This window comes from Pseudomonas saliphila, assembly GCF_008638345.1.
GTDB classification, from domain to species: domain Bacteria; phylum Pseudomonadota; class Gammaproteobacteria; order Pseudomonadales; family Pseudomonadaceae; genus Halopseudomonas; species Halopseudomonas saliphila.
The window spans coordinates 230,687-288,357 of sequence record NZ_VTVA01000004.1 but is presented as its reverse complement, the minus strand read 5'-3'; the positions used below and the strand labels follow the sequence as shown (position 1 = coordinate 288,357).

At 59.3% G+C, this 57,671-nt stretch carries 51 protein-coding genes (2 of these 51 running past the window's edge); 34 read left to right on the top strand and 17 right to left on the bottom strand.

All coding sequences use genetic code 11. The features are described 5' to 3' along the window. Positions 1-715, top strand: partial view of an alpha/beta hydrolase family esterase gene (locus FHK95_RS06860; protein WP_150303847.1) — the 3' portion only. 311 nt of this gene lie to the left of the window's left edge; only the last 715 of its 1,026 coding nucleotides appear in the window; its start codon lies beyond the left edge, outside the window; the stop codon is at positions 713-715. Positions 716-1,120: 405 nt separating this feature from the next. Then, complete coding sequence (locus tag FHK95_RS06855; RefSeq protein ID WP_150303846.1) at positions 1,121-2,170, top strand: alpha/beta hydrolase family esterase; 1,050 nt, start codon at positions 1,121-1,123, stop codon at positions 2,168-2,170. 59 nt (positions 2,171-2,229) lie between these two features. On the opposite strand, the gene FHK95_RS06850 is transcribed toward FHK95_RS06855, so the two are convergent. Further along, complete coding sequence (locus tag FHK95_RS06850) at positions 2,230-3,981, bottom strand: ABC transporter transmembrane domain-containing protein (RefSeq protein ID WP_150303845.1); 1,752 nt, start codon at positions 3,979-3,981, stop codon at positions 2,230-2,232. A gap of 160 nt (positions 3,982-4,141) precedes the next feature. Between FHK95_RS06850 and FHK95_RS06840 the strand changes: the two genes are divergently transcribed. Next, a complete protein-coding gene (locus tag FHK95_RS06840; RefSeq protein ID WP_150303844.1) occupies positions 4,142-5,338 on the top strand; it encodes a multidrug effflux MFS transporter in 1,197 nt (398 codons plus the stop codon). A 17-nt stretch (positions 5,339-5,355) separates the two neighbouring features. On the opposite strand, the gene FHK95_RS06835 is transcribed toward FHK95_RS06840, so the two are convergent. From FHK95_RS06835 to FHK95_RS06800, 8 genes are all read right to left on the bottom strand, one after another. Beyond that, complete coding sequence (locus FHK95_RS06835) at positions 5,356-5,844, bottom strand: hypothetical protein (RefSeq protein WP_150303843.1); 489 nt, start codon at positions 5,842-5,844, stop codon at positions 5,356-5,358. Positions 5,845-5,950: 106 nt separating this feature from the next. Continuing rightward, the gene (gene selA / locus FHK95_RS06830; protein ID WP_150303842.1) at positions 5,951-7,345 is read right to left on the bottom strand and encodes an L-seryl-tRNA(Sec) selenium transferase; all 1,395 of its coding nucleotides are present in this window, start codon (positions 7,343-7,345) and stop codon (positions 5,951-5,953) included. Positions 7,346-7,551: 206 nt separating this feature from the next. Beyond that, a complete protein-coding gene (gene fabB / locus FHK95_RS06825; RefSeq protein WP_150303841.1) occupies positions 7,552-8,769 on the bottom strand; it encodes a beta-ketoacyl-ACP synthase I in 1,218 nt (405 codons plus the stop codon). Positions 8,770-8,780: 11 nt separating this feature from the next. Then, the gene (gene fabA / locus FHK95_RS06820) at positions 8,781-9,296 is read right to left on the bottom strand and encodes a 3-hydroxyacyl-[acyl-carrier-protein] dehydratase FabA (protein WP_150303840.1); all 516 of its coding nucleotides are present in this window, start codon (positions 9,294-9,296) and stop codon (positions 8,781-8,783) included. 205 nt (positions 9,297-9,501) lie between these two features. Further along, on the bottom strand, positions 9,502-11,070 hold the full coding sequence (locus FHK95_RS06815; protein WP_150303839.1) for a class I adenylate-forming enzyme family protein: 1,569 nt from the start codon (positions 11,068-11,070) through the stop codon (positions 9,502-9,504). Positions 11,071-11,172: 102 nt separating this feature from the next. Further along, complete coding sequence (locus tag FHK95_RS06810; RefSeq protein WP_150303838.1) at positions 11,173-12,711, bottom strand: ATP-binding protein; 1,539 nt, start codon at positions 12,709-12,711, stop codon at positions 11,173-11,175. Further along, positions 12,708-13,589, bottom strand: coding sequence for a hypothetical protein (locus FHK95_RS06805; protein WP_150303837.1), 882 nt, complete (start codon positions 13,587-13,589; stop codon positions 12,708-12,710). Before FHK95_RS06805 ends, FHK95_RS06810 begins: the two co-directional genes overlap by 4 nt. A gap of 93 nt (positions 13,590-13,682) precedes the next feature. Continuing rightward, on the bottom strand, positions 13,683-15,863 hold the full coding sequence (locus FHK95_RS06800) for a TonB-dependent receptor plug domain-containing protein (protein ID WP_150303836.1): 2,181 nt from the start codon (positions 15,861-15,863) through the stop codon (positions 13,683-13,685). 126 nt (positions 15,864-15,989) lie between these two features. Here FHK95_RS06800 and FHK95_RS06795 point away from each other — a divergent pair, with 126 nt between their 5' ends. From FHK95_RS06795 to FHK95_RS06770, 6 genes are all read left to right on the top strand, one after another. Then, positions 15,990-17,036, top strand: a complete 1,047-nt coding sequence (locus FHK95_RS06795) for an NAD(P)H-dependent glycerol-3-phosphate dehydrogenase (protein ID WP_150303835.1) — start codon at positions 15,990-15,992, stop codon at positions 17,034-17,036. Continuing rightward, positions 17,033-17,416: a DUF4389 domain-containing protein gene (locus tag FHK95_RS06790; protein ID WP_150303834.1), complete on the top strand. Its 384-nt coding sequence runs from the start codon at positions 17,033-17,035 to the stop codon at positions 17,414-17,416. Before FHK95_RS06795 ends, FHK95_RS06790 begins: the two co-directional genes overlap by 4 nt. Continuing rightward, on the top strand, positions 17,413-17,856 hold the full coding sequence (sixA, locus tag FHK95_RS06785; protein WP_150303833.1) for a phosphohistidine phosphatase SixA: 444 nt from the start codon (positions 17,413-17,415) through the stop codon (positions 17,854-17,856). The genes FHK95_RS06790 and sixA overlap by 4 nt, the downstream gene beginning before the upstream one ends. A 196-nt stretch (positions 17,857-18,052) precedes the next feature. Beyond that, entirely contained in the window at positions 18,053-19,747 is a 1,695-nt protein-coding gene (locus tag FHK95_RS06780; protein WP_150303832.1) for an AMP-binding protein, read from the top strand. Between the two features lie 90 nt (positions 19,748-19,837). Next, positions 19,838-20,701: an alpha/beta fold hydrolase gene (locus tag FHK95_RS06775; RefSeq protein ID WP_150303831.1), complete on the top strand. Its 864-nt coding sequence runs from the start codon at positions 19,838-19,840 to the stop codon at positions 20,699-20,701. A gap of 151 nt (positions 20,702-20,852) precedes the next feature. Then, on the top strand, positions 20,853-21,689 hold the full coding sequence (locus tag FHK95_RS06770; protein WP_150303830.1) for a DUF4892 domain-containing protein: 837 nt from the start codon (positions 20,853-20,855) through the stop codon (positions 21,687-21,689). Between the two features lie 6 nt (positions 21,690-21,695). Here the strand turns inward: FHK95_RS06770 and FHK95_RS06765 are convergent, their stop codons facing one another. Beyond that, positions 21,696-24,125: a penicillin acylase family protein gene (locus FHK95_RS06765; RefSeq protein ID WP_150303829.1), complete on the bottom strand. Its 2,430-nt coding sequence runs from the start codon at positions 24,123-24,125 to the stop codon at positions 21,696-21,698. A gap of 92 nt (positions 24,126-24,217) precedes the next feature. On the opposite strand from FHK95_RS06765, the gene FHK95_RS06760 reads away from it, so the two are divergent. The 3 genes from FHK95_RS06760 to mnmH all read left to right on the top strand — a co-directional run bounded on the left by FHK95_RS06760 (position 24,218) and on the right by mnmH (position 27,471). After that, positions 24,218-25,228: a patatin-like phospholipase family protein gene (locus FHK95_RS06760; RefSeq protein ID WP_150303828.1), complete on the top strand. Its 1,011-nt coding sequence runs from the start codon at positions 24,218-24,220 to the stop codon at positions 25,226-25,228. A gap of 96 nt (positions 25,229-25,324) precedes the next feature. Next, positions 25,325-26,362, top strand: coding sequence for a selenide, water dikinase SelD (gene selD, locus FHK95_RS06755; RefSeq protein WP_150303827.1), 1,038 nt, complete (start codon positions 25,325-25,327; stop codon positions 26,360-26,362). Then, positions 26,362-27,471, top strand: a complete 1,110-nt coding sequence (mnmH, locus tag FHK95_RS06750; protein ID WP_150303826.1) for a tRNA 2-selenouridine(34) synthase MnmH — start codon at positions 26,362-26,364, stop codon at positions 27,469-27,471. Before selD ends, mnmH begins: the two co-directional genes overlap by 1 nt. A gap of 4 nt (positions 27,472-27,475) precedes the next feature. On the opposite strand, the gene FHK95_RS06745 is transcribed toward mnmH, so the two are convergent. Next, the gene (locus tag FHK95_RS06745) at positions 27,476-28,048 is read right to left on the bottom strand and encodes a Smr/MutS family protein (protein WP_150303825.1); all 573 of its coding nucleotides are present in this window, start codon (positions 28,046-28,048) and stop codon (positions 27,476-27,478) included. A 98-nt stretch (positions 28,049-28,146) separates the two neighbouring features. On the opposite strand from FHK95_RS06745, the gene prmB reads away from it, so the two are divergent. Next, the gene (gene prmB / locus FHK95_RS06740; RefSeq protein ID WP_150303824.1) at positions 28,147-29,058 is read left to right on the top strand and encodes a 50S ribosomal protein L3 N(5)-glutamine methyltransferase; all 912 of its coding nucleotides are present in this window, start codon (positions 28,147-28,149) and stop codon (positions 29,056-29,058) included. Between the two features lie 6 nt (positions 29,059-29,064). On the opposite strand, the gene FHK95_RS06735 is transcribed toward prmB, so the two are convergent. Continuing rightward, a complete protein-coding gene (locus FHK95_RS06735) occupies positions 29,065-29,838 on the bottom strand; it encodes a hypothetical protein (RefSeq protein WP_150303823.1) in 774 nt (257 codons plus the stop codon). A gap of 59 nt (positions 29,839-29,897) precedes the next feature. After that, positions 29,898-30,665: a sulfite exporter TauE/SafE family protein gene (locus FHK95_RS06730; protein ID WP_150303822.1), complete on the bottom strand. Its 768-nt coding sequence runs from the start codon at positions 30,663-30,665 to the stop codon at positions 29,898-29,900. 174 nt (positions 30,666-30,839) lie between these two features. On the opposite strand from FHK95_RS06730, the gene aroC reads away from it, so the two are divergent. The 5 genes from aroC to FHK95_RS06705 all read left to right on the top strand — a co-directional run bounded on the left by aroC (position 30,840) and on the right by FHK95_RS06705 (position 34,804). Next, positions 30,840-31,931 carry a chorismate synthase gene (gene aroC, locus FHK95_RS06725; protein WP_150303821.1) on the top strand — a complete coding sequence of 364 codons (1,092 nt, stop codon included), beginning with the start codon at positions 30,840-30,842 and terminating at the stop codon, positions 31,929-31,931. 64 nt (positions 31,932-31,995) lie between these two features. Continuing rightward, positions 31,996-33,171: an MFS transporter gene (locus tag FHK95_RS06720; protein WP_150303820.1), complete on the top strand. Its 1,176-nt coding sequence runs from the start codon at positions 31,996-31,998 to the stop codon at positions 33,169-33,171. A 27-nt stretch (positions 33,172-33,198) separates the two neighbouring features. Next, on the top strand, positions 33,199-33,729 hold the full coding sequence (locus FHK95_RS06715) for a cupin domain-containing protein (protein WP_150303819.1): 531 nt from the start codon (positions 33,199-33,201) through the stop codon (positions 33,727-33,729). A 121-nt stretch (positions 33,730-33,850) separates the two neighbouring features. Then, positions 33,851-34,042 carry a PLDc N-terminal domain-containing protein gene (locus FHK95_RS06710; protein ID WP_150303818.1) on the top strand — a complete coding sequence of 64 codons (192 nt, stop codon included), beginning with the start codon at positions 33,851-33,853 and terminating at the stop codon, positions 34,040-34,042. Further along, entirely contained in the window at positions 34,043-34,804 is a 762-nt protein-coding gene (locus FHK95_RS06705) for an SDR family oxidoreductase (RefSeq protein ID WP_150303817.1), read from the top strand. It begins immediately after the preceding gene. A 76-nt stretch (positions 34,805-34,880) separates the two neighbouring features. Here the strand turns inward: FHK95_RS06705 and FHK95_RS06700 are convergent, their stop codons facing one another. Continuing rightward, complete coding sequence (locus tag FHK95_RS06700; protein WP_150303816.1) at positions 34,881-35,654, bottom strand: ferredoxin--NADP reductase; 774 nt, start codon at positions 35,652-35,654, stop codon at positions 34,881-34,883. 102 nt (positions 35,655-35,756) lie between these two features. On the opposite strand from FHK95_RS06700, the gene FHK95_RS06695 reads away from it, so the two are divergent. After that, positions 35,757-36,644, top strand: coding sequence for a LysR family transcriptional regulator (locus FHK95_RS06695; RefSeq protein WP_150303815.1), 888 nt, complete (start codon positions 35,757-35,759; stop codon positions 36,642-36,644). A gap of 88 nt (positions 36,645-36,732) precedes the next feature. Here FHK95_RS06695 and FHK95_RS06690 read toward each other — a convergent pair whose 3' ends face one another. From FHK95_RS06690 to FHK95_RS06680, 3 genes are all read right to left on the bottom strand, one after another. Next, positions 36,733-37,272, bottom strand: coding sequence for a glycine zipper 2TM domain-containing protein (locus tag FHK95_RS06690; RefSeq protein ID WP_150303814.1), 540 nt, complete (start codon positions 37,270-37,272; stop codon positions 36,733-36,735). Positions 37,273-37,364: 92 nt separating this feature from the next. Next, on the bottom strand, positions 37,365-40,295 hold the full coding sequence (locus tag FHK95_RS06685) for a sensor domain-containing protein (RefSeq protein ID WP_150303813.1): 2,931 nt from the start codon (positions 40,293-40,295) through the stop codon (positions 37,365-37,367). Positions 40,296-40,394: 99 nt separating this feature from the next. Beyond that, a complete protein-coding gene (locus FHK95_RS06680) occupies positions 40,395-41,267 on the bottom strand; it encodes a LysR family transcriptional regulator (RefSeq protein ID WP_150303812.1) in 873 nt (290 codons plus the stop codon). Between the two features lie 141 nt (positions 41,268-41,408). On the opposite strand from FHK95_RS06680, the gene leuC reads away from it, so the two are divergent. The 15 genes from leuC to purF all read left to right on the top strand — a co-directional run. After that, positions 41,409-42,842 (top strand): 3-isopropylmalate dehydratase large subunit, encoded by a 1,434-nt coding sequence (leuC, locus tag FHK95_RS06675; protein ID WP_150303811.1) that lies wholly within the window; start codon positions 41,409-41,411, stop codon positions 42,840-42,842. Then, positions 42,839-43,486 (top strand): 3-isopropylmalate dehydratase small subunit, encoded by a 648-nt coding sequence (gene leuD / locus FHK95_RS06670; RefSeq protein WP_150303810.1) that lies wholly within the window; start codon positions 42,839-42,841, stop codon positions 43,484-43,486. Before leuC ends, leuD begins: the two co-directional genes overlap by 4 nt. 237 nt (positions 43,487-43,723) lie before the next feature. Continuing rightward, complete coding sequence (gene leuB, locus FHK95_RS06665) at positions 43,724-44,806, top strand: 3-isopropylmalate dehydrogenase (protein ID WP_150303809.1); 1,083 nt, start codon at positions 43,724-43,726, stop codon at positions 44,804-44,806. 75 nt (positions 44,807-44,881) lie between these two features. After that, positions 44,882-45,994, top strand: coding sequence for an aspartate-semialdehyde dehydrogenase (asd, locus tag FHK95_RS06660; RefSeq protein WP_150303808.1), 1,113 nt, complete (start codon positions 44,882-44,884; stop codon positions 45,992-45,994). A 90-nt stretch (positions 45,995-46,084) separates the two neighbouring features. Continuing rightward, positions 46,085-47,104, top strand: coding sequence for an aspartate-semialdehyde dehydrogenase (locus FHK95_RS06655; RefSeq protein ID WP_150303807.1), 1,020 nt, complete (start codon positions 46,085-46,087; stop codon positions 47,102-47,104). A 174-nt stretch (positions 47,105-47,278) separates the two neighbouring features. Continuing rightward, on the top strand, positions 47,279-50,092 hold the full coding sequence (locus tag FHK95_RS06650) for a FimV/HubP family polar landmark protein (protein WP_150303806.1): 2,814 nt from the start codon (positions 47,279-47,281) through the stop codon (positions 50,090-50,092). Between the two features lie 3 nt (positions 50,093-50,095). Beyond that, positions 50,096-50,953 carry a tRNA pseudouridine(38-40) synthase TruA gene (gene truA, locus FHK95_RS06645; protein WP_150303805.1) on the top strand — a complete coding sequence of 286 codons (858 nt, stop codon included), beginning with the start codon at positions 50,096-50,098 and terminating at the stop codon, positions 50,951-50,953. A 56-nt stretch (positions 50,954-51,009) separates the two neighbouring features. Beyond that, the gene (locus FHK95_RS06640; RefSeq protein WP_150303804.1) at positions 51,010-51,624 is read left to right on the top strand and encodes a phosphoribosylanthranilate isomerase; all 615 of its coding nucleotides are present in this window, start codon (positions 51,010-51,012) and stop codon (positions 51,622-51,624) included. Next, entirely contained in the window at positions 51,617-52,834 is a 1,218-nt protein-coding gene (gene trpB, locus FHK95_RS06635; protein ID WP_150303803.1) for a tryptophan synthase subunit beta, read from the top strand. Before FHK95_RS06640 ends, trpB begins: the two co-directional genes overlap by 8 nt. Before the next feature lie 12 nt (positions 52,835-52,846). After that, positions 52,847-53,650: a tryptophan synthase subunit alpha gene (trpA, locus tag FHK95_RS06630; protein ID WP_150303802.1), complete on the top strand. Its 804-nt coding sequence runs from the start codon at positions 52,847-52,849 to the stop codon at positions 53,648-53,650. A gap of 40 nt (positions 53,651-53,690) precedes the next feature. Next, positions 53,691-54,602, top strand: coding sequence for an acetyl-CoA carboxylase, carboxyltransferase subunit beta (accD, locus tag FHK95_RS06625; protein WP_150303801.1), 912 nt, complete (start codon positions 53,691-53,693; stop codon positions 54,600-54,602). Next, on the top strand, positions 54,602-55,903 hold the full coding sequence (folC, locus tag FHK95_RS06620; RefSeq protein ID WP_150303800.1) for a bifunctional tetrahydrofolate synthase/dihydrofolate synthase: 1,302 nt from the start codon (positions 54,602-54,604) through the stop codon (positions 55,901-55,903). Before accD ends, folC begins: the two co-directional genes overlap by 1 nt. Next, the gene (locus FHK95_RS06615) at positions 55,887-56,507 is read left to right on the top strand and encodes an SPOR domain-containing protein (RefSeq protein WP_150303799.1); all 621 of its coding nucleotides are present in this window, start codon (positions 55,887-55,889) and stop codon (positions 56,505-56,507) included. The genes folC and FHK95_RS06615 overlap by 17 nt, the downstream gene beginning before the upstream one ends. 62 nt (positions 56,508-56,569) lie before the next feature. Then, complete coding sequence (locus tag FHK95_RS06610; protein ID WP_150303798.1) at positions 56,570-57,052, top strand: CvpA family protein; 483 nt, start codon at positions 56,570-56,572, stop codon at positions 57,050-57,052. A 49-nt stretch (positions 57,053-57,101) separates the two neighbouring features. Next, positions 57,102-57,671 carry the 5' portion of an amidophosphoribosyltransferase gene (gene purF / locus FHK95_RS06600; RefSeq protein ID WP_150303797.1) on the top strand. The gene runs 942 nt beyond the window's last position, so only the first 570 of its 1,512 coding nucleotides appear in the window; its start codon is at positions 57,102-57,104; its stop codon lies beyond the right edge, outside the window.

Sequence of the window (57,671 nt, the reverse complement as noted above, 5' to 3'; positions counted from 1 at the left end):
CCTGGCCGGCACTGACCGGCAATATCTCCTTGATCTTCCGACGGGCTACGACGCAAACACAGCCTATCCGCTGCTTTTCAGCTTCCATGGCCGTGGACGCACGGCAGTCGAGTTTCGCGGTAGCAACGAGCTGAAGGAGACTCTGGGTGACGCCGTGATAATGGTGCATCCCCAGGGGCTGCCTGACCCGACTGCACCGGTTGAACCGGAGCGCGCTAGCTGGGAGCGCGCCGGCGATCGCGATATCGACTTCTTTGATGCCATGCACACCGAATTGACCACCGAAGCCTGTGTTGATGAGAACCGCATGTTCACTACTGGCATGAGCATGGGTGGCTTCTTTGCGGCGAGACTGGCTTGCGAGCGCGGCGATGTGGTACGAGCATTTGCTTCAGCAGCTGCGGGGCCGCCGCTCAAGAGCAACAGCGAATGCGTGGGGCGCGCCGCCGCCTGGACGGCACATGATCCTCAGGATCAGCTGATCGACTACACAACCGAAGGGCTGGCGCTGCGGGATTACTGGTTGGATGCCAACGTCTGCGGGGAAGAAACCCGCCCGCTCAGTAACGGCTGTGTGGAATACACCAACTGCGACGCCGGTTATCCGGTGCGCTGGTGTCAGTACAGCCAGGCAGACAAGCCCTATTCCAACCATCATGAATGGCCGAGTTTCGCCCCCCAAGAAGCGGGCGACTTCTTTCTGACGCTGGAATGAGTTGATGATCAGGGAAGCGAGCCAGTGCAGGCCTCGCTTCCGTCAGTCTCGATTCCTGTAGTTGACACCAGTCTCATCGATACACCCCCCACCGTTACAACCTTTGCTGATTCGAAGCCTGTCCATGTCTTCGCATCCGTCTTCTCTCCGGCTGCAACAAAGACTGGACCAGGTCCGCTGGAGCTATATCAGGGCCTCGAAGTTGATGAGTTCATCACAACCCGAACGGTCTGGTCTGCACTTTACAGCGAGGTCAGCATCAGATTCGGCTGACGCTTGTGGCCTGAGCGTGAGAGTAAGTCGTATTGGGAAATGTTTGAGTAAAACGTCGTGTTTCCGTTCGTGCAGTCTGCTTCCACGCCTGCCGCTGACCACCGGACTTTTCCGGATGATAAGGGGGAAACGATGACAAAAACCAAACTGATGTACTGTGTGGCGCTGGCGATTCTGGTGACCGGTTGTAGCAGTGGGGGTGATGATGACGATTATGAAGCCCAGCCTGAAGTAACTCCGACGGGACCGGGTGCCGAGGATACCGGTATCGATCCCGACGCCGACACACCTGCTGCCGAAGATCCCGCTCCGGCCGACCCGATAGATCCGGTAGACCCACCGCCGGTTGACGATCCGATAGCCGAACCGCCGCCTCCACCCATCGCGGGACCAACACCCGCCGCGCCCTCTATCGGCTGCGGCGGTCCGGCACCGAAAGCAGGTGAGCGGACCATTGCAGTGGGCGGCGACAACCGTCGCTATATCCTTGATCTTCCTACAGGTTATGACCCGGCCAAAGCCTACCCGATGGTATTCAGCTTTCACGGACGCGGAGACGAACAGAAGGACAAGACCAAGAACTACAAGGCTACCAATGGCGTAGTCGAAACCATGGGTGACGCGGCCATTGTGGTCCATCCGCGGGGTATGCCGGTGCCCACCGCTGCGGAGTATCCCGAGCGTAATAGCTGGGAAACGGTTGGTGAGCGAGATCTGGCCTTCTTCGATGCGATGTATGAAGAGCTGCGCGGGGAAGCCTGCGTGGATGAAAACCGGGTATTTACCATCGGCATGAGTATGGGCGGTTTGTTCGCCTCGCGCCTGGCCTGTGAACGGGGCGACGTCGTGCGGGCATTCTCTGCAGTGGCTTCCGCTCCCCCGCAGAAGAGCGCGGCAGAATGTGTCGGACGCGCAGCCGCCTGGGCAGCCCATGATCCCGAAGACAAACTGATTCCCTTTGAAAACGGTCTGGCCCAGCGGCAGTACTGGCTGGACGCGAATATGTGCGGGGAGGAGACCCGGCAGCTGAAAAATGGCTGTGTGGAATACACCAACTGTGATGTCGGGTATCCGGTGCGCTGGTGTGAATACAGTCTGGCCGAGCAGCCTAGCTCGAGAAACCACGAATGGCCTGGATTCGCGGCCGGTGAGAGCGCCGTGTTCTTCCAGTCGCTTGACTGATTTCAGTTGACCACCTGGAACGCGGGCCGCTCATGGCCCGCGTTCTGATCTAAACCCTGTCAAACGGTCGCGGCGCCAAACTGCAATTCGGCCAACCGCGCATACAAGCCATTACAGGCTACCAGTTCCTCATGCGTGCCAACCGCTACCAGCCTCCCTTTATCGATGACCGCAATGCGATCTGCGTTCTTTACTGTGGCCAGGCGGTGAGCGATGACGATGGTGGTGCGGCCCTGGGTCAATCGGGGCATTGCCTGTTGAATCAGGTACTCACTGCGCGCATCCAGCGCGCTGGTTGCTTCGTCGAGCAGTAGGATGGGCGCGTCGGTCAACAGTGCGCGGGCGATGGCAAGGCGCTGCTTTTGCCCACCTGACAGGCCTAATCCGGCATCCCCGAGTTGCGTGTCATAGCCGTTGGGCATGTCTGCGATGAACTCGTCGGCGTGCGCGGCGCGGGCAGCGGCCTCGATGGCTGCTGAGCTCGCTTCCGGCCGGCCGTATCGAATGTTGTCGCCGACGCTGCCGTAGAACAGCGCCGGGTTCTGCGACACCAGGGCGAAGCAGGCGCGCAGCTGTGCCGGGTCGAGTCGGCGAATATCGAGACCCTCGATCGTGATGCGTCCGCCGGAAACATCGAAGAAGCGTAGCAGCAGATCAAACAGTGTGGACTTGCCAGCGCCGGAAGGACCGACCAGGGCCAGGGTTTCGCCGATGCGTATGTGCAGTGACAATTCCTGGATCACTGTTGCGTCCGGACGAGTGGGGTAGGCGAATCTCACCTCTTCAAAGGCGATGCCCTCGACCAGTTTGTCCGGCAATTGCGCCAGGCCTGTCGCCGGTGGTGCAATTTCCTGCTCTGTCCGTAGCAGCTCGAGAATGCGTGCACCAGCGCCCGCCGCGCGTTGGAGTTCACCGATGACCTCGCTCAGCGCGCCTGCAGCGAGCCCCACGATCAGACTGTAAAACAGGAAGGCGGCCAGCTCGCCGAGGCTGATCCTGCCGGCGAGCACGTCCATTCCGCCGACCCAGACCATCATGCCGATTGCACCGAGCACCAGCACAATGACGACAGAGGTCAGCCAGGCCCGCTGACGGATGCGGCTGCGGGAGACTTCAAAGGCCTGCTCGACGACGGTACTGAAACGCGCTCGGTCCTGCGTCTGATGGTTGTAGGCCTGGACCGTCTTGATCTGGCCGAGCACTTCGCCGACATAGCTGCCCACGTCCGCAACGCGGTCCTGGCTCAGGCGCGACAATCTGCGTACGCGTCGACCGAAGAATATGATTGGCGCGACGATCAGTGGCACCGCCAGCATGACAATGCTGGTGAGTTTCGGGTTGGTGATGACCAGCAGAACGATCCCGCCGATCAGCATCAGCCCGTTACGCAGCGCGATGGACAGGCTTGAGCCGATTACCGATTGCAGGACGGTGGTGTCGGCGGTGAGACGCGACTGAATCTCCAACCCCCGGTTGGTTTCGAAAAAGCCGGGATGCAGATCAATGACATGATCAAACACCTGCTTGCGGATATCTGCCACGACCCGCTCGCCAATCCATGACACCAGGTAGAAGCGGGCATAGGTGCCAATCGCCAGCGCCACCACCATGATGAGGAACAGCCCCACACTCTGATTGAGCAGCTCAGGTGAGCCGGTAACAAAGCCCTGGTCAACCATGAGACGGAGTCCCTGGCCGAGCGACAGGGTGATCCCGGCAGTGAACACCAGTGCAAGCAGGGCGCCTGCGACTCGCCCCCGGTAGGGGGAAACAAAGCGCAAGGCGAAGGCTAGGGAGTTAGACCTGGACATGGGTGCTCCGGCTAAGGTGAGAGCGCTATGCTACATCGGATTGACCCCGTTCCGGTGCATGAGTGCAAAGGTCTGTTGCAGGCATGCGTCTATTCTTTCTGTCATCATGTGCGCTTTGGTTCCGGCTGGTCTATGCCGGGATCTGCCTCCGGAATAGTCTATGCCGTTTAAAATTCTGCTCATTCTGGGTGGACTGAGTGCCTTTGGTCCGCTCGCCATTGATCTGTATCTGCCAGCGTTTCCGGCAATGGCCGTTGCCTTGGCCACCGACAGTGAACATATTCAACTGAGCCTTTCGGCCTATTTCGTCGGCTTGGCCCTCGGCCAGCTGTTTTATGGCCCCGTCGCTGACCGGTTTGGTCGCCGCAAGCCGTTATTGTTTGGCATTGGGCTGTTCTGTGTGGCGTCGCTGGCCTGTGCCCTGGCGCCTACCATCGAATGGCTGATTGCCGCGCGTTTTGCGCAGGCGCTGGGCGGTTGCGCCGGAATCGTGGTGAACCGGGCGGTGGTGCGTGACTTGTGTGAGCCGATTGAGGCCGCCAAGGCATTTTCCCAGTTGATGCTGATAATGGGCGTTGCGCCGATCCTGGCCCCCCTGGCTGGCGGTTTGCTGCTGGAGCTGGGTAACTGGACCTGGATCTTCCTGTTCTTGACATTATTCTCGGCAGTATTTTCCTTTGCAGTGTTTTTCGGACTAAAAGAGACGCTTGCACCCAGCGCCACGCCGCCGGCCCTCTCCAGCGCCCTGGGTCGCTATCGCCGACTGTTCAGTGAGCCGCTGTTCATGTTTCATGCGCTTACCGGCGGCATTGCAATGGCGGGCATGTTTGCCTACATCGCCGGCTCACCCTTCCTGATCATCGAGCTGTACGGCATTCCCGCCGCACATTTTGGCTGGTTCTTCGCCATCAATGCCTCAGGTTTTATCCTGTTTGCGCAGGTCAATAGCTGGTTGTTGCGTCGGCGCCCACCGATGAAGCTGCTGCGTGTTACTACCCTGTTCTTCGCCGTAAGCAATCTGATGTTGCTAGGCGTCGCGATCTATCAACCCGATACCCTGTGGCCATTCCTGCTGCCGTTGTTTGGCAGTGTGGCAGTGATTGCCCTGGTGCTGCCCAACTCATCCGCCGAAGCCATGGCCGGGCAGGGGCATCAGGCCGGGGTGGCGTCGGCATTGATGGGCACCATGCAATTTGTCATCGCCGGTATCACCTCAGCGTTGGTTGGCCTATTGCACGACGGTACAGCCGTGCCCATGACGGCGGTCATGGCAGCCTGCGGTATCGGTGCGCTGGTTATGGCGCAGCTGGCTCAGCGCACGGCTGCGCGGAAAAAACAGGCGGCACTGGCCATCTGAATGCAGCTGATCAACGATTAGCGATAACGCCGCTCTGGCTGGTGCCGCTGAAGCGGACCGGAATCGTGCATCTGCGGTGGCCGGCGCATCTGGGTGTTGCCGGTGCCTAGCCGGTTCTCACCGGCACGTGGATTACCCGGCTGTGCATGGGGATTGTACTGTTGCGGACGTTGACGGCGGTATTGTTGGGAGCCGTCATAGTAGCGGTGCTGCCGCTCGGACCGTTGGTGCCGGTTACGGTCGAACTTATCATTTCCATAGCTCGGGCTGAGTCCCGGGCGCGATTCGCCGGAGCTGAAGTACAGTCGATAACCGCTGGATTGCACCTGGACGGAGGGTGCGGAGCGGTAGTGGCTGGGCGCGCGATAATGCCTGTCGCGGACGCTATCGGCCTGGGATGGAGCGGCTCGATAATATCCGCCGTCGGCGCTGGCCGGGCTGCCCAGCAGGAGTCCGGTGATAAGGGCTGGCAGGCACAGTAGCCTGGCGGCACGAGGAAAGTTCATGAGCGGATCTCCCGGGGAGGTTATACCTCATAGGACCTCCTGAGCCGGCAAAGGTCAATGGCCAGCGCAGGCTTTGTGACGGCTGGCCGGTAGACCTGCTGCAGACTTAGCCAAGCGGGTACTGCTTCAGCTGTGCAAGCAGTTCCGAGTCCTCATCGAGACAGCGCAAATCGAGAATCAGACGACCGTCATTGATCCGCCCGATGACAGGTATGGGCAGATTTCTCAGCGATTTCTGGGCCGATTGCAGGCTGCGATTGGCGTCGCGTTTGCTGGCGATGGGGGTCAGTACCAATGCCTGGCTGGGTAACTGCTCGACGGGCAGGGCGCCACTACCAATCTGGCCCATGACCGGTTCCGAGGTCACTTCATAGCGTGTGCCAGCCCAGAGCTGGATGGCGGGGATCAGTCGCTCAGCCTGTTGCGCGATCGATGGTTGCGACCGGCTTAGCCAGCGCAGGCTTGGCAGGCGGTGGGCGAGCTGCTCGGGGTTGGCATAAAGGCGGAGCACGGCTTCGAGGGCGGCGAGGGTAACCTTGTCGCAGCGCAGCGCCCGCTTCAGGGCATTCTTTTTCAGACGCTCGATCAAGACGCGCTTGCCGACAATTATTCCGGCTTGGGGGCCGCCAAGCAGCTTGTCGCCGCTGAATGACACCAGATCCGCGCCGTTGGCCAGACTGTCCATCGGCGTCGGCTCATAAGGCAGTCCCCAGCGACGCAGATCCACCAGACTGCCGCTGCCCAGATCCACGACATAGGGCACGCCATGCTCGTGCGCGGCTTGCGCCAGCTGAGCCTCGGGGACGCTGGCGGTAAAGCCCTGTATCACATAGTTGCTGGTGTGCACCGTCATCATCAGTGCGGTTCTGGCTTCGACGGCCTCGTTATAATCCCTCAGGTGGGTACGGTTGGTGGTGCCTACTTCTCGCAGCTTGCACTGGGCGCGCTGCATGATGTCCGGCACGCGAAAGGCGCCGCCGATCTCCACCAACTCGCCCCGGGAAACGATCACCTCCTTGCTACGCGCCAGGGTATTGAGCATCAAGAGTACGGCTGCAGCATTGTTGTTCACCACCGTAGCAGCTTCAGCGCCGGTCAGACGGCACAGCCAGGCCTCGACATGACTGTCACGGTCGCCACGTTTGCCGGTCTCCAGATCAAACTCCAGATTGCTGGCGCCGCGCGCAACCTCGCACATCGCCTTGATGGCTTCTTCCGGCAAGGGCGCGCGCCCCAGGTTGGTATGCAGAACGGTGCCGGTCAGGTTGAACACCTTGCGCAGGGATGGACTGAGTACGCGCACCAGGTGCGACTCGATTGCCGCAGCAAGCAGGTCGGGTTCGCAGGGGGAGTTGTGTTGTCTGAGCAGATCGAGCTCTGCGGTCACTGCCTGTTTTACCAGTGGCTGGCCATGGTCCTGCTGCAGCTGCTGAATAAGTGGCCAGGCGAGGATCTGATCGACTGAGGGTAACAGGCGGCGGATATCTGCTTGCTGATTCATGGGACCCCAGGTTAACGACCGATGGTAGGAGCGGCTGTGACGCTTTTGTATGTGACCTGACCATAGCATGGCGGTTCGATTGGTGCTGTCGGAGCGCAGGCGCGCTACAACCCCAGAAAGGGCATACAAAAACGCCGTCATCCCGAAGGACGACGGCGCTAGTCGGTCACGCTGACGGTGCAGGCAAGATCAGCCTGCAGGCATAGTCAGGCGTTGGCCCAGCGCTTGAGGATAAGCGTCGCATTGGTGCCGCCGAAGCCGAAGCTATTCGACATGACCAGGTCCACTGCCTGGTCCAGACGCTCGCGCAGAATCGGCAGATCGCCAGCGTTCTCGTCCAGCTCTTCGATGTTGGCTGAAGCGGCAAGGAAGTTGTCGCGCAGCATCAACATGCAATAGATGGCTTCCTGTACACCGGCGGCGCCCAGAGAGTGACCCGACAGACTCTTGGTCGAGCTGATCTTGGGTGCCTTGTCGCCGAATACTTCACGGATGGCCTTGAGTTCAGCCACATCGCCCACTGGGGTGGAGGTGCCGTGAGTATTGAGATACTCGATGGTGCCATCAACGGTGGCCATCGCTTGCTGCATGCAGCGAATAGCGCCTTCGCCGCTGGGTGCGACCATGTCGTAGCCGTCAGAGGTCGCGCCATAGCCGACCACCTCCGCATAGATTGTCGCGCCACGGGCCAGAGCGTGTTCTAGCTCCTCGACCACGACCATGCCGCCGCCGCCAGCGATGACGAAACCGTCACGCTTGTTGTCGTAGGCGCGCGAGGCTTTCTCGGGCGTCTCGTTGTATTGAGTCGAGAGTGCACCCATGGCATCGAACAACATGGACTGTGACCAGTGCTCTTCTTCGCCGCCGCCGGCAAACACCACGTCCTGCTTGCCGAGCTGGATCAGCTCGGCAGCATGACCGATACAATGCGCGCTGGTGGCGCAGGCAGAGGAGATCGAGTAGTTGACGCCCTTGATCTTGAACGGGGTGGCCAGACAAGCAGACACCGTGCTGCTCATGGTGCGCGGCACACGATACGGCCCGATCTTCTTCACGCCTTTTGTGCGCAGGATGTCGACCGACTCCATCTGGTTCAGGGTCGAGGCACCGCCGCTACCGGCAACCAGACCGGTGCGGACATTGCTGACCTGATCATCGGTCAGACCTGAGTCGGCAATAGCCTGTTGCATCGACAGATAGGCAAATGCCGCGGCATCGCCCATGAAGCGCTTGATCTTGCGATCGATGGCCGCATCAAGATCGATCTTAACGCTGCCGGAGACATGGCTGCGTAGCCCCATTTCAGCGTATTCTGGGTTGAAGGTGATGCCTGGCTTGCCCTCTTTGAGGCTGGTAGCCACGGATTCAACATCCTGGCCGAGGCAGGACACGATACCCATACCGGTAATCACGACGCGTCGCATAGTGATGATCCTCAGAAACTGTCAGTAGAAGTGAAAAGACCCACCCGCAGACCTTCGGCGGTATAGATCTCGCGACCGTCAACGGCCATGGTGCCATCGGCAATGCCGAGGGTCAGGGACCGGTTGATGGTGCGTTTGATATGAATAGTATAGGTAACCTTCTTTGCGGTCGGCAGGACCTGACCGAAGAACTTCACCTCGCCGGAGCCGAGAGCACGACCGCGTCCCTCAAAGCCCAACCAGCCAAGGTGGAACCCTACCAATTGCCACATCGCATCCAGCCCCAGACATCCGGGCATGACCGGATCGCCTTCGAAGTGGCAGGCAAAAAACCACAGATCAGGATGGATATCCAATTCGGCAACAATTTCACCTTTGCCAAAGCGGCCGCCGGTCTCGCTGATGTGGACGATCCGGTCGATCATCAACATGTTCGGGGCGGGCAATTGCGCGTTTCCGGGGCCGAATAATTCACCGCGGCTGCACTGTAGCAGCTCTTCCCGGCTGTACGCGTTTTGTCTAGACATAGAAGCTCCTGCTCATCCCCAGAAGGTTGGGGCGCTAATGATTCGGCTTGGCGGTAATAATTGTGTGATGACTCCGCCAGCGTAAGCTCAGACTGCTGACCAGGGGCGAAAGTCACACCATGTCAGACCAGAGGCGCTAGAGGATACCCGCAAGGCCCGCCAAGGACAAAATTTCTTGCCGTCGGCGGGCCGGGGAGGCTGCTGATCAGTCCAATTCGCCATAGGTCGCCTGGAAATTATCCCGCAGTTCGCGCTTGAGTACTTTACCGATAGCGCTGCGCGGCAGCTCGTCCGTCAATATCAGCCGATTGAGCCGCTGGGTCTTGCCTACCCGCGCATTGAACCACTGCAATATCGTTTCGGCGTCAGTTGTTGCGCCCGGTTTGAGTACCGCATAACCCACCGGCGTTTCCCCCCAGCTGCGCGACTGCACGCCGATCACGGTAACTTCCTGCAGATCCGGGTGCTGGCGCAGCTCGGCCTCCAGATCGCTCGGGTAAATGTTGAAGCCGCCACTGATGATCATATCCTTGCGTCGATCCATCAACGTCAGGAAACCATCCTCGTCGAAACGGCCGACATCGCCGGTGCGGATGAAGCGTTTGCCAGTGCTGTCGTACCATTCAGCTTCGGCGGTTTTCTCCGGTTTGTTCAGGTAGGCGGTCATCATGGCTGGCGAGTGTCCCACCACCTCGCCGATCTCGCCGCGCGGCAGCTCGTTACCTTCTTCGTCGATGACGCGAATGTCGTGGCCACTGAGCGGTTGGCCAACCGTTGCCAGCTTGTCGGGGTGGGCGTGGGCGGCAAGCATGCAGGAGCCACCGCCTTCGGTCATGCCGTAGAACTCGAGCAGGCCGCCGGGCCAACGCCGCAGGATGTCTGCCTTGAGTTCAGCGTGGAAGGGTGCGCTGGTGCTGAACTTCATCCTGAAGCTGGACAGGTCGTACTGATCGAAATCGTCACGGTCCATGATGCGCTGGTATTGCACCGGAACCAGCATGCTGTGCGTGGCGTGGTGTTTGGCAGCCAGTTCGAGATACTTTTTCGCGTCGAACTTGCTCATCAGTACCAGTGAGCCGCCCAGACCCAGCGTCGGCAGGAAGGAGACCAGCGTGGTGTTGGAATACAGCGGCGTCGACATCAACGTGACGCACTCCGGTCCATAACCGAACGCCAGGCCGCGCTGGATGTGCGACCAGCGCATGCCGTGGGATTGGACAATGCCCTTGGGCTCGCCGGTGGTGCCGGAGGAATAGATGATGTTGAAGGGCATATCCGGTGTCAGCTCAACCGGTTCCGGGGTGCCATCGCCCAGCCATTGAGAGAAGCCCTGCGCGGGACGGCTGTCATCCAGCGTAAACAGCGGCGCCGTTATGCGCTCCTTGAGATCAGCCAGCTCCCGGTCGCTGTGTTGATCTACGAAGAATAATTTCGCCGCCGAATCCTTGAGCATGACCAGCAGGCTTTCCGGCGTCGAAGAGGGCGCCAACGGGGCGACCACCACGCCGGCGCGCAGCGCGCCGACGAACAGGATGGCGTAGTTGATTGAATTGCTCGCGCAGATCGCGATGCTGTCGCCGGGCTGCAGGCCGTCACGCTGGAGAGATGCCGCCACCCGGTCGGCCAACTGGTCCAGCTCACCATAGGTAACCCGGCGATTATCCTGGATCAGTGCCGGATGATCCGCCCGGTCGCGCCCGTGCTGGGCGATCAGTGCCGGCAGTGTGGTGAAAGGAGAGTCGAGGGTAATTGGCGAAGCAGCATTGGCACTCATCAGTTGTCTGGCCCTGTTTGATGGTAGATGCCCTAGTTTCGCCATTTGCCGGACAAGTTTCCATCACCGCGCCTTCTGGCGTCCGGGCAGAATGATGCTCGATCAGTCCGGTAAATGGCGCAGGCTGCTGCGCAGCGGCAGCGGTGACTTTCTGCCGTCGGTGATGGTATGGGCGAACGGCAGGCGCAGCGTAAAACAGGAGCCTACATTGGGCTCACTGGTGGCGATGAGATCGCCACCCATGCTTCGGGCGAATGTTCGGGCGATGGAAAGCCCCAGTCCGGTCCCGCCGAACCGCCGCGAGGTGCTGCTGTCCGCTTGCTGGAATGCGTCGAACATGTTTTCCAGGCGCTCCGGTGCAATGCCAATGCCGCTGTCGCGCACTTCACAATGCAACAGGACCTCTGTGCCCTGCTTATGCCACCGGGCATGGACCTGAATGTCGCCTTGCTGGGTAAACTTCAGTGCATTGCCGATCAGATTAAGCAGGATCTGGCGCAGCCGGGTCGGATCGCCCGACACCTCGCTGAGTTCGGGAGGACCATCAAGGTCGGTGACCAATTGCAAACCCTTTTGCGTGGCAGCAAAGTCGAAGGGGGCTATAACGCTGGCGAGCTGCTCGCGCAGGTTAAACGGGATACATTCGAACTCGACGGTGCCACTTTCGATCCGTGATAGATCCAGAATGTCATTGATCACGTGGAGCAGATGGTCAGTCGATTCTCCGGCAATATGTATGTACTCGGCCTGCTCGGCATTGAGCTCAGTGGTTTCGAGTAGCTGGAGCATACCCATGACGCCATTCATCGGGGTGCGCAGCTCATGACTCATCATCGCCAGAAAGTCTGATTTCGCGCGGTTGGCACGCTCGGCCTCTTCCCGCGCGGCGATCAACTGCTGCATGGCTAGTTCTTGCTGTTCACGGGTTCGCTGAAGCCTGTCTGCGAGCGCGTTGATATGCGCGCTCAGGCGCCCGATTTCATCGTCGCTTTCGCTGACAAGGCGTGTTTCCAGCTTGTTCCGCTTCAGTGCCAGGACCGCTTCGCTCATGTTTGCCAAAGGTATCGCCAGGCCACGGGCCAGCCGCACCGCCAGGAGCAACGTGGCCAGCATCGCCATGCCGACGAAGGCGGCGCCCCATAGGATGTCCTGTCGCCGGCCGCTCAGTGCCTGATGGTTGAGGACGACCTCCACTCGACCCAGAAAATCATGCTGAGTGTCAGGGTTTGTTGGAAGGTCGAGCATATAGAGTTCATGGGCCAGCGTGATGCGTTGGCGCAGGATATCGGCGCTGAATACCAGATTGTTCGGCTCAGATACCATGTCGCTGGCGTCCCGGGGCAGGCGGATAAGCAGTTGCCCCGCACGGTCATATACGTTGATTGCGACCACATCGCGAATCTGCAAGGCACCTGTTATGAGGCTTTCAAGCGTGGCCAGATGTCCGGTCATGACCCCGAATTCTGCGGTGGACGCCAGCTGCGTAGCGATCAGCTCCCCCGTTTCATGTTGTTGGCGCTGGACATCATCCAGCCGGGCATTGACGAAGTAGAGGAACAGGGTGATCCCCAGTATGACGGCGGGCGCCAAGGTCATCAGAATCAGGCGATTATGAAAGCTGCCTCGTTTCCAGTGCTTCACCGCGCGGTCTCCATGTGCATCAGCGCCTGCGCCAGTGCGGTATCGTCCGGCGTCGGGAAGCCAAGCGACCGAGCGAGGTGTGGGTTGCTGATTACCGAGAAATGTCTGGGGTAGCTCATACCGGCAGGAATTCCTTCAGTCAGTATTTTGCTAACGCTGTGTGCCGTATCGCCAGGTGAGCTGAATGTCGTGCTCAGGCTGCCGGCTGCAATATAGGGCGCGCTTGGGCCGATCATCACCTTGTCCCTTGCGTAGCTGGTTAGCAACAGGCTTCTGAGGTTGTCGGCGTGGAAGATAGTCTTGTCGTCGAGCGCCATGAGCACGTCGCTGCGAGAAAGCACCTCAGTCAGGCTGCGGATCAGGTCGTCCTGGTCGTCGATGTTTTGCGCCGATAGCCCGAGGCCTGCAGCGTCCGCAGACTGTTGCCAGGCGGGTAATTGCAAGCGGCTGGAATCGTCGTATAACAGGCCGAGTGTCATCATGCGCGGCATCAACAGGCGAGCAAGGGCCACCTGCCGCGACGGTTTCGGACTGACGAGCAGGATGTGGAGTGAGTCCGCAGGTGAATCGGGTTGATAGTGCTGGATCTGCTCGAGACCCAGATAAGCGGCCACCGTGGGCGTTCTGGCAAGATGTTGCTGTTGCCATTGGAAAGCTCGCCATCCCAGGGTCACAACCGCGTCCGGAGTTCGATCCGAAAGACGTTCGCCAAGCGTACGGAAAACGATCTGGTCGTCTGGCCGAAGCTGTTGCAACGCGGCAGTAAATTCATCAGCCAGTTCTGTGGGTTCGGCCGCCAGGACTGTCAGGTTGGCTGCCCAGACAGGGTGTGCCAGCAGCGCAAAGCAGGCAGGCAGCAACCATCTCAGGCGGCTCACCGGTAGCGTTCCAGAGGGGTGGTAATAGTCATCAAACATCCTTGTCAATGATCTATAAGTGTGACCTGGAGCGCAATCATACCGGCATCGCGCTCAGAAACTCAGCTGCGCGCTGAGATAATAATGGCTGCGACTGTCAAACCTGTTATCAGACCAGGTCAAGCCTTCGTCATCCAGCCTGTATTGCCAGGTCAGCGCCACGTCCAGACTGCTGTTGCGGGTCAGCTCCAGGCGTTTGGACAGGCGCGAATCGACCCGCTCGAATCGCCGCTCGTTGAGCATATCAGCACCGTAATAGATCAGACTGCTGTGAATCCCCGCTGGCCATTGCCGCAGCCATGCGGCTGATCCGCTGTTGCGCGGTGTCAGGCGCCGGTCCAATTTGTGCCTGGCAACCAGATCGATATACGCGTAGGTCAGGCGCAGACGATCTCGTCGCGTGGCCTGCCAGTCAAACTGGCCTTCGACACCGGTGAACCGCACGAAGCCTTCATTGGTGGGTACGAAATTTTTCAGCTGCAGCGGCTCGCTCATCATGTCGTGCACTTCCTCGTGAAACGCACGAATGTCGACGGAGAGCCCTATGCCGTGGAATCGGCCGTTATAGCCCAGCTCACCGGAACGCATCTTTTCCTGTTCGAGATCTCCCGGGCCACGCGCGTGTGCGTAGTAGGTGTTGCTGAGTGTTGGCGGACCGCTCAGATTGGCCGGGCGGTAGGTCCAGGAGGCGTTGTTCTCATACATGTCCGGAGAGCGGACCGCTTCGGAATAGACAGCGCGCAGACTGTGGCTGGGCCTTACAAAGTAATGCACCGCCAGGCGCGGAGAAAATGAAAAGCCGGTCAGCTCGCTGTCTTCTGCCATGCCGGCGGCATGCAGGAGCCATTGGGCGTGCGGTTTGTATTCTAGGTTGGCAAACAGCTGCAGCGTTCTGTTGTCCTCCACGCCGCCGAAGAAGGTTTCCGAGCGAACCCGGTCATACCGCAGGTTGGAGCCGAACACGGTGCGCAGTTTATCGGTGAGCTGCAAGGTGTCCTGCAGCTCCACCTCGTAACGCGTTTCCCGCATCGTTTGGTTGATATCCCAACAGCTCGGACCGGCGTCGAGGGCGGCGTCATGCTGGGCGATAACGCGCTCGGCCAAGGGGAAAAGCACGGCCTTGTCTCCCGGAAATAGCCTCCGCAGGTCATCGACCGTATCCAGCTTGCCGCGGAAATACTTGTTCAGATGGCGCGCCAATTGTGGATCAACCTCATAGATAGCTTTCAGATCCGGTGAGAAGACCACGGGGGAGTCACAGGCACGCCACTGTTGTAACTGCTCCATATGCTGGAGGGAGCCACTCAACTGGAGGCTGTGGGTCGCGGAGAAGTCATTGGTCCAGCGAGCAGAGGCCACCCAGGTACGATCCTCGGTATCGGACGATGGCCCGTGTGTGCTGATCTGGCGCTCAAAGGCTGATCCGGCTGCGCCGGGGTAGCCCGGATTGCCTGGAGCCATGGCTTCGTAATCGTAGCCAGCCTGGTCGGAGCTGTCGGCCACACCCAGCTGCCAGTTCAGCGTCTGGTTCGGATCCAGTTGACTGGTGCCGGCGAGTGACAATGCATCGGTGCGCTGGCCGTCGCGAATCGCTTTGCCGTCTTCGTCATGATCAAAGCCGTTATGGCGCCTGCCGAGCACGCTCAGTCGCATATGGGTGTTGCCCGCTGCGAAACCGTGACTGCCGTAACTATCGAGCACTCCACGGGTGCCGCTGGTGACTTTCAGCCGGGTGCCCTGGCTTCCGGAGGGATCACGGGAAATGATATTGACCACGCCCAGCAGGGCATTTGCGCCATAGGCCGCTGTGTTAGGACCGCGAAACACCTCGATACGCTCGATGTCTTCCATCGCCAGCGACAGGCTGGACCAGTCGATGGTGGCCAATCCAGAGCGGTATATCGAGCGGCCATCTACCAGCACCTGCATGCGACGGGCTTCGCTTACATTGGTGCCATGGTAATTGACGTTGGCCTCGTTGCCTGAGTGATAGCCGACCATCATGCCCGGCACCAGCCTGAGCAGTTCGGGAATATCCCGTGCTCCGCTGGCGCGGATCAGCTCGCGATCGATTACCGTCATGCTGCCAGGTACGTCCGCCGGCGCTTGTCTGAGGCGCGTGGCGCTGAGCACGGTAGGCAGATCGGCGTTACTGATCGGGCCGTTTTCCCTGGCTTGTACTGCACAGGTCGTAGCTATGGTCAATAGAATGACCAGACTTCGCGTTTCGAACATGTCTCATCCTGGAGGTTGATTTCGCGGCGCCATCATAACGGCGGTCACAGGTTTTTCCAGTTCCGCATCGCTGTTATCGTGCGCTGAACTTATAATGCCGTTTGTCATTTGAACAAGGGATCCTGCATGACTGAGCAAAAACAGCCCGTTTGCGTACTGGGCGGAGGCAGTTTCGGGACCACGCTGGCCAATCTGATGGCGTCACATGAAGTGCCAGTTACCCTATGGCTGCGTGATCAGGCCGTGGCGGACGAGATTAACCGTGACCACCGGAACAGCCGATACCTGCCGGACATACCGCTGGACCCGCGCCTTGTCGTCACCACTGATCTGCATGCAGCTCTGGCCACAGCCCAGCTGGTGTTTCTGGCCATACCCAGCGGCGCGTTTCGCAATGTATTGCAGCAGATCGGTCCGGACCTGGCGGGCAAGGGCGTAGTCAGCACCACCAAAGGCATTGAACAACCCGGCTTTGTGCTGATGAGTCAGATTGTCGAAGCCGAGGCGCCCGACGCGCGCGTCGGGGTCTTGTCCGGACCGAATCTGGCCCGGGAAATGGCCGCCGGTGCGTTGACCGCGACCGTGATTGCCTGTCGGGACGAGACGCTCTGCAGCGAAGTACAAGCTGTGCTGGGCAGCAAGAGCGTTCGCGTGTACGCCAGCCAGGACCGGTTCGGTGTGGAGCTCGGCGGTGCGCTGAAGAACGTGTACGCGATTATCTCCGGCATGGCCGCTGCAATGGGCGTCGGTGAAAATACCAAGAGCATGCTGATCACCCGGGCGCTGGCCGAAATGACTCGCTTTGCGGTCAGCATGGGCGCCAATCCCATGACCTTCCTGGGGCTTGCCGGGATCGGGGATCTCATAGTCACCTGTACGTCCCCCCAGTCGCGTAACTTTCAGGTCGGTTTCGCCCTCGGCAAGGGGCAGACACTCGAAGATAGCGTGGCGCAGCTGGGGCAAGTGGCAGAAGGCGTGAATACCTTGCGGGTACTCAAGCAGAAGTCCGACGAAGAGGGTATCTATATGCCACTGGTGGCTGGTCTGCATGCCATCCTGTTCGAAGGCCAGCCGATGGTGGATGTGATTGGTCGTCTCATGGCCGCTTCCCAGAAAGACGATGTCGAATTCGCCTCCTACGTAAACAACGATTCCGGGAACACTGCGCAATGAATCATGCCAAGACAGCTATCACCTCCGCCGATTTCTGGCTGCGGTTACTTTACGTCCTGCTGTTTGCTATCGCCTGGCAGATTACTGAAGTGCTATTGGTCGTGGTGGTTGTACTGCAGATCGGTTCGCAACTGCTCAACGGCGCGTATGAGACTCGGTTGACCGGTTTCGGTAACAGTCTTTCCCAATATGCATGGCAGATCGGGCGATTCGCCACTGGCGCCACCGAGCAGAAGCCCTGGCCCTTCATGGAATGGCCGGATCCTCAAGCACAATGGCACCTCACTATCGGCGAGCAGCCATCCGACGCAGACAACCAGACCCGTGACCATACCGCTGACACCTCAGGGGGATCGTCAGACGGTCCAGCTCAGCCATGAAGCTCTGGATACTCAGGCACGGTCAGGCCGAGGCGCAGGCGCCGGCCGACTCCCTTCGTCAACTGACTGCGGCGGGTCAGAAGGAGGTGTTGGAGGTAATGTCCGGTCTGGCTGGGGAGCCATTTGAGGCGGTGCTTGCCAGCCCCTTCGTGCGCGCCCAGCAGACCGCCGAGTTGGCGTGTCAGGCCAGCGGTTTTCCGGGCGGGATCATCACTGTCGATTGGCTGATACCTGAATCCGACCCACACAGCGTGATCGGCTGCCTGGAGCAGCGGAGCGAGCAGAATCTGCTCCTGGTGAGTCATCAGCCCTTGGTCAGTCAGCTGATAAGCCTGCTGGTTGAAGGGCACCGTCGCGGCCACTACCCAATGCCTACCGCCGGGCTGGTCTGTCTCGAACTGGATCACGTAGCAGCCGGGCTTGCCCGGGTGATCAAATGATCTGACATTCATCGGGACAATCCGCGCGGTTGCCTCTGTTCCGCGCTTGTTTGGGCTTTTTGACCGTGGGATAGTGAGTATCGATGCGGTCAATCGAGTGGCTCCGGGGCCTGTTGCCGTTCAGCGCGATGAAACGCCAACGGGCCTTGAACATTCAGCGCAAAAAAGAAGAACAAGAGACCATGAGGTACTGCATATGCCTGATCAGGTGAAACTGGCGGTTTCGTCTGCGCTCGAAAGCTTTTATGAGCGGGAGCGGGCGCACCCCGACCGGGTGTATCTGGTCCAGCCGCGCGCCGCTGGCGGTGCTGACGAATTCACCTGGGCTGAAGTGGGCGATCAGGCGCGCCGGATTGCCGCCTATCTTCGCTCGCTGGAGCTGGACGCAGGCAGTCACATTGCGCTCTTCTCGAAGAATTGTGCTCACTGGATCATCGCCGATCTGGCGATCTGGATGGCTGGTCACGTGAGCGTGCCGATCTATCCGACCCTGAACAACGATGCAGTCCGCCAGATTCTGGAGCACGCGCAGTGCCAGGCAGCGGTGATAGGCAAGCTCGATAGTTGGCAAACCGTCCGCTCCAGCGTGTACCCCGACGTCCCCTGGATTGGCCTGCCGTTGGCGCCGGAAGATGCCGGTTCGCTTTCCTGGCAGCGCCTGCTCGATACGCACGAACCGCTTGGTGACGATCGTCTGCCGGATCCCGCCGCCGTGGCCACCCTGGTCTATACCGCTGGCACCTCGGGCCCGCCAAAGGGCGTGATGCTCAGCTTCAGCGCCATGTACCACGCCGCCAATAACTGGCTTCGTCTGTTTGTGATTGACGACGAGGACCGTCTGTTGTCCTACCTGCCGCTGAGTAATGTGGCGGAGCGCCAGTTCGTTGAAGTCGCGTCTCTGCTGGCCGGTGACACGGTGTTTTTCGTGCACAGCTCGAACACCTTTATCCGCGATATGCGGCGCGCGCGGCCGACGGTGTTTTTCGGTGTGCCACGCATCTGGTCGAAGTTGCAGCGCAGCGTGTACCGGCGAATTCCGGCGGTGTTGCTGGATACCCTGTTGAAAATACCGCTGATCCGCATTATTCCGGCACGCATCGTCTTGTCCAGGCTCGGGCTTAATCACATACGCTACGCCGTTAGCGGCGGCGCGCCGCCCACTGACAGCATGCTGCGCTGGTTCCAGCGGTTAGGCATGAATCTGGTCGAGATATACGGCATGACCGAGAACTGCGGCTACTCGCACCTTGGTAGACCCAAGCGCTTCAAGTCCGGATGGATTGGCTTGCCCAACCCGGGAGTCGAATGTCGACTTGCGGAGAACGGCGAACTGCTGATTCGAAGTCGCGCGACCATGATGGGCTATTTCAGAGACCCGGAAGCGACCGCGCAGATGCTGGACGAGGAGGGATTTCTGCACACGGGCGACCTTGGTGAGGTGGACAAGGAAGGGTTTCTGCGGATCATTGGGCGAGCACGGGACCTGTTCACTACCCGCGCAGGCAAGGTCATTTCGCCGGGCCCGATCGAGCGGCTTCTGGATGCCAGTCCGCTCATTGAGCAATCCTGTGTGCTGGGCGATAACCTGCCGCAGCCGGTCGCGCTGGTGCAGCTAATGGAGCGGGAAGCCGGTACTGCCGCCACAGGGGACTCGGTAGCCACCGAGCGTCTTACGGAACTGCTGCTCGAGATCAATAAGCGCCTGCCGCGGCACCAACAGCTGGCCAGTCTGGTCGTCATAGGGGACGAGTGGCGCATGGATAATGGATTCGTGACGCCGACCCTGAAGCTCAAACGTCACGTTGTCGAAGCGACCTATCAGGACCAGCTCGAATTGTGGTCGGTAAGCGGTAAGCGGGTGCTGTGGCAGGAAGCACCCGAGCCAGTCTGAGGCACTAGAGCCATTCACAGACGCCATACAACTTGTCTATGGATGCCGCGCCGTATAGATTCTCCCGCTTTTTACAGGAACCCCGGTCTCATGGAGCATGCGAGTCACGAAGTACGTTTCAACCTGCCGTCGGTGGAGGTGGCTGCCAAGGTATGGGGCAAGCCCGATGGTCTCCCGGTCATAGGTCTGCATGGTTGGCTCGATAACGCCGCCACCTTTGACCTGATCGCACCCGAACTCAATGGCGTTTATCTGATTGCTCTGGACTTGCCGGGGCACGGTCTCTCTGATCACCTGCCCGCTGGCGGTTACAGCCTGTGGCAGCAGGCCGCCACTGTATTGCAGGTCGCCGAAAGCATGGGATGGGAGCGATTCGCGCTGCTCGGGCATTCGATGGGGGCGATCATCAGCGGCATTCTCTCCGCCAGCATGCCGGAACGGATTATCGGCGCCGCGCTGATCGATGGTCTGGTGCCGATCACCTCAGAAGCCGAAGACACCCCGGCTCAGATGACCCGTTTTCTCAAGGCCACCCTGGCTACCAGCAAGAAGCGCAAGCCGATCTATGTATCGCCTGAAAAGGCCACCACGGCGCGGATTCTGGGCGGTAACATGCCTCTGACGCGGGCGGCGGCCAGTTGCCTGGTCGAACGCGGGCTGATGCCGGAGCAGGGCGGCTGGACCTGGCGGACGGACCCGCAATTGATGCTGCCCTCAGCGCTGCGCTTTACGCGTACCCAGGCCAGAGCGATAGTCGAAGCGATCCGCACGCCAACCTGCCTGGTAGTCGCCAGCGAGGGAATCTTCGCCAAACGCCCGGAAGCGACTGCTTTTATCGAGCAGCTTCAAAGCATCCAGATCCATCGCGTCGAAGGCGGCCATCACCTGCACCTGGAGGAACCTGCGAAGCAGGTGGCAACGATTATTGACAGTTTTTTCAATGACCTTGCTTGACCCGGTGCAGCCACTGACCGAGGCTATCAGAAGTTCCGTCTTTGCTATAGGCTCATGCCACCGCATGGCCAGCGCTGATTGATCTGCGTTGGACTGGTCCCCGTGAGCCCCCTTGTGAGGCGCGGTAATGCTGCAATGCTGAGGAGAACAAATGCCGTCAAGAAGACGACCGGCTCTGCTGTTAATGGGATTGAGTTTCGCTCTGGCATCCGCCGTCAGTCAGGCTGCCGACGCGCTTCCTGATGAATTGTTGATTCAGCCATTTCCCCGCGCCGAAGTAGCCAGGCTAAACATCGAGGAAAGCATCGATCACGGTGTCGCCATCGGCAGCGTGCGACGCATCAATAACAAGTTGCGAGCCGAGCGTGAAGTACGCACCATCGGTGACCTGTTGCAGGTTTCCTGGCTTATCCCAACGGGGCATGACAGCGATGAGGCCTTTGCCCACGCCACCAAGCAGTTGCTGGGCAGAGAGACCACCATGTTGTATTTCTGTGAGGGTCGCGAGTGTGGCAGCAGCAGTACCTGGGCCAGCCAGGTCATCGGCTTCTCGCGGTTATATGGCCCGGATGATAATCAGGCGTATCTGGCAGTGCGTGTAGACGAAGAGCCTCAGCGGTTTGTCAGCCTGTATTCGATCACCCGCGGCAATCGTCAGGTCTATCTGCATGTCGATCAGTTCACGCCTGACGAGGCCGTGGAGAGGCCTTTGTATCCGACCCCCGCGACGCTGCTGAAGGTGATCAACGCCGAAGGGCAGTTCAGCGTGCCCGCAGCCGATCTGGAAGACCTTGACGCGGACGCGGCGGAAAGCTGGCTCGATCTGTTGAACCGTGCGTTGCGCACCGACACCCGTCTGCGCGTTGTGATTCACGGAGCGCAGGCGCCGGCTGTTATTCAGGCGCTCGCTGACCGCGGTATCCGCAAGCAACGTCTTGAAACGGGCGATGCGACCCCCGAAACGGGCGTGCGCATCGTCAAGATCTGAGCGGTCTCAGCGTTTCCGGGAGGGCTCGACTGTCATGCGGTCGGGCAATCCCTGGATCGAAACCCAATCAAACAGTTGTGTCCGGTAGCGCCCTTCATTAAACAACTCGGCCTGATCAGCGTAATGCCGGTCGAAGGGATTGCCCGATTGGCCCAGCGGCAGTATGCCCAGCGTTCCGTCGAGATTGCCCAGGTCGATCAGCCGCCGGGCGGAAGGTCCCGCACTGACCTGAAAGATGTCCTGCTCCAGACCGAAGGTCATACTGTTGATGCTCTCCCGGCTACCGTCAACAGCGACCGGGTTGCTGTTCAACAGCGAGCCGAAGGGTAGTTTCTCTGCGAGCGGATGGGCATGCTCCAGTCGGATAACCTGCTCCCATTTCCAGCTGTCAACGTCCGCGCCCAATTGCTCATTCAAGGCTTCGATGGTGGTGACCCAGGCGTGCTCGATCGCCGCCTGGCGACCATCCTGGGATGGCTGCTGACGGTTGTCCCACCAGGGTGAGGCGGGCTTCCAGTAGAGGCTGAGCAGACTCTTCTCAGCCATGTGGGTATTTTTGAAGAACGCATACTGATCGCCCAGTTCATCGGCGAATAGCGCCCGCATCAGCTGGTCGTGCCAGCGTTGGTAGATGGTGGCGCCGACGCTATTGCGGTCGAAGCCGCCGTCCCATTGCTCGATCATTTCGGCAGCACGCGCCGCCGATGGCCGCAACTCTTCGCTTAACAGCGTGTCACCGAGCAGTGGCAGCGCGTCGGCAATCATGGCGGCCGATTGCGAGCGCTGGTTGTCGAGCTGGATATGGCGAAAATACGTCTGGTCCATCGGCTGGTCGGTGGCAAGCAGCTCGGCGAGACGCTGTGAACGCTCACTCGGCGCATAATATCCAGGAACCACACGGCGCGGGTTGTCATGCTCATAGGGATGATTGGCGCTGAATACATGCCCTGCGGACGGATTGACCGTGCGCGGATTGAGCGCGAAGGCTTGATAGCCGAGAAACTCGTCGCGTTTACTCCCGCCACTGAGCAGGGCGAAGCTGTTGTTGCTTTTTGGCCAGCGTTTCATGCGGCCTATGGCCCACGAGGCAATGTTGTCGTCCACGTCGGCATACACTACGTTCAGCCCGGGGGACCAGTGTTTGGCGGCTGCGGCCTCGAATTCAGCCATGGTGCTGGCCTGGGAGAATCCGTAGAAGGCTTCGGTCGAATCGCTTTCGGAGTCGAGGAAGGTCCAGAACAAACTGACCGGCAGGCGGTCTGCTTCGACCTCTTCAGACGCATCCAGTCGATCATTGATGATGGGCCGGTTTTGCGTACTGCGCAGGCGGATCAGGCGGTCTTCCTGACCGCGCACCTTGATCACTTCTTCATGGACGTCGAGGGTCTGCCAGCGATTGTTCGACCATACGCGGTCCGGGTTGTCCGGATTAACCCGCTCGCGGTAGAAATCCACTTCATCATTCATCAGCATGGTCAGGCCCCATGCATGATTGCGCGTCTGGCCGAGCAGGGCAAAGGGCAGCCCGGCGAGAAAATGGCCATAGACCTCGTGCTCAGGCGTGCGGATATGCGCCTCATACCATGTCGCCGGAACGGAAAAGCCGATATGCGGATCGTTCGCCAGCATCGGGGCGCCGCTTGCGCTACGACTGGCTTTGATGGCCCAGGCGTTGCTGCCGAGGAACTGGCCAACCGGCAGGCGTTGTTCAACATGCGCCACTTGCTTGAGCAACGGTGCCAGCAGTGCGCCGCTTTGCACTGGTGGTGCGGTGGGCGGCTTGCTGCTCGGCCAGCCGGGCACCAGATCCTGCATGTGCTGCTCGCCGAGCGTGCCCCGCACATGGTCGACCAAGGCGTCAGTCTTGAAGGCTTCGGCAAAGGAATAAGCCATGTAGCCCATGACATGGGCGATATCGGCCATGGAAAAATAATCAGGTTCGCTGAGCAATAAACGGTACTCGACCGGCACATTGCCCTGCTCAATGTATTGGTTTATACCATTCTGATAAGCCTGTATCAGCTGGACATGAGGTGCGTCGGCGTTCTGCTCCATGCGCTCGGCGTAATCCCGTGCGTAGCGACTGATACCCAGCGTGCGAAAGAAGCGATCGGTCGCCAGGGATTCCTGGCCAAACAGCTCGGACAGTCGCCCGGCACCAATGCGGCGCAGCAGGTCCATCTGGAACAGGCGGTCCTGGGCGTGCAGGTAGCCCAGGGTGCGGTATGCGTCCTGGTCGGTCTGCGCATCAATATGCGGCACGCCCCAGGTGTCGTAATATACGTGCGCCGGTTGTTTCATGCCCTGCAGGCTGATGGTGCCGCTGCGCTGTGCTTCTGCGTTATGAAATATCCAGGCTCCCAGTGCGGCCATCGCTATTCCAAGAATGAGTACTACGGCGGCCAGCTTCAACAGAAAGGTACGGCGATTATTCACGGGTTGCCTTGATATGGTGAAAATTATCCCGGCATCATGCTGAGAGTGAAACCCGCCGTCAATCGAGATTGATCAGAAGAGGAAAAGACACCATGGGACGCAGCGTCGCTTTGGTATTGGGCAGTGGCGGAGCCCGCGGCTACGCGCATATTGGCGTCATCGAAGAGCTGGAGCGCCGCGGGTATTCCATCGAATGCATCGCCGGTTGCTCCATGGGTGCCGTGGTAGGGGGCGTTTACGCGGCGGGCGGTCTGCCGGCGTACCGCGAATGGGTATCCGGGCTGGCGTACCTGGACGTGTTGCGGCTGCTGGATGTCGGTTTCGGCAACCTCGGGGCCATCCGTGGCGAAAAAGTTTTCGGGCGGGTCAGGGAGATACTCGGCGAGGTCCGAATACAGGACCTGAAGATCCCCTTCACGGCGGTGGCTACCGACCTGACCAACCAGCAGGAAGTGTGGTTTCAGCAGGGCTGTCTGCATCAGGCCATGCGCGCATCGGCGGCGATACCCAGTCTGTTCTCGCCGGTGCGGCAGGGCAGCCGGGTGCTGGTCGATGGCGGTCTGCTCAATCCCTTGCCGATCGTCCCGGTGGTCTCTTCTCATTGCGACCTGATTGTGGCGGTCAACCTTAACGGCACCCATACCTATGGGTACACCCTGCCGGTGATTGAGCGGCCAGCCCCCATACGCCAGCAGTGGGATCAATGGGTCGGCAGCATGAATATGCGCAGCTGGATCTCACGCCGGGGAGCCTCTGCCGACGACGTGGTCTCGCTGGAATCCGCTGCGCAGGAGGAACCGCCCGCTGAGATCGTCGCAATGCGTCAGCAGGATGAAAGCGCACCGGTGCGCGTCGAGCAGAACGTCGGGCCGGCAAGCATGCTTGAATTGGTCAACTTGTCATTCGAGACCATGCAGGCCTCGCTGACCCAGTACAAGATTGCTGGCTATCCGCCGGATGTATTGATAGAGGTACCAAAACGGCTGACCCGCTTTTTCGATTTTCACCGCGCGCCCGAACTGATCGAGCTGGGTCGAATGGTCGCCAGTGACACACTGGATCGTTTTGAAGGGGTCACGCCAGCGGTTGGCAAGGTGTCCTGATGGCTGCGACAAAAGGTCAACAGACTCCGGCCAGTTCATAGGCCGACCACCTCATGCCTGATAGAATGCCGCTCTTGAATTGGCAGGAGAGATGGCATGACAGCTTCAGTTCGCTTGACCGAGTACAGCCACGGCGCCGGCTGTGGATGCAAGATATCCCCGCAGGTGCTCGATGAGATCCTCTCGGTCGGGCAGCCCGGCCCGGCTTTTCCCCAGCTTTGGGTGGGCAATTCCAGCCGGGACGATGCCGCAGTGTTCGGTCTGGATGACGAGCGGGGCATTGTCAGTACCACCGATTTCTTCATGCCCATCGTCGATGACCCCTACGATTTCGGCCGTATCGCCGCGACCAATGCCATCAGTGATATCTATGCCATGGGTGGAACACCCATGATGGCCATCGCCATCCTCGGCTGGCCGGTGAATGTGTTGCCGGCAGCCGTGGCGGGTGAAGTGATGGCCGGGGCCCGTGCGGTCTGTACGGAGGCCGGCATGCCCTTGGCCGGTGGCCACTCGATTGACGCCCCGGAACCTATTTTTGGCCTGGCAGTGACCGGCCATGTTTCGCGCAGTCAACTCAAGCGCAATGACACCGCACGTCCTGGCGCCAAACTGTATCTGACCAAGCCCCTGGGTATCGGCATCCTCACGACTGCCGAGAAGCAGAAAAAGCTGCGCGACGAAGATGCCGGCGTGGCGCGTGATCTGATGTGTCGTCTCAATAGCATCGGCGCGCGGTTCGCGGCGCTGCCAGGGGTTCAGGCGATGACCGACGTCACCGGCTTCGGTTTGCTCGGCCATCTGGTTGAAATGGCCGAGGGCTCAGGGGTCAAGGCACGGGTCGAGTATCAGCGGGTGCCGCGTCTGGCCAGTGTCGATTACTACCTGTCGGCCGGCTGCATTCCGGGCGGTACCGGGCGGAATTTCGACAGTTACGGGCACAAGGTTGCCGATATGCCGCCAGCCTGGCGCAACCTGTTGTGCGACCCACAGACCAGCGGTGGTTTGCTGGTTGCGGTAGATCCGGCGGCGCAGGCCGAGTTTCTGGCGGTCGCGCAGGAAGCAGGCATGCATCTGGAGCCAATTGGCGAGTGCGTCGCCGCCGATGCTGGCGCCTGCGTCGAGGTGGTTTGATGCGCGCTGATACGCAGGATTATCGACAGCTGTTTCTGAATGATGTGCCGCTGCTGGATGCGCGCGCACCTGTCGAGTTTGCCAAAGGGGCTTTCCCGAGCGCAGTAAACATGCCGCTGATGCTCGATAGCGAACGCGAACAGGTGGGTATCTGTTACAAGCAAAGAGGCCAGCAGGCAGCCATCGATCTGGGTCATACACTGGTCAACGGCGAGATCAAGGCGCAGCGGGTAGCGGCCTGGAAGGCGTTTACCGAGGCGCACCCGGAGGGCTATATTTATTGCTTCCGTGGGGGACTGCGTTCGCAGCTCGTGCAGGAATGGCTGGCAGAGGCGGGGGTGCATTACCCGCGCGTGACCGGCGGCTACAAGGCGCTACGACGTTTTCTAATTGACACGCTGGATGATGCCATCCGTGAGTGTCCGTTGAAGCTGGTTGCCGGCTTGACCGGTACCGGCAAGACTGAGGTAATTACCGCCCTGGATTGCAGTCTCGATCTGGAAGGTCACGCTCATCACCGCGGCTCGAGCTTTGGCCGACGCGCTAATCCTCAGCCGGGGCAAATCGATTTCGAGAACCGCTTGGCGATCGAAGTCCTCAAGGCGCGCGCCAAGGGTAGCCAATGCCTGGTGCTGGAAGACGAGGGCCGTATGGTCGGCAGTTGCACGGTGCCGGTCGAGCTGTTTCGGGCAATGCAGGAAGCGCCGCTGATCTGGCTGGAAGACAGCTTTGAAAACCGTGTGGACCGGATCCTTCAGGACTACGTAACGGATATGCGGGCGGAATATGCGCAGCTGTATCCCGATCAACCTGAGGCTGCTTTCGCTGCCTTCTCGGAGTATCTGCTGGGTAGCCTGCTACGCATCCGTAAGCGTCTGGGCGGCGACCGGTATCAATCCCTCGATAGCATCATGCGCCAGGCACTGGAGATCCAGCAGCGCAGCGGTGAGGTGCATGCCCACCGCGACTGGATCGCGGGGCTGCTGACCCATTACTACGACCCAATGTATGCCTATCAGCGAGCAGGCAAAGAGGAGCGGGTCGTGTTCAGTGGTGACAAGCAGGCCGTCATTGAGTACCTGGCTGAGCAGTCGATTACCGAGGGGTAGCGGACTATTCGTCCCGGCCTTCCAGCATGGTTCGTTTCAGCAGTACATAAACCGAGCCGGTGCCGCCATGGCGCGGAATGCATGAGGTAAAACCCAGTACCTTCGAGTGTTGGCGCAGCCAGGTGTTTACATGGCTCTTGAGGATGGGCTTGCGGCCATCCTTGCGTGCCGCCTTGCCGTGGGTCACGCGTACGCAGCGAATCTCCAGGCGGTTGGCCTCGGCAAGAAACTCCCAGAGGATCTCCCGCGCTTTGTCCACCGTCATGCCATGCAGGTCGATGGTGCCATCGAAGGGTATCTGTCCGGATTTCAGTTTGCGCAGCTGGCTTTCCTGTACGCCGTTGCATGCCCAGGCGAGCTCTTCCTCCGGCTGCACATCCATTACAAACTGATCGGACAGGCCGTCGATCTTGATCCGGTTATCCGGGCGCACAGCCTCCTGGCGCAGGGTTTTGAGCCGTGCGTGATCGGTACGGGGCTTGCCAGTGTCGGCGTGATCAACCTTGATGGGTTTCACGCCCCGGATGGCCTGGCGGAACAGGTCTATGTCGTCCGAATCGTCGGAGTGGTGATTCATGGTCGTCAACGAATGAGTGTCAGGCGCGCATTGTACCAGCCTGACGGCGGTGATGAGACCGGCTAGAATGGCGACTCTGCCACCCTGGATGTTTTGCCATGACCGAAATCACCGCGTTAATCACCATCAAGGATCTCATTCGCTGGGGCGTGAGTCGTTTCCATGAAGCCGGCTTGTGGTTCGGCCACGGAACCGATAATGCCTGGGATGAGGCGCGCCTGCTGGTGTTGAGTGGTCTGGCATTGCCCTGGGAGACCCCGCTGGAGTATATGGATTGTCGGGTGACTGAGGGTGAGCGTGCCGCGGTGGTGGACCTGCTGCAGCAGCGCATCGAGCAGCGCATTCCCGCTGCCTATCTCACGGGCCATGCCCGATTTGCCGGCCTGGACTTTGTCGTCGACGAGCGGGTGCTGGTGCCGCGCTCGCCTATCGCTGAGCTGATCGGCAACCGTTTCGAGCCCTGGCTGGAGCGTGACCCCGTGCGGATTCTGGATCTGTGTACGGGCAGCGGGTGCATTGGTATTGCCTGCGCTTACGCTTTTCCCCAGGCCGAGGTGGTGTTGGCGGATCTGTCCACCGATGCGCTGGCTGTCGCCGAGGAGAACATCGAAGCCCATCAGCTTCAGGACCGCGTTGAAGCACGCTGGTCAGACGGCCTTGATGGCATGCCTGGCGAGCGCTTTGACCTGATTGTCAGCAATCCTCCCTATGTTGATGCCGAGGATATGGACGATCTGCCCGACGAGTATCATCACGAGCCTGAGATCGGCCTGGCCTGCGGCACTGATGGTCTGGATCTGGTCCGGCGCATACTCGCCGAGGCGGCTGATCACCTGACCGAGGATGGTGTGCTGGTGGTTGAAGTCGGTAACAGCATGGTGCACGTGATGGCTGAGTGGCCTGAGGTGGACTTCGAGTGGGTGCCGTTCAAACACGGCGGACACGGGGTGTTCGTGCTCAACGCGGGGCAGTGCAGGGATCATCAGGCGCTGTTTCGCCAGTCACGTTAACCCTGCTCAGCGCAGTACCACCCAGAGCAGCAGTATCGCCTGGAAGATGGCGAAAACAATCAGGCAGCCAATGGCGAAACGGTGCCCGATATCGTTGCGCTTGTAGCTTTCCAGCGCTGCTTGCAAGGTATTGAGCTGACGCTGTTGTTGCAGCTGAGCGGCTTCCTGCTCGCGTAGCTGATGCAGGAGCTCGCCCGGCTGGATGCGCTGGACGCGTTCGGTGTTCCAGCTACTGATCAGGTTCTGCAGGTGGCTGGTCTGGGCGCGTCCCTTTGCGGGTGAATCCTCATCGATACTGAGATCGAACCCGGCACGCTTGAGCAGTTTCCTGCGTACTTCCTGCAATTCGGCGTTGAGCCCCTGGTCGTCAAAGATCAGCGGCGTGACTACATACTCAGGCACTGTACGCTGGCACCAGTCGATCAACTGAGCGAGCAGGTAGCCTGCTAGGCCGCGCCGTGCCGGTGCCAGACGCACACCAGAGATCGGGCCGAAGCGCACCCGCTGGCGGCTATGATCAACCAACACCTCCAGCCGGTTGCCATCCTCCTGCAGCGGTTCGCCATCCAGCCGAACGTGCAGGCGATACAGCTCCAGGTTGCCGACCCGCTCGCGGGTTACCCCGACCTGCGCCAGCATCTCCGGCTGGATGATCTTGCGCAGGACTGATACTGGCCTGAGCAATACCCAATGAAAGTCAGTTGGCCGGGCGCGGGCAAAGGGATCCCTTGGCGATTTGGGTGCCGTTGCGTCAATGGTCGGTAGGTCCGCGCTGCTCATGAGTGGTGTCCGCTAGGGTTCACCGGCTTATCGGCAGCGGGGCTGTAAACTTTACCCGACTACCAGGTGCTCAGCGCCGTCCAGATCAGGCGAATGGCAAGCAATGTCAGTAACAGGTTGAAGATCAGCCCAAAGCGTTGGTCACTGAGGTTTTTCAGCAGCGTCAGGCCGAACCAGGTTCCGAGTGCGCCGGCCGCCACCATGGCCAGTATCAGCCCCAGCCATTCCATGAATATGAAGCCCGCCGCGCCGTATACCAGGGCTTTCGGAGCATGTTGCAATGTCATGGCCGCAGCGAAGGTGGCCACCGTGGCGAAGCGGTCACCCTGTTGCTGCTGTTTGACGAAGGCGGCCACCAGTGGCCCGGTGGCACCGACAAAGAGGCTGACGAAGGTGGTGAAGGTCGCCGCAATCAGGGTGCCGACCGGGCCGGTCGCAATCTTTGGGATCTGCGGCCCCCAGCAGAGCAGCAGAATGAAACCGGCGATACACAGCTGAACCAGCGCCAGCGGCAAATCCACCAGAAACAGGCTGCCGAGCCAGGCACCCAGCAGGACGCCAGGTAGAAACCAGGCGATCACCGACAGCCGAATATGGCGAACGGTCATCAGCGCCCGGTTGAAATTGGAGCCCAGTTGCACCATGCCATGCACGGGGATAATGGCGGCAGGGGGCATGACCAGCGCCATGATCGCGAGCAGTGCGACGCCGCCTCCGATGCCCAGCGAGGCAGTGATCACCGACGTGATACCCGCGGCAAGGATCAGCATCACCACCAGCCCCGGTGAAAGACCGGCGGGCAGAATGAATTCAAGCATTGCTTCCATCGACATGCCTGCCGCTGCGAAAACGCAAGCTTAGGGTCTGTTCGTCAGTTATCGCAACCTCGAGCGGCCGGGACGGGTAGGGCGCGGCGCCGGCCGCCCGGACAACGGGCTGTCGCCCACAAGTGCGGAACGCTATACTGCTGGCCCTCCAATATTCGACGTCGGGTTGCGCACATGTCCGGGAATACCATAGGCACACTTTTCACTGTCACCACCGCCGGCGAGAGCCATGGTGCGGCCCTGATGGCTATTGTGGATGGCTGCCCCCCAGGCATGGAGCTGAGTACAGCCGACCTGCAGCACGAGCTTGACCGGCGCAGACCAGGCACCAGTCGGCACACAACCCAGCGTCAGGAAGCGGATGAAGTCGAAATTGTCTCCGGCGTATTCGAAGGGCGCACCACGGGATGTCCGATCGGCTTGCTGATTCGTAACACGGATCAGAAGTCGAAAGATTATTCGGCGATCAAGGATCTGTTCCGCCCGGCCCACGCCGATTACACCTACCATCATAAATATGGCTTCCGCGATTACCGCGGAGGGGGGCGCTCATCCGCGCGCGAGACGGCCATGCGCGTGGCCGCCGGCGCCATTGCCAAGAAGTACTTGGCGACGCAGGGCATCACCGTGCGCGGTTACATGAGCCAGCTGGGTCCGATCGAAATCCCGTTTGAAACCTGGGATGCGGTCGATCAGAACGCCTTTTTCTGTCCCAATCCAGGCAAGGTGCCGGAGCTGGAAAGCTACATGGACCAACTGCGCAGGGATCAGGATTCGGTCGGCGCGAAAATTACCGTGGTCGCCGAGGGTGTTCCGCCAGGACTGGGCGAGCCGGTATTCGATCGGCTCGACGCGGAGCTGGCCTACGCGCTGATGAATATCAACGCGGTAAAGGGCGTCGAGATCGGTGCCGGCTTTGCCTCCGTCGCCCAGCGCGGGACAGAGCATCGTGATGAGCTGACTCCTGCGGGGTTCAAGAGCAACAATGCCGGTGGCGTATTGGGCGGCATTTCTTCCGGGCAGCCGATTGTCGCCAGCCTGGCGCTAAAACCTACATCCAGCATCACAACTCCTGGGCAATCCATTGATATTAATGGCAATCCTGTCGAGGTGATCACCAAGGGACGGCATGATCCCTGTGTCGGCATCCGCGCCACACCGATCGCCGAGGCCATGGTCGCCATTGTCTTGCTCGACCATCTGCTGCGCCACCGCGGGCAGAACGCAGAGGTTAAGGTCGGGACGCCCGTGCTCGGTCAGCTGTAATCCGTTCCCGGCGACCCGCTGTTGCACAGTTCAACTCTGCTGAGTTGAACTCGTTGTCCAGCCAATGAGCTTGCCGTACTGGCGCCTGTCGGGCTTCTATTTCGCCTACTTCGCGCTGCTTGGCGGAATCGCCCCGTTCCTTTCCTTGTATTTCCATCATCTGGGTTTCCCGGCCGCCCGCATCGGGGAGCTGGTCGCCATCCCCATGTTGATGCGGTGCCTGGCGCCTAGTCTGTGGGGCTGGTTGGGCGATGTAACCGGCAGACGGTTGCTGATCGTTCGCTGTGGTGCGCTGGCTACTGCAGTGACCTTTATCGGGATATTCCTGCGCCAGGATTACCTGTGGCTGGCCATGATCATGGCTTTGCACAGCTTTTTCTGGCACGCGGTGTTACCTCAGTTCGAAGCGATTACCCTTTCCCATCTGGGGGATCAATCAGCGCGCTACAGCCAGGTACGGCTGTGGGGGTCGGTCGGCTTTATCGCCACGGTGGTGGGCTTGGGCTGGCTTCTGCAGTCGTATGATATGGATGTTTATCCGGCCGTTATGCTCGGGATCATGCTGTCAATCTACCTCTGCAGTCTGATGGTGCCCGCGCCGCCGATCCGTGTGGCCCGGGGGGAGGGTCGGTTGGCGGTGGGGTTCCTGCGGCAACTGCTCAGGCCGGGCGTGCCGGCTTTTTTTATCTGCGTTGCGCTGATGCAACTGTCCCACGGGCCTTACTACACCTTTCTCACGCTGCACCTGGAGGCGCTCAGTTATACGCGCGGAGCTATTGGGGTGATGTGGGCGCTGGGGGTAGTCGCAGAGATTCTACTGTTCATGCTGATGACCCGGATATTGGCATTCTGCAGCCTGAAATACATGCTGATAGCCAGCTTCGCCCTGGCCGCGTTGCGCTGGCTGCTGCTGGGTGCGCTGGCCGACCAGCTGGCGGTTCTGTTGTTTGCACAGCTGCTGCATGCCGCCACCTTCGGCAGTTTCCATGTGGCAGCTATCCACTTTGTCCAACGGAGCTTCAGCGAGAAACTGCAGGGACAGGGCCAGGCTTTGTATGCCACGCTTGCGGGGGTCGGCGGCGCACTGGGAGCGCTGTATTCCGGTTACAGCTGGACCACTATCGGGCCGTTCTGGACCTTTGTGATCGCCAGTTTTGCGGCGCTGCTCGCTGCACTGGTGCTACTGTGGCGTCTGCCTGGGCGATCCGCCGTGGTCACTAACAACGAACAGATTCATTAATCAGATAACAAGAGGCGGGTGGCATTCATGAGTTTTCTGGCGGTGTATCACCACGACAATCTGCTGAATCCGATCAAGCTGCTGACGCACAGGGAAGACATTGGGGCAGTGCTGGCAGACGTATCTGTTGCCTACGAGACTATCGATTTATCTGTCGAACTACAGGCTGATCAGGACGACGCACAGCTGGCGGACAATCTACGGACGCGCTTTGGCCAATACCCGCACCTGAATGTTCTGCGCCTGCCTCGGATACCCGCTTATGCTGCAGGAGCGCAGCACCAAGGGGAGTCCGAACAGAGCTGCGGCGATACGGGTCTGCGACTTTTTCTCAAGGGTGCAGGCGTACTCTGTCTACACATAGACGACCACCTGTATGCGCTGGGCTGCGTGCGCGGAGACCTGGTGTCGATCCCTGCCAATGTCATGCACTGGTTGCGCCAGGGCGTGGGGTCTGAATGCATCATCATCCGGCTGGCGAAGACGTCTGTCGGAGTTGAATGTATTCCCTGCGATGGTGGGCTAGCCATGAACATGGACCTGCCGGAAATCCAATAGCTACCCTGTTGAAGACGTGCGCAACGCGCCGGCCTGACGATTTGTGCTGTAATTTCTAACAAGCGAAGCCATGATGTTAGGCTAGACTGAACAAGAACTTTCTCAAAACAAGGACTTAGCGATGGATAATATTGGCGGTGGTTTGGTTGGTCTGGTGATACTGGTCCTGAGTATTTGGGCAATCATCAAAATTGTGCAGAGCGGTGCAAGTACGCTTGCCAAGGTACTCTGGGTACTGTTCATTCTGATTGTGCCGGTGATCGGTTTGATCGTCTGGTTTTTCGCCGGCCCGCGCGGTGGGAATCTCACCTGAATGGTGCCACTCGATGGTAGGGTGGCGCTGGTTACCGGCGCTGCTCGAGGTATCGGACGTGGCGTGGCGACCCGACTCCTGCGAGACGGGTGGTCAGTGGTGCTGGCTGATATCGACGAAACCGCCGGGCAGGACGCCGCCGAAGAGCTCGCCCGCCTGGGCACGGTAGAATTTGTGACCCTGGATGTGGCAGACGAAGCCAGTGTCATAGCCTGCATGGAGCGCATCGAAGAGGATTTCGGACAACTCGATGGGTTGGTCAATAATGCGGGCATTGCCGACCCGGACAATGGCCCGCTGGAACAGTTGAGCCTGGACAGTTGGAATCGCCTGCTGGCGACCAATCTGACCGGTGCTTTTTTGCTCTCGAAGCACGCGATCGAGCTATTGCGCCGTCGCGGCGGCGCCATCGTCAATATGGCGTCCACACGGGCAATCCAATCGGAAGCCCAGACCGAAGCCTATGCTGCGAGCAAAGGCGGCCTGGTTGCCCTCACCCATGCCATGGCTGTCAGTCTCGGACCTGATATCAGGGTCAATGCGGTCAGTCCCGGCTGGATCGATACCCGTCCGCCGGTTCAGCAGGCCAGCGATCCGTTAAGGGTCGTCGACCACGAACAACATGCAGCGGGCAGGGTAGGGCAACCGGCGGATGTCGCCGCGCTAGTCGCCTTTCTGCTTGGACCGGATGCCGGTTTCATAACCGGACAGAACTATGTGATTGACGGAGGCATGACCCGACAGATGTTTTACGTCGAGTAAGGTCAGGATTCGACCGAAGCCGGCCCCGTCTGAAGCCGGCGGTTGCAGCACCTGTTGCGTCGGGCAGCAGTGCGGATTACTTCTCCACAAAAGCCCGCTCAATTACGTAGTGCCCCTGATCGCCATGGCGTGCTTCCTTGAAGCCCCGGGCATCAAGGAGCTGGCAGGTATCCTTGAGCATGTTCGGGCTGCCACACAGCATGAATCGATCGTTCTCCAGGTCGAATGCTGGCAAGCCGATGTCATCGAAGAGCTTGCCACTGCTCATCAGGTCGGTAAGCCGGCCCTGGTTACGGAACGGTTCGCGGGTCACGGTGGGGTAGTAGATCAGCTTGTCACGGACCATATCGCCAAAATATTCATGGTTCGGCAGATCCTGACCGATCAGATCCTGGTAGGCCAGCTCCCGAACGTAGCGGCAACCGTGAATCAGGATCACCTTTTCATATTGCTCATAGGTTTCCGGATCCTGCACGATGCTGATGAAGGGTGCCAGACCAGTTCCTGTGCTGAGCAGGTACAGATTGCGCCCCGGGATCAGATGATCCAGCACCAGCGTACCCGTTGGCTTGCGGCTCAGAATGATAGGGTCGCCTTCCTTGATGTTCTGCAAGCGCGAGGTCAGGGGGCCGTCAGGCACCTTGATGCTGAAGAACTCCAGGGTATCCTCGTAATTCGGGCTGGCAATACTATACGCCCGCATCAACGGCCGCCCTTCGACTTCCAGACCGATCATGATGAAGTGCCCGTTCTTGAAGCGGAAGCCCGGGTCGCGAGTCGTCTTGAAGCTGAACAGGTTATCTGTCCAGTGATGCACGCTGAGAACGCGTTCGGTGTTGAATCCAGCCATCTGTTAAGACTCCTTAAGCCCGTCTGATGGCGTGAAGTCTACGCTCTGTTAGTATATCGGCTAAGCGACTTGTATCTCTTTGTATAAACGGTAAAACCGATAATGAAATTCACCTTACGCCAATTGGAGGTTTTCCTCGCGGCCGCCTTCCACGAGAACCTGACGCGCGCAGCAGAGAGCCTCTCCATGTCGCAATCGGCCGCCAGTAGCGCACTGCGCGATCTGGAAAAACAGTTCGATGTGCAGCTATTTGATCGGGTGGGCAAGCGTTTACAGTTGAACGAACTGGGCAATACCGTAAGGCCCAAGGCGCGGGCGTTGATCGATCAGGCCCAGAGCCTTGAGCTGGCTCTGACCAGTCACGCGGATATCGGCGATCTCAAGGTCGGTGCGACCCTTAGCATAGGCAACTATCTGGCGGTGGAGATCATGGCGCGCTATATGGTTGAACAGCCCGGTGCCCGGGTCGAGCTGGAGGTCGCTAACACCGCGACCATAGTGCGCAAGGTCGCGAGCTTCGAGTTGGATATCGGTCTGATCGAGGGTGAAACCCATCATCCCGAGTTACAAATGGAGCACTGGCGTGATGATGAGCTGGTGGTTTTCTGCGCACCAGACCATCCGTGGGCCGGCAAGCCGTGGTTGACGGATGATGAGCTGGTCGAAGCCGAATGGATTGTGCGAGAGCAGGGATCGGGCACCCGTCAGCATTTCGAATGGGCGATGCATGGCCTGTTGCCGCGGCTGCAATTCAAGCTCGAGCTGCAGCACACCGAGGCGATCAAGCGGGCAGTGGAGGCGGGCCTGGGGATCGGCTGCCTGTCAGCGATTACGTTAGTTGAGGCGTTCAAACGCGGCAGTCTGGTGCCCTTGTCGGTACCCCAGCGCGACTTCAAGCGCAGCTTTTACTTTGTACTGCAGCGCAACAAATTTCGCAGCGCAGGGATAGAGCGTTGGCTTGAAATGTGTAAAGACTCCAGCGTGGTTTGACGCCTCGTCATTAAGCATCTGATCTGTGGAGGCGCAAACGAAAAGACCGGGCTGAGCCCGGTCTTTTTGAATTGCTGTCTCAGCGCATTTACAGCGTACCGAGATCCAGCTTGCCGTCTTCGGTAAGGGCGATCTGCTTGCCTGGGTGCTCGTCCAGACGCACGCTGCCCTGTTCCTCGCCGATGCGGTAATCAACCTGATAGCCCACCACCTTGCTGGAGGTGTCGTAAACCGTCTCGCAACGGTTTTCGATCGTGGTGTAGGTGTTATTGGCCTGCATATTTTCCTGGGTCTTGTTGCCAGCGTAGCCGCCTGCTGCAGCACCTGCCACGGTGGCGATCTTCTTGCCACTGCCGCCGCCGACCTGGTTGCCGAGAAGGCCGCCTACCACAGCTCCTGCGACGGAGCCGAGAACCTGATGTTGATCCTTGACTGGCTGCTGCCGGGTGACGGTTACGTCCTGGCAAACCTGCCGCGGCGTGCGCTGGTCTTCGTTGATTTCTGCCACTTTGATGACTTCTGCATGGCTTGGAGCCTTGGTTGCCATTGCGTTATATCCGGCAAAGGCGCCGCCTGCAGTGACTACAACCGCGCCAATGATAATGCCCGACAGCATTGATTTATTCATGGGTAACACTTCCTTTTTCCATATCCCGGCATTTATGCCGATGCATTAGACATCATCCCACAGGCGTTAGTTCAGCACAGGCTTATTTATAATCAATGTGGACGACGACGCGTTTCAGGTCGATCGCGGCTGCGTTGGGCGGCGCGGAATACCTTCAGCATGTGTTCGAGCCGCTGGGCATCGACCGCAGGGCAGAATAACGGCCCCTGAAAGTAATCGCAGGGGAGTTGGTCGAAAACGGCCAGTTGCTCGCGCGTCTCGACGCCTTCGACAACGACTTCGATATCGAGGCTGTGCGCGATGCCGATAATGGCACGCACCACGGCAGCGTCGTGTGGGCTCGCTGCGCAATCCTGAACGAAGGATTGATTGATCTTGAGCACATCGACCGGCAGGCGCTTCAGGTAATTGAGCGACGAATAGCCCGCTCCTAGATTGTTGATGGAGAGCAGCACACCTCGTTGATGCAGTTCAGTCATCCTGGCCAGGGTGGCGCTCATATCCTGGATCACGGCACTTTCCGGTATGCCTAGTTTGAGGCAGCGAGGCGGAATGTTGTGAATCTCGAGAACCTCCGTGAGGTGCCCGACGAAGCTTGGGTGGTGTAACTGTTTGGGGCTGACGTTGATGCTGACGCGGAAATATTCCGGCTCGGCCAAACCTGTCGCCAGCAAATGCGACACCACCTTACAGGACTGCTCGAGCTGCCATTCCCCGGTTTCAATAAGGATGCCGCTCTGCTCAAGCGCTTCCTCAAACGCACTGGGGGCAAGCAGACCCCGGGTCGGATGATTCCAGTAGAGGAAGGTTTCGACGCCGATGATGCGTTGGCGAGAGACGTCGAACTGCGGCTGGTAGCGTATTTCGAGTTGGCCGCGTGCCAATGCCTGCGCCAACTCGGAATCCGTCGTCAGGCGTTCAACGGCCTGGGTCTGCATGGCTTCTTCAAAGAAGGCGATACCGTTGCGACCGCTTTGCTTGACATGGTAGAGAGCTATGTCGGCGCGCTTGAGCAGTTCTTCGGGATTGTCGCCATGATCGGGGATGAGCGCGATGCCGACGCTGGAGCTGAGTTGCAGGCTATGGCCATCGATCTCCATGGGCGCGGCCAGCACGCTCAACAGCTTGGTGGCACTGTGGCTGATCTGCTCCACAAAGGGTTGTTCATTTTCCTCAAGCCCGCTGATGAGTACCACGAATTCATCGCCACCTAAGCGCGCCACGGTGTCTTCCTTGCGTACCACCGAGAGCATGCGGCGCGTCACCTCGCACAACACGGCGTCCCCGAAGGCATGGCCGAGCGTATCGTTGATCTGCTTGAATCGATCCAGATCGAAGAACAATAACGCTCCCTTGAGCCTGTGGCGGTTATACAGCGCGATATTCTGCACAAGCCGATCACTGAGCAACAGGCGGTTGGGTAGATCAGTCAGCGCGTCGTGATAGGCAAGATGTTTGACCCGTTCCTCTATATATTTCTGTTCAGTGATGTCGCGTGCTGTTGTCAGCAGGCAATCGACACCATTGATATCGAGCGACTCGACGGATATCAGGACGATACGAATCTGATCGTATTTATCGCGCATGCGCAGTTCGCGCTGCCGGATTCGACCGCAGCGCTTCAGTTCCGCCAGGATTGCAGCGCGTTCCTGTGGGTCAGCCCAGATTTCGAGCTCTGCACTGGTGCGGCCGATGGCTTCCTGGGGCGTGAAGCCGGTAAGCCGCGTGAAGCCCTCATTGACGTCGAGGTGTCTGCCCGAGCGTTTTTCAGTGATGCTGATCGAGTCGGGGCTGGCCCTAAAGGCCTTGGAGAATTTGGCCTCGGAGGCGCGCAAGGCACTTTCCGCCTCCTTGCGCGCAGTAATATCCCTCAGGCTGACCAGGGTGCACTGTTGGCGATTGATCGTGAACAAGGCGCTCGATAGCTCACAGATATGCACCTTGCCATCGAGGTGGCGCACGTCGATCTCGTCAACGTGCACGGCTTTGCCTGTCAACAGCTCGGCAATTGCCGGCCGGGATTGGTCTGAGGCGCGTATCAACCCGGTATCAGTCAATGAACGTCCCACCACCGCCTGGGGTTGATAACCGAAGGTGCGGATGAAAGCCCGATTCACTTCGATAATGACGCCGCTCTCGGTATATATCAGCAGGTAAGGCTCGGGCGCGCCCTGGAACAACTCGGAGAATTTTTGTTGGCTCTCAGCCAATGCCTGCTCACTGCGCCGTTGTTCTGTGATATCCAGCAGCGTGCCGGTCAGGCGCAAGGGGGCGTCCTGGGCGTCCCGGTCCAGGCGTGCGGTTGCTTCCAACCATCTAAGGCTGCCATCGGGTTGCCTGACTCGGTAGGTAAGGCAATGTCGGCGGCGGCGTCCACGGCAGATGGCCACGAATGCACGGCGCATGGCGCGCTGATCCTCCTTGGGCACCCTTCCCATAAAGGTTCTGAGTGAGCCTTTCCAGGCATCCGGCGAAAAGCCGTGGAGCGCAGCGGATCGCGCTGAGGCATTGAGCAGTCCGCTGCGGATATCCAATTCCCATATGCCCATCTGTGAGGCATCCAGCGCGAGTGCCAGGCTGTCATGGTCGGGCAGGGTGGCGCTCAGGGTATTGGTCTGGATCAGGCGATTGTTGCGCTGCAGGCGAGAAATGGGCTGGAACAGATACAGGCGGTAGGACTGATCCGCAAGGGAAATGGCTTCGATGATCAGCGAGCATGGAAGCAAGCTGCCATTACGGCAGCGAAGCGGCAGTTCAACGGTTACCGGGCTCTGGCCGTTAGCCAGTCGCGCAAGCCATTGCCGGCGCCCAGCAGCATTCGGCCACAGTGGGAATCTCGCATCCTGCAAGCCTTTCAAAGCTTGCGAGTCCCAGCCGAACAGTTGCTTGAATGCCCCGTTCGAGTCGAGAATCTGGTCTGATTGATCCAGTACCAACAACCCGGCAGTGGGCATGCTATGGAACAGAACGCTAAATGCATCGTCCTGATATTGCCCGGTGTCAGCCCCTGACACATGCTCCATGGAGAATTCCCGCGGCGGTAGGTAAGTCGGTAGATAAACTGCGTCTGACTTGAAAATAGTCGGTTGAACTCAAGGGTACAAGGTCGGTTGTCTGCAAATTTACGCGGGGTGTTCTTTAAGCATGTCGATCATCGCGCGCCCTGCATTCGACATTGTTCTGCCACTATGCCAGATGCACCCGAGTTGCCTGACTAGGCGAGCGTCTGGCACGGTCAGGCTGCGGACCTGTTCATCCAGCATGGTGCGCGGCAGCACGCTCCAGGCCAGGCCGATTGCAACCATCATCTTGATGGTTTCCAGATAGTTGGTGCTCATACTGACCTGAGGGGTAATTGAGTGGCGCTCGAACAATTGGCTGACGATACGGTGAGTGAAGGTGTCCAGTCCCGGGAACACCGCCGGATAGCTGGCCAGCTGTTCCAGCGTAACCACCTGCTCGGCGGCGAGCGGGTGCTCCGGCGCAACGACAAACTCCAGCACGTCGTCCCAGATCTGCTCGGCGATCACGGGCAACTCAACGGCGGGTGCCAGGGTAATGACAGCCAGCTCGACCTCGCCGTGCATGACCCGGTCGTGGGCGATCTCGGAGTCGAGAAAGCGGATGTCCAACGCCACCCCGGGATAGCTCTTGGTATACTGCCTCAATACCGGCGGCAGGCGATGCAGCCCGATGTGGTGGCTGGTCGCGAGTGACAGACGCCCCTGCACCGTGGATGACAGATTGCTCAGCGCCCGTTCGGTATCACCTAATACGCCAATTATTTGTTCAGCGCGGGGTTGGAGTACCCGGCCGGCCTCGGTCAAGGTAATGCTCCGGCCAATACGGTCGAATAGCCGGGCGCTGAGTTGCGACTCGAGCGCCGCGATGCGTTTGCTGATGGCGGGCTGGGTCAGATGCAGTGCTTCGGCCGCCCGCGAAAAGGACCCGCTGGCCGCAACGGCAAGGAATGCAGAGAGGTTGGCAGTATCCATTGGTATTCCAGTTGGTAATCCAATCCATGAATATAATGAATTTGTTTTATTGAATGCCAGCTTTTACTATCTATTCAGATTAGCAACGCAGGTTCTGCGCGACGGCATCCGCCCGTTAGCGGCCTGATTCAGGAGATCAGCATGTCTGCCAAGACGCTTTACGACAAGCTTTGGGATAACCATCTGGTAAAGCAGCGGGACGATGGGTCCGCACTGCTTTATATCGACCGTCACCTGTTGCACGAAGTCACCTCGCCGCAGGCTTTTGAAGGTTTGCGGCTGGCCGGTCGCAAGCCTTGGCGCATCGATGCCAACCTGGCGACCCCGGACCATAACGTGCCGACCACCAATCGTGCCGCCGGGGTTTCCGGTATCGAGGATCTGGTCTCCAAGCTGCAGGTCACCACGCTGGACGATAACTGCCTGGACTTCGGGATCATGGAATTTCAGATGACCGATCGCCGTCAGGGCATCGTCCACGTTGTCGGGCCTGAACAGGGCGCCACGCTGCCTGGCATGACCATCGTCTGCGGTGATTCACATACCGCCACCCATGGCGCCTTTGCGGCCTTGGCGCACGGTATCGGCACCTCTGAAGTCGAGCACGTGCTGGCCACGCAGTGTCTGGTCGCCAAGAAAATGAAGAACATGCTGGTCAAGGTCGACGGTAAGCTGGGCTTTGGCGTGACGGCCAAGGACATTGTGCTGGCAGTGATCGGCAAGATTGGCACCGCTGGCGGCAATGAACATGCAATCGAATTTGCTGGTTCTGCGATTCGCGATCTGTCCGTCGAAGGCCGCATGACTATCTGCAACATGGCGATCGAGGCGGGCGCGCGGGTGGGTCTGGTGGCGTGCGACGAGAAGACTATTGAGTACGTCAAGGGTCGCCCCTATGCGCCCAAAGGCGACGACTGGGAGCGGGCCGTTGCGGCGTGGCAGGATCTGGTATCGGATGCTGACGCCCAATTCGACACTGTTGTTGAGCTGGACGCCGCACAAATCCAGCCGCAGGTGTCCTGGGGCACGTCCCCGGAAATGGTCGTCGCGATCGACGACAATGTACCGGATCCGGCGCAGGAAACCGACGCCGTCAAGCGCAGTGGTTACGAACGCGCCCTGCAGTACATGGGGCTTGCGGCCAATCAACCGATCAGTTCGATCAAGCTGGACCGCGTGTTCATCGGTTCGTGCACCAACTCGCGTATTGAAGATTTGCGCGCCGCTGCCGCCGTTGCCAAGGGCCGCCATGTGTCGCCCACCATCAAGCAGGCGATGGTGGTGCCCGGTTCCGGGTTGGTGAAGGAACAGGCCGAGCATGAGGGGCTGGACAAGATCTTTCTGGCTGCTGGCTTTGAATGGCGCGATCCGGGTTGCTCCATGTGCCTGGCAATGAACCCTGATCGGCTGCAGGCAGGAGAGCATTGCGCGTCGACGTCCAACCGCAATTTCGAAGGGCGTCAGGGTAACGGCGGTCGCACCCACCTGGTCAGTCCGGCGATGGCGGCGGCTGCGGCGATTGCAGGTCACTTTGTCGACGTCCGCGACATGCTCACTCAGGAGGTAAGCGCATGAAGCCTTTTACTCAGCACACCGGTCTGGTTGCCCCGCTTGATCGCGCCAACGTGGATACGGATCTGATCATTCCAAAGCAGTTCCTGAAGTCCATCAAGCGCACCGGCTTTGGTCAGAATCTGTTCGACGAACTGCGTTATCTTGACGAAGGGTATCCGGGGCAGGATTCGACCAACCGTCCATTGAACCCTGATTTCGTGCTCAATCAGCCGCGCTATCAGGGCGCAAGTGTTCTCCTGGCGCGCAAGAACTTTGGTTGCGGTTCGAGCCGTGAGCACGCGCCCTGGGCACTGGAAGAGTATGGCTTCCGCGCCATCCTCGCGCCCAGTTTTGCGGATATTTTCTATAACAATAGTTTTAAGAATGGCTTGTTACCTATTGTTTTAAAAGAAGACGATGTCGATGAGTTGTTCCGGCAGGCAGAGGCCGAAGAGGGCTATCAGCTGACTGTCGACCTCGAGGCGCAGACCGTTACCCGGCCGGATGGCGTCAGCTATTCCTTCGACGTCGACGAGTTTCGCAAGCACTGTCTGCTCAATGGTCTGGATGACATCGGCCTGACACTGCAGGACGCCGACGCAATCCGGAGTTTTGAAGAGCGTCACAAGCAGGCCAATCCGTGGTTGTTTGGGGCGATTAAGTAGTTCGACCCGAACGCGGCGAACTAGCAAAGGTTTAGAAATCAATGTTGCGTCTGGATCGCCAATTTCGATGGCTCTGATTTTCTAGCATGACTTATCTATAAAACAGTAGGTTAGAGGTTAATCTATAAGCTATTTCGAGATATCAGGCGACGGCTCATTCAGCACTTATGTGTTGGTGCTGTGGGCCGGACGCTGATTGGTTTTCATGAGACGCCGCGGCGTTAACAGAGAGAGATTATGAGCAAGCAGATTCTCGTTTTACCCGGTGACGGTATCGGTCCGGAGATCATGGCCGAGGCGGTTAAGGTACTTGACCTGGCCGTGGAGAAATTTGGTCTGGATATGCAGCGTGAGTCCGACGACCTGGGCGGGGCAGCCTATGATCGTTACGGTTCGCCGTTGGCCGATGAAACACTGGCGCGAGCGCGCAAAGCCGATGCGATCCTGCTTGGTGCGGTGGGCGGGCCGAAGTGGGACACCATCGATCCGGCGCTGCGTCCAGAGCGTGGCCTGCTGAAGATTCGCTCGGAACTGGCGCTGTTCGGCAATCTGCGCCCCGCCATTCTGTATCCGCAGCTGGCTGATGCCTCGACCCTCAAACCTGAAGTGGTTTCGGGGCTGGATATCCTGATCGTGCGGGAATTGACCGGGGGCATCTATTTCGGTCAGCCGCGCGAGCGTCGTACGCTGGAAAACGGCGAGCGGCAGGCTTATGACACCTTGCCCTACAGTGAAAGTGAAGTGCGCCGGATTGCCAAGGTCGGTTTTGACATGGCGATGGTGCGCAACAAGAAGCTGTGCTCGGTCGACAAGGCCAATGTGCTTGCATCGAGTCAGCTGTGGCGCGAAGTGGTTGAGGAAGTGGCCCGGGATTATCCTGAAGTTGAGCTGTCGCACATGTACGTCGACAACGCTGCCATGCAACTGGTGCGTGCACCCAAGCAGTTCGACGTCATTGTGACGGACAACATGTTCGGCGATATTCTGTCAGACCAGGCCTCCATGCTGACAGGTTCCATCGGTATGCTGCCCTCTGCATCGCTGGATTCCAACAACAAGGGTATGTATGAGCCGTGTCACGGTAGTGCGCCGGATATCGCAGGGCAGGGTATCGCCAATCCGCTGGCGACTATCCTGTCGGTGTCCATGATGCTGCGTTACAGCTTTAATCAGATTGCCGCCGCCGATGCCATAGAGCAGGCCGTCAGCCTGGTACTGGATAAGGGATTGCGTACCGGAGATATCATGTCGGAGGGCTGCCGTCGGGTAGGCACCGCCGAGATGGGTGATGCCGTGGTAGCGGAATTGAAAAACCTGTAATCTGTGCGGCTACGTGCGTTCGGCCCAGGTCGAGCGCAGCTGTTTTTTGAATTGTTACCCCCCGGGGGGCGAATTATGAAAAGAGTTGGACTGGTAGGTTGGCGCGGCATGGTTGGTTCCGTGCTGATGCAACGCATGCGTGAAGAAAACGACTTCGACAATATCGAGCCGGTGTTCTTCACCACTTCCAATGTGGGCGGTCAGGGACCGGATGTCGGCAAGGATATCCCGCCGCTGATGGATGCCTTTGATCTGGAATCCCTCAAGTCGCTGGATGTTGTGATCACCTGTCAGGGTGGCGATTACACTCAGGCGGTCTACGCCAAGCTTCGAGCCGAAGGCTGGAATGGCTACTGGATTGACGCCGCATCGACCCTGCGTATGGAAGACGACGCAGTGATTGTTCTTGATCCGGTCAACCGTCGGAACATCGACCAGGCGCTGCGTGACGGGGTCAAGACCTACGTCGGCGGTAATTGCACTGTCAGCCTCATGCTGATGGGCCTGGGTGGTCTGTTTGAAAACGGCCTGATCGAGTGGATGACGGCCATGACGTATCAGGCAGCCAGTGGTTCCGGCGCGCAGAACATGCGTGAACTGATCAATCAGATGGGCACTGTGCACGCGTCCGTTGCAGACAAATTGGCAGATCCTGCCAGCGCGATCCTCGAGATTGATCGCACTGTAGCTGCGACCCTGCGCGATGACAGCTTCCCAACGGAACATTTCGGTGTGCCTTTGGCTGGCAGCCTCATCCCGTGGATCGATAAGCAGCTGCCTAATGGTCAGAGTCGTGAAGAGTGGAAAGCCCAGGCCGAGACCAACAAGATTATCGGTCGCAGCGGGCGTCCCATCCCGGTAGACGGTATCTGTGTGCGGATTGGCGCCATGCGCTGCCACAGCCAGGCGTTGACTATCAAGCTGAACAAGGATGTGCCGCTCGACGAGATCGAAGCGATGCTTGATGCGCACAGCCCCTGGTCGAAAGTCGTGCCCAACGAGAAGGAGGCAACCCTCAGGGATCTGACTCCGACTGCGGTTACCGGCACTTTGACTGTTCCGGTAGGCCGACTGCGCAAGCTGAATATGGGCTCGCAGTACCTGTCCGCCTTCACCGTGGGCGATCAGCTGTTGTGGGGCGCGGCTGAACCGCTGCGCCGCATGCTGAATATTCTGCAGGAAGACTGAGGCAATTCCGGCTCGATAGCCGGAGCAGGCCTGACAGGGCATTCCCGTTTTATCGGGGATGCCCTTTTTGTTTTAAAACAAGAGGTTGTGATGACAAAGTCATGTGATGTGGCAATAGTTGGCGTGTACGGGATCGTCGGTGAGAACGTGATGAGCCTGCTGGAAGAGCACGAATTTCCCTTCGCGGCCGTGCATCTGCTGGAAACCGAGGAAGCCGCTGGCGGCAGGCTGATGGTTCATGGTCAGAGTCAGCGGGTCGAAATCGTTCAGCAGTTTGATTTCAGCCGTGTGCGCCTGGCGTTGTTCGTTGGTGATCCGGCGCTGGCGGCCGAGTGGGCGCCAAAGGCCGTGGATGCCGGCTGCCTCGTCGTGGATGCTACCGGTGCCTTCCGCGCTGCGGACATTCCGCTGGTCGTAGCGGACGTCAATCCCGAAGCCTTGGCCGGTGTTACGGCGCGGCGCATTGTTGCATGCCCTGACAGCCAGGTGGCGCAGGCTGCTATCGCGCTCAAGCCGCTGCTGAGCGAAGCTGGCCTGCGTTCGGTGAACATTGCGACCTATCAGTCGATGTCCACTCAAGGTAAAGAAGAAATCGAAGCGCTGGCACTGCAGACCGGGCGGTTGCTCAACGGTCAACCTGCCGAGCGAGGTGCATTCGAGAAGCAGGCTGCCTTTAACCTGATTCCACGCATTGGTGAGATCGACGATAACGGTGACAGCCAGTGTGAGCTGCGACTTGCCGACGATTTGCGCCGGGTGCTGGATCTGCCGGACCTGCCGGTGTCCGCCACCTGCGTACTGGTGCCAATCTTTTTCGGTACCGGACAGGCATTGCAGGCGCGCACCGAACAGGTGATTGCCCTCAAGCGCCTCGGCACACTCATGCGTAAAGCGAAGGGAATCAAGCTGTTGGACAAGCCCGCAGAGGGCGGTTATCCAACGCCGGTCAGCGATGCGACGGGCAGCGATCACGTATGGGTCAGCCGTCTGCGCCAGGATCGTCTCGACCCGCATTCCCTCAATCTGTGGGCCGTGTCGGATAATCTGCGAAAAGGTGTAGCACTTAACAGTCTTGAGGTTGCTGGGTTGTTGATAAAAGATTTTTTGTAATCAATACTTGCTGTGGATTTCGACTAAGCGGATAAGGTTTGCAGAAGCAAACTCACTTAAGACTCTAGCGAGCAATAAGGGCAGTTTCTATCGGATGGGGGAAGTACAGGGCCGATATAGAGACTGCCGGGGTCTTAGACGCGTGAAAAAACGATAAAGCAAAGGATTTTCGCTATGGTTCGCAAACTGGTTTTGGCTGTCACCGCGGCAAGTGCCTTGATGTCGTCGAATATGGCTCTGGCTCTGGGAGTAGGTGATATAAACCTGCGTTCAGCGTTGAATCAGCCCCTCGAAGCAGAGATCGAACTGCTTCAGGTAAAGGATTTGTCCAGTGAAGAAATACTGCCGACCCTTGCGTCCGCAGATGACTTTGGAAGAGCCGGCATTGATCGGGCTTTCTTTCTCACCGATCTGAATTTCACGCCTGAGATCAAACCGGACGGGCGTGCGGTGATCAAGGTCACGTCCAGCAGACCAGTCAACGAACCCTTTCTGAACTTCCTGATGGAAGTACGCTGGCCCTCGGGCCGGGTGCTTCGCGAATTCACAGTATTGCTTGATCCGCCTCTGTATCAGACCTCATCGGCCCCTGTGACCGCAGCGGCTCCGGTAACCCCCCCAAGTGCCCCTCGTCAGCAGGCATCAGCTCCAGCACGCCAGACTCAGCAAGCTCCTGTGGCGCGGCCCGCACAGCAGCAAGCCCAATCTGCGCCCGTCCCGACTGAAGGTGGGACTCTGCGCACCAGCCCCTCCGATACGCTGTGGGAACTTGCCCTGGCGCATCGGCCGCAGGGCGCGTCCGTGCATCAAACCATGCTGGCCATTCAGGACCTCAATCCCCAGGCGTTCCTGAACAAGAATATCAACACCATGCTGGCCAACCAGACACTGACACTGCCCGATGCCGAACAGGCAGGTCAGCGCAGCCGTGCTGATGCCCTGGAGGAGGTCGCTCAGCAGACGAGTACATGGCAGAGTGGCCGCAAGGCAGCCGAGCCAACCCAGCGTCAACTGGATGCACGCCAGCGCGAGACTGCTGCTGCCGCTCCGGCTGAACCGGATAGTGCGGATGCTCTGCGTCTGGTGGCTGGCTCCGAAGAGGGCGGCGGTTCCGATTCGGCGGGTGGTAACGGTGAAGGGCAGTTGCGCGATGCGCTTGATCGTACCAAGGAGCAGCTCGATTCTGCCGAAAGCGAGAAGGCCGAGTTGGCGACACGTCTTGATGACGTTCAGGGACAACTGGAAACCTTGCAGCGTTTGTTGACGCTGAAGGACACCCAGCTCGCCGCGTTACAGGAGCAGATGGGTAGCGTTGCGGGGCAAGACGCTATCGCGCCAGCTGCACCGCAGACCGCCAGTCTCGATCAGGAAGAACTTGTTGATCCCGCGCTCACTGACACAGCAGAGCCGGTCTTGGCAGGGGCGGCGGAGTCTGAGCCTGTCACCGAGCAGGACGAAGCCGCACAGGCTGACGAAGGGAGCAGCGAAAACGAAGTGGTAACCTCGGCCGAGGCACCTGTAACGCAGGTCGCATCGATCGACGAACCACTGTCAGCCGAGCCGGCTGAGCAAGCGGCAGTCCCGCAAGCAACAACCACGCCTGCCGAGCCTGCTGAGCCGACCGAAGTCAGGGCATCGCAAGAGACCGGCGTAGAAGGCATGCTTCAGCGCTTCCTGCAGAATCAAACCTTGATGTTGATCGCCGGTGCCGCAGCACTTTTCATACTGTTACTTCTGCTGATGGCAATCTCACGCCGCAACGCGCGTCGCGAGCAGGAGCTGTCGGATACCTTTCTGGGGTCTGCGGTTGATGCGGATATCGAGCCCGGTGCGCATGAAAACGAAGACTTCAATGTTGCCCTGGCGCACTTCGCGGAGCCGGAGGATGAGCAGCGCGTGGAGCGCGATGTCATTACTGAAGCGGACGGTCTGATCGCCTATGGCAAACTGGCCGAGGCGGCTGACGCTCTGCGGTCTGCCATTGATCAGGAGCCGGGTCGTACTGACCTGCGACTCAAGTTGATGGAAGTCGAGGCGCTTCAGGAACACCCGCAAAGCTATGCCGAACAGGCTGAAGCGGTGGAGCACCTGGGCGGCGCGGATAAGCAACTGGAAGACATGCATGCACGCTTCCCGGCGATGGCTGCAGGATTGCTTGGCGCATCGATGGTGATAAGCGACTTCGACGAAAATGACTTTGATCTGGATCTGGATACGTCGTCGAGCGCTGCTGATGAGACCAGTGATTCGCTGTTCGACGAAGAGCCTCGCCATTTTGATTTCGGCGACCTTGATGAGCCTACCACTCCTTCTGCAGACAGCTTGTTTGAAGAAGAAAAGACTGACAGTGACGCGTTCGACCTGGATTTCGACCTCGACGACTCACTTGCCGAGGAGCTGGCTAAGCCTGACCCAATCGATGAAGCCGCCGCATCGGGTTTCAGCCTTGATCTGGACGACGACCTCGAGTCTTCAGCCGAAACGTCCGCGTTCGATGCCGACGACGATGACTCTGATCTGGTGCTGCCTCCAAGAGTCGCAGGCGACGCACTCACCGAGTTCGATGTTATCGATCCGCTCGAAGTGGAGAGCTCTGTCAGCGCCGAGGAAGCGAAAGCCGATTCGCCGACCGAGGATTTTGGATTCACGGATGCAGACCTTGCCGACTTTGAAACAGAGATGAATGCGTCAGTCGAAGCCGAGACAGAAGCTGCCGAGGCAGAGTCTGCGGACCGCTCCTCACTGCCGGATGCGCTGGATCCCTTCACCGGAAACATCCCGACCGATCAGGCCATGAGCGAGAGCATGGAGGACGAATTTGACTTCCTCTCAGGTACTGATGAGTGTGCGACCAAGCTGGATCTCGCCCGAGCCTACGTGGACATGGGGGACGAGGAGGGCGCGCGTGATATCCTTGCTGAAGTGATTGAAGAAGGGAACGATCAACAGCAGAAGGATGCGCGCGAGATGATGGAGCAACTGGCCTGACACATGGTTTCACAAACCTTCGAAGCGGCCGCCCCTGAGGCGGCCGCTGTTGTTTCAAGGGTAGCCGCCTGTATTGAGTACCGCGGCACAGCCTACCGTGGTTGGCAGCGTCAGCAGTCTGGCGTCCGCAGCGTGCAGGAGGCGGTTGAAAAAGCCCTATCCAGAGTGGCCAATCATCCCGTCAAAACCGTATGTGCGGGCCGCACTGATGCGGGCGTTCACGCGTCCAGCCAGATCATTCACTTCGACAGCGATGCCACACGCTCTGTGGCTAACTGGTTCCATGGGGCCAACGCCAACTTGCCTGCTGATATCAGTCTCGCATGGGCACAGCCGGTAGCGCTGGATTTCCATGCCCGGTTTTCCGCAAAGGCCCGGCGTTATCGGTATGTGATCTACAACGACCCGGTGCGGCCCGCCCATCTCGCTCATGAGGTGACCTGGAATTATCGACCGCTGAATATTGAACGCATGCAGCAGGCGGGGCGGCTATTGGTCGGCGAGCACGACTTTACCGCTTACCGGGCGATCGCCTGTCAGGCCAAGTCACCGGTCAAGACTATCCACCATCTGCGACTGGTTCGCTTCGGTCAGTTCATTGTGCTGGACGTGCGGGCGAATGCTTTCCTTCATCATATGGTGCGCAATATCGCTGGCGTGTTGATGGAAATAGGCTGCGGTGAACGGCCGGTAGAGTGGGCCACCGAGGTGCTCGAAAGCAGGGATCGGCGTGAAGGGGGGTTGACCGCGCCGCCTTTTGGTCTGTACCTGGTGGATGTAACCTACCCGGAGCACTTCCAGTTGCCGACCCGTTACATGGGGCCGCATTTTCTCTCTGCGTTGAATTCGCTGGACGACTGACGCTCTCCAGTTGATCTGATACTATCGTCAGCCCTCGATTCATACGGGCATAGCGAATGGTACGAGTAAAAATCTGTGGCATCACCCGGGTGGAGGACGCGCTGGCCGCGGCGCACGCCGGTGCCGACGCCCTCGGTCTGGTATTTTACGCAGCCAGTCCACGTGCCATCAGTATCGAACAGGCCCGCGCCATCCAGCGCGCGCTGCCACCCTTCATTTCCACCGTGGGGTTGTTCGTCGATGCGACTGCCGAGCAGATTCGCGACGTGCTGGCTCAGGTTCGCCTGGATATGTTGCAGTTTCATGGCAACGAACCAGACAGCTTCTGCCAACAGTTTGAAATACCCTACCTCAAAGCCATTCGCGTCAAGCCCGGGCAGGACGTCAATGCAGCGGCTGCTCACTGGCCAGGTGCCTGCGGAATTTTGCTCGACAGTTATCGCCCCGGCGTACCTGGCGGCACGGGCGAAGTCTTTGACTGGACGATGATTCCTGCAGAGCGCCCATGGTCCCTGGTACTGGCCGGCGGACTTGACGCCAGCAATGTCCAGGAGGCGATTAGTCAGGCTCAGCCTTGGGCTGTCGATGTAAGCGGCGGGGTGGAGCTGTCCAAGGGTAAAAAGGATATCAACAAAATCAACGCTTTTATCAGAGAGGCCAAGCGTGTCTGACTCTAATCCGATCGACTTTTCAGCTGTTCCGGACCAGCGGGGGCATTTCGGGCCCTATGGCGGACGTTTTGTATCCGAGACATTGATGGATGCGCTCGAAGAGCTTGAGTCGCTGTACAACCGGTTGTCCGTAGATCCGGATTTTCAGGCCGAGTTTGATCGCGACCTCGCGCACTACGTTGGGCGGCCATCGCCGCTGTATCTGGCCGAGCGTCTGACAGCCAAGGTTGGGGGAGCGCAGATCTACCTCAAGCGCGAAGATCTCAATCACACTGGCGCGCACAAGGTGAATAACACTATCGGCCAGGCGTTGCTTGCCAAGCATATGGGCAAGCCGCGGGTCATTGCCGAAACTGGTGCCGGCCAACACGGTGTCGCGACCGCCACAGTGGCCGCCCGACTGGGCCTGAAGTGTCAGGTGTACATGGGCGCTGAGGATGTTCAGCGCCAATCCCTGAACGTCTACCGCATGAAACTGTTGGGCGCCGAGGTCATTCCGGTGACCTCTGGGTCGAAGACGCTCAAGGATGCGATGAACGAGGCGATGCGCGATTGGGTTACCAACGTGGATGACACGTTTTATATCATCGGCACCGTAGCTGGTCCGCATCCGTACCCCAAGCTGGTGCGCGATTTTCAGTGTGTGATCGGCCGTGAAGCCCGTCAACAGTGCCTGGATCAGACCGGTGAATTGCCGGATGCGTTGGTCGCCTGCGTGGGTGGCGGCTCCAATGCGATAGGCCTGTTTCATCCGTTCCTCGAGGATTCCGCGGTGCAGATGTATGGCGTTGAAGCTGGCGGGCGCGGTATCGAGACAGGCCAGCACGCAGCGCCCTTGTGTGCGGGACTTCCAGGCGTATTGCATGGCAACCGCACCTACCTGATGTCGGACGACGCGGGTCAGATCGTCGAAACGCATTCGGTGTCCGCTGGCCTCGATTATCCCGGTGTGGGTCCCGAGCATAGCTGGCTGAAGGATATCGGTCGGGTCAATTACGTGAGTATCACAGATGACGAAGCGCTAGCCGCGTTTCGTGAGCTGACCCGTATCGAGGGCATCATGCCGGCGTTGGAGTCCAGTCATGCGGTTGCCTACGGTATGAAGCTCGCCGCCACCATGCGTCAGGACCAGCGTATTGTGATCAACCTGTCCGGGCGCGGTGACAAGGATATTCACACCGTTGCAGGTATTGACGGAATAAGCATCTAGAAAGAGTCTGAAATGAGCCGAATTCAACAGTGTTTTGAGAACCTGCGCAGTGAAGGCCGCAAAGCCCTGATTCCCTATGTCACCGCAGGGGATCCCGATCCATCCATGACGCTGCCATTGATGCACGCGCTGGTTGAGGCCGGGGCCAACATCATCGAACTGGGTATACCCTTTTCCGACCCTATGGCCGACGGCCCGGTGATTCAGCAAGCAATGGAGCGCGCCTTGTTACACGGCGTGAGTCTGCGCCAGGTGTTGGAGATGGTGCGTTCGTTCCGGGAGCAGAATCAGACCACGCCGGTGGTGCTGATGGGGTATCTGAACCCGATGGAGCGTATGGGTTATGAAACCTTCGCCCGTGAGGCGGCCGAAGCGGGAGTGGACGGCGTGTTGACGGTGGACCTGCCTCCCGAGGAAGCCGATGACGTGATTGGCTTTTTCAAACAGTATGAGCTGGACTGTATTTTCCTGATGTCACCGACTACCACATTGAACCGGGCGCGACGTATCTGCGAACAGGCCAGTGGTTATGTCTATTATGTTTCACTGAAAGGTGTGACCGGGTCCAGTGCTCTGAACGTCACCGATGTGGCAACTAAACTCGAAGGGCTGCGCACTGTGACTGATCTCCCTATCGGTGTGGGCTTTGGTATTCGCGATGGTGAATCCGCTGCGGCGGTGGGAAAGGTGGCCGACGGCGTGGTGGTTGGCTCGGTATTGGTCAACAAGATCGCGACCTACGCCAACCAGCCGCAACAGGCCCGTGACGCGATCGTCGCGACCATCAGAGACATGCGACAGGCGATGGACCGGTGAGCAGTTCACTTCTAGCAAACAACATACATAAGGATTGGCAATGAGCAACTGGCTGGTGGATAAACTGATTCCTTCCATCGTGCGCTCCGAGGCCCAGAAGAGCAGCGTACCAGAAGGCTTGTGGCGTAAATGCCCCTCCTGCGATGCGGTGCTGTACCGGCCTGAACTGGAAAAGAATCTGGATGTATGTCCCAAGTGTGAACATCATTTGCGCATCAACGCTCGTCGCAGACTGGACATCTTCCTGGATAAGGACGGTCGTACCGAGGTGGCTGCTGAGCTGGAGCCGGTGGACAAGTTGAAGTTCCGCGACACCAAGAAATACAAGGATCGCTTGATCGCCGCTCAGAAGGAGACGGGCGAGAAGGATGCGCTGGTGGTCATGGAAGGCACGCTGAGGGGCATGCCGATTGTTGCCAGCGCCTTTGAATTCAGCTTCATGGGTGGCTCCATGGGCAGCGTGGTGGGCGCGCGTTTTGTACGCGGCGCAGAAATCGCCCTGCGTGAACGCATCCCCTATGTGTGCTTCCCGGCTTCGGGTGGTGCGCGAATGCAGGAAGCGCTGTTCTCGTTGATGCAGATGGCCAAGACCAGCGCTGCGCTGGCCCGACTCAAGGAAGAAGGCATTCCCTTCATCTCGGTGATGACCGATCCGGTATATGGTGGTGTGTCGGCAAGTCTGGCGATGCTCGGTGATCTCAACATGTCCGAACCCAACGCCTTGATCGGTTTTGCCGGTCCGCGGGTTATCGAACAGACGGTCCGTGAGAAACTCCCTGCCGGCTTCCAGCGCAGTGAATTCCTGCTTGAGCATGGTGCGTTGGATATGATCGTGTCTCGTATCGAAATGCGCGACCGGGTCGCCAGCATTCTGTCGATGATGACAGGCGTTCCGCTTCAGCCGGGAACCGAGCTGGTCGAGACTACTGACGATGAGGCAGACGAGGCCTGATGCCCCCGCGCAGCCTTGCCGAATGGTTGACCCGTCTGGAGCAGTTGCACCCTAAAGAAATCGATATGGGGCTGGCACGGGTCAGCAGTGTTGCCAGGCGGCTGGAGGTGCTTCGACCCGCACCGCTGGTCTTCACCGTCACCGGCACCAATGGCAAGGGCAGTACTTGTGCTGTCCTTGCCTCACTGCTGCACCAGGCTGGCAAGCGGACCGGCGTGTATACGTCGCCGCATCTGCTTCGTTATAACGAGCGCATCAGTGTCGCCGGGCAACTGGCTACGGACGATCAGTTGTGCAAGGCGTTCGAGGCTGTCGATCAGGCGCGTGGCGACGTTTCGCTCACCTATTTCGAGTTTGGTACGCTTGCCGCGCTGTGGTTGTTCAAGGACGCTGAGCTGGACGCCGTGGTGCTTGAAGTGGGCCTCGGTGGGCGGCTCGACGCCGTCAACGTAGTTGATGCGAGTGTTGCGGTGGTAACCAGTATCGGGCTGGATCACCAGGAATATCTTGGCGATACCCGGGAATTGGTCGGGTACGAGAAGGCTGGCATTCTGCGCCGGGGGCGACCAGTGGTATGTGGCGAGCGCGATCTGCCTGAGAGCTTTATCGGGGAAGTGAAGCGGCTGGACGCCACGTTGCTACAACAGGGTTCGAAGTTTGACTGGAAAGAATCCGGCAGCGGACATTGGCAGCTGCAGGGCATCGATCACAATGGTCAGCCACGAACGCTGAACGAGCTTCCCGTCGTACGGCTTCCACGGGACAATATTGCCGTTGCGATGCAGGCCTTCTGGGCGGCTGGCCTGAACTTATCAGACACGCTGTCTGCGCAGGCGCTGCGCGACGCCTATGTCCCAGGGCGGCTCGACTGGCGTGTTGTGAGTTGGCTCGGTCAGCCGCGCAGAGTATGTCTGGATGTCGGGCATAACCCCCACGCAGCGGCCTTTCTCGCGAGGTCGTTGACGCATCGGGCGGCTACCCGTCATGCGATTTTTGGCCTGCTGTCGGACAAGGATCTCTCGGGCGTGGTTGAGCCGCTGAGTGGCAAGTTCGAATCCTGGGCGGTTACGCCGCTGCCCAGTCCGCGCAGTCGTTGTGCTGACGAGTTGGCAGAACATCTGATCGCCAGGGGCGAGCGAGTCGAGCTGTTCGAGTCTGTCGCCGAGGCATTGCGCGATGCCCTGGACAATACCCCGGCGACCACCGAAATAGTGATTTTCGGATCGTTTTTTTGCGTGGCAGACGCCATACTCTGGCTTTCCGAACACACTGAGGAGCTCACCGATGGATCAAGGCCTTAAGCAGCGCATTATCGGTGCACTGGTACTTATCGTAGCTGCCGTAGTGTTCTTGCCCATGCTGCTGTCCGGGCAGGATGAGACGGTCACGGTGGAAGTCGACGCGCCGCCTGCTCCGCAGATGGATGAGCGAGAGATTGACGTAGCGGCACCTGTGGAGCTACCGCAACCGGAACAGGTTCCGGACCTGCCGCCGACGCCTCTGCCGGACCCGGCGCCGATTCCCTTGCCTGAGCCAAGCGAACCACCCACACCACCAGAACCAGCAGTCGCCGTGGTCACCGAGCCGGCGCCTGTCGTGCAGGAAGAGCCGACTTCGACACCAAGTGCACCGGCTCCCGCTGCGGCACCCGCGGGCGACTGGGTCGTGCAGCTGGGCAGCTTCTCCAGTGACGCCAATGCTCAAGGGCTGCGCGAGACGCTGCTGACACAGGGATACAATGCGTATACCCGGTCGTCGACTGTCGACGGCAAATCCCTGACTCGGGTGTATGTAGGGCCGGTGATCGATCGTGAAGGCGCCAATCGTCTGCGCGATGAGTTGGCGCGCCGGCATGGCAGCCAGGGGATGGTCGTAGGGTACGACTCGGATAATCGCGCTCAATGATATTCCGGTCCGTTACGGCGCTCTGTTAGAATGACGCACTTTTCGCAGCAGGGCGTCGAATAGTGACTTTCACCTGGGTTGATTGGGTAATTATCGGTACCGTCGTCGTATCGGCTTTAATCAGCCTTACCCGCGGCTTCGTCAAGGAGGCCTTGTCCCTCACGACCTGGGTGATAGCTGGCCTGGTAGCCTGGATGTTTGGCGGAGCCTTTGCGGATCTGCTCATCGGGTATATCGAAACGCCATCGCTGCGTGTGATCGTGGCCTGCGGTATCCTCTTCGTTCTCACATTGATTCTGGGTGGATTGCTCAATTATCTGATCGGTCAGCTGGTCGTGGCGACCGGTCTATCAGGCACTGACCGTTTTCTCGGGATGGTGTTCGGCGCCGCCCGAGGTGTCCTACTGGTCGTAGTGGCTGCGGGGCTGCTGAGCCTGGCGCCGGTCGAAGCTGATGACTGGTGGCGGCAATCACAACTCATTCCCCATTTTTTACTGGTGGCCGACTGGTCCAAGGATTTCATCCTGGGTCTGATAGGTCGCTGATTTCCGCCTCTCGGCGAGCGCGTTTCCACGTTAACGAAAGGGTTCAGGTATGTGTGGCATTGTTGGCATAGTGGGCAGGTCGAACGTTAATCAGGCGCTCTATGATGCCTTGACCGTCCTGCAGCATCGCGGCCAGGACGCCGCCGGCATCGTAACCAGTGACAGGGGGCGATTATTCCTGCGCAAGGACAACGGCCTGGTACGTGATGTTTTTCATCAACGTCATATGCAGCGTCTGATCGGTAACATGGGGATTGGTCACGTCCGTTATCCCACGGCAGGATCCTCCAGTTCGGCTGAAGCGCAGCCGTTCTACGTCAACTCGCCGTATGGCATCACGCTCGCGCACAACGGTAACCTGACGAACGTCGAGCAGCTGTTACGGGAAATCTACGAATCTGATCTGCGTCATGTGAACACCAACTCCGATTCGGAAGTGCTGCTCAACGTCTTTGCACATGAGCTGGCCCGTGCCGGCAAATTGCAGCCCGGTGAAGAAGATATCTTCAATGCCGTGCGCGCCGTGCATACCCGTTGCCGCGGTGGTTATGCAGCCATTGCCATGATCACCGGTTACGGAATTGTCGGTTTCCGCGATCCGAATGCGATCCGTCCCATC

Bases quoted from the DNA above. Each gene is read 5' to 3' on its own strand.
- fabA (WP_150303840.1), bottom strand. From the start codon at position 9,296: ATGTCTAGACAAAACGCGTACAGCCGGGAAGAGCTGCTACAGTGCAGC.
- FHK95_RS06615 (WP_150303799.1), top strand. From the start codon at position 55,887: ATGGATCAAGGCCTTAAGCAGCGCATTATCGGTGCACTGGTACTTATC.
- FHK95_RS06790 (WP_150303834.1), top strand. From the start codon at position 17,033: ATGAATCATGCCAAGACAGCTATCACCTCCGCCGATTTCTGGCTGCGG.
- truA (WP_150303805.1), top strand. From the start codon at position 50,096: ATGGTTTCACAAACCTTCGAAGCGGCCGCCCCTGAGGCGGCCGCTGTT.
- FHK95_RS06770 (WP_150303830.1), top strand. From the start codon at position 20,853: ATGCCGTCAAGAAGACGACCGGCTCTGCTGTTAATGGGATTGAGTTTC.
- FHK95_RS06795 (WP_150303835.1), top strand. From the start codon at position 15,990: ATGACTGAGCAAAAACAGCCCGTTTGCGTACTGGGCGGAGGCAGTTTC.
- sixA (WP_150303833.1), top strand. From the start codon at position 17,413: ATGAAGCTCTGGATACTCAGGCACGGTCAGGCCGAGGCGCAGGCGCCG.
- leuD (WP_150303810.1), top strand. From the start codon at position 42,839: ATGAAGCCTTTTACTCAGCACACCGGTCTGGTTGCCCCGCTTGATCGC.
- FHK95_RS06690 (WP_150303814.1), bottom strand. From the start codon at position 37,272: ATGAATAAATCAATGCTGTCGGGCATTATCATTGGCGCGGTTGTAGTC.
- FHK95_RS06780 (WP_150303832.1), top strand. From the start codon at position 18,053: ATGCCTGATCAGGTGAAACTGGCGGTTTCGTCTGCGCTCGAAAGCTTT.
- FHK95_RS06850 (WP_150303845.1), bottom strand. From the start codon at position 3,981: ATGTCCAGGTCTAACTCCCTAGCCTTCGCCTTGCGCTTTGTTTCCCCC.
- selA (WP_150303842.1), bottom strand. From the start codon at position 7,345: ATGAATCAGCAAGCAGATATCCGCCGCCTGTTACCCTCAGTCGATCAG.
- leuB (WP_150303809.1), top strand. From the start codon at position 43,724: ATGAGCAAGCAGATTCTCGTTTTACCCGGTGACGGTATCGGTCCGGAG.
- FHK95_RS06855 (WP_150303846.1), top strand. From the start codon at position 1,121: ATGACAAAAACCAAACTGATGTACTGTGTGGCGCTGGCGATTCTGGTG.
- FHK95_RS06840 (WP_150303844.1), top strand. From the start codon at position 4,142: ATGCCGTTTAAAATTCTGCTCATTCTGGGTGGACTGAGTGCCTTTGGT.
- FHK95_RS06775 (WP_150303831.1), top strand. From the start codon at position 19,838: ATGGAGCATGCGAGTCACGAAGTACGTTTCAACCTGCCGTCGGTGGAG.
- FHK95_RS06835 (WP_150303843.1), bottom strand. From the start codon at position 5,844: ATGAACTTTCCTCGTGCCGCCAGGCTACTGTGCCTGCCAGCCCTTATC.
- FHK95_RS06700 (WP_150303816.1), bottom strand. From the start codon at position 35,654: ATGGCTGGATTCAACACCGAACGCGTTCTCAGCGTGCATCACTGGACA.
- FHK95_RS06680 (WP_150303812.1), bottom strand. From the start codon at position 41,267: ATGGATACTGCCAACCTCTCTGCATTCCTTGCCGTTGCGGCCAGCGGG.
- FHK95_RS06705 (WP_150303817.1), top strand. From the start codon at position 34,043: ATGGTGCCACTCGATGGTAGGGTGGCGCTGGTTACCGGCGCTGCTCGA.
- FHK95_RS06735 (WP_150303823.1), bottom strand. From the start codon at position 29,838: ATGAGCAGCGCGGACCTACCGACCATTGACGCAACGGCACCCAAATCG.
- FHK95_RS06800 (WP_150303836.1), bottom strand. From the start codon at position 15,863: ATGTTCGAAACGCGAAGTCTGGTCATTCTATTGACCATAGCTACGACC.
- asd (WP_150303808.1), top strand. From the start codon at position 44,882: ATGAAAAGAGTTGGACTGGTAGGTTGGCGCGGCATGGTTGGTTCCGTG.
- aroC (WP_150303821.1), top strand. From the start codon at position 30,840: ATGTCCGGGAATACCATAGGCACACTTTTCACTGTCACCACCGCCGGC.
- FHK95_RS06715 (WP_150303819.1), top strand. From the start codon at position 33,199: ATGAGTTTTCTGGCGGTGTATCACCACGACAATCTGCTGAATCCGATC.
- fabB (WP_150303841.1), bottom strand. From the start codon at position 8,769: ATGCGACGCGTCGTGATTACCGGTATGGGTATCGTGTCCTGCCTCGGC.
- FHK95_RS06685 (WP_150303813.1), bottom strand. From the start codon at position 40,295: ATGGAGCATGTGTCAGGGGCTGACACCGGGCAATATCAGGACGATGCA.
- FHK95_RS06655 (WP_150303807.1), top strand. From the start codon at position 46,085: ATGACAAAGTCATGTGATGTGGCAATAGTTGGCGTGTACGGGATCGTC.
- FHK95_RS06730 (WP_150303822.1), bottom strand. From the start codon at position 30,665: ATGGAAGCAATGCTTGAATTCATTCTGCCCGCCGGTCTTTCACCGGGG.
- FHK95_RS06815 (WP_150303839.1), bottom strand. From the start codon at position 11,070: ATGAGTGCCAATGCTGCTTCGCCAATTACCCTCGACTCTCCTTTCACC.
- leuC (WP_150303811.1), top strand. From the start codon at position 41,409: ATGTCTGCCAAGACGCTTTACGACAAGCTTTGGGATAACCATCTGGTA.
- FHK95_RS06640 (WP_150303804.1), top strand. From the start codon at position 51,010: ATGGTACGAGTAAAAATCTGTGGCATCACCCGGGTGGAGGACGCGCTG.
- trpA (WP_150303802.1), top strand. From the start codon at position 52,847: ATGAGCCGAATTCAACAGTGTTTTGAGAACCTGCGCAGTGAAGGCCGC.
- FHK95_RS06650 (WP_150303806.1), top strand. From the start codon at position 47,279: ATGGTTCGCAAACTGGTTTTGGCTGTCACCGCGGCAAGTGCCTTGATG.
- folC (WP_150303800.1), top strand. From the start codon at position 54,602: ATGCCCCCGCGCAGCCTTGCCGAATGGTTGACCCGTCTGGAGCAGTTG.
- FHK95_RS06745 (WP_150303825.1), bottom strand. From the start codon at position 28,048: ATGAATCACCACTCCGACGATTCGGACGACATAGACCTGTTCCGCCAG.
- accD (WP_150303801.1), top strand. From the start codon at position 53,691: ATGAGCAACTGGCTGGTGGATAAACTGATTCCTTCCATCGTGCGCTCC.
- FHK95_RS06695 (WP_150303815.1), top strand. From the start codon at position 35,757: ATGAAATTCACCTTACGCCAATTGGAGGTTTTCCTCGCGGCCGCCTTC.
- FHK95_RS06720 (WP_150303820.1), top strand. From the start codon at position 31,996: ATGAGCTTGCCGTACTGGCGCCTGTCGGGCTTCTATTTCGCCTACTTC.
- FHK95_RS06710 (WP_150303818.1), top strand. From the start codon at position 33,851: ATGGATAATATTGGCGGTGGTTTGGTTGGTCTGGTGATACTGGTCCTG.
- prmB (WP_150303824.1), top strand. From the start codon at position 28,147: ATGACCGAAATCACCGCGTTAATCACCATCAAGGATCTCATTCGCTGG.
- FHK95_RS06760 (WP_150303828.1), top strand. From the start codon at position 24,218: ATGGGACGCAGCGTCGCTTTGGTATTGGGCAGTGGCGGAGCCCGCGGC.
- selD (WP_150303827.1), top strand. From the start codon at position 25,325: ATGACAGCTTCAGTTCGCTTGACCGAGTACAGCCACGGCGCCGGCTGT.
- mnmH (WP_150303826.1), top strand. From the start codon at position 26,362: ATGCGCGCTGATACGCAGGATTATCGACAGCTGTTTCTGAATGATGTG.